General features: G+C 50.2%; 49 protein-coding genes and 1 tRNA gene (2 of these 50 only partly in view). 28 read left to right on the forward strand and 22 right to left on the reverse strand.

Annotated features, from left to right (window positions below; translation table 11 throughout):
- The 3 genes from HHL17_RS25320 to HHL17_RS25330 all read left to right on the forward strand — a co-directional run.
- Nucleotides 1–1,128: the end of a TonB-dependent receptor gene (locus HHL17_RS25320; RefSeq protein ID WP_169227636.1), read on the forward strand. Its footprint begins 1,734 nt before the window's first position; 1,128 of the gene's 2,862 nt are visible here — the last part of the coding sequence; its start codon lies off the left edge, out of view; the stop codon is at nt 1,126–1,128.
- A gap of 403 nt (nt 1,129–1,531) precedes the next feature.
- Nucleotides 1,532–2,380: an AraC family transcriptional regulator gene (locus HHL17_RS25325; protein ID WP_169227637.1), complete on the forward strand. Its 849-nt coding sequence runs from the start codon at nt 1,532–1,534 to the stop codon at nt 2,378–2,380.
- A gap of 78 nt (nt 2,381–2,458) precedes the next feature.
- A complete protein-coding gene (locus HHL17_RS25330) occupies nt 2,459–3,790 on the forward strand; it encodes an amidohydrolase (RefSeq protein WP_169227638.1) in 1,332 nt (443 codons plus the stop codon).
- A gap of 126 nt (nt 3,791–3,916) precedes the next feature.
- On the opposite strand, the gene HHL17_RS25335 is transcribed toward HHL17_RS25330, so the two are convergent.
- The 4 genes from HHL17_RS25335 to HHL17_RS33765 form a co-directional block, all read right to left on the reverse strand.
- On the reverse strand, nt 3,917–5,494 hold the full coding sequence (locus HHL17_RS25335) for a DHA2 family efflux MFS transporter permease subunit (RefSeq protein ID WP_169227639.1): 1,578 nt from the start codon (nt 5,492–5,494) through the stop codon (nt 3,917–3,919).
- 161 nt (nt 5,495–5,655) lie between these two features.
- Entirely contained in the window at nt 5,656–6,783 is a 1,128-nt protein-coding gene (locus HHL17_RS25340; RefSeq protein WP_317166606.1) for an HlyD family secretion protein, read from the reverse strand.
- A gap of 25 nt (nt 6,784–6,808) precedes the next feature.
- A complete protein-coding gene (locus HHL17_RS25345) occupies nt 6,809–8,170 on the reverse strand; it encodes a TolC family protein (RefSeq protein ID WP_169227640.1) in 1,362 nt (453 codons plus the stop codon).
- Nucleotides 8,160–8,792 (reverse strand): TetR/AcrR family transcriptional regulator, encoded by a 633-nt coding sequence (locus HHL17_RS33765; RefSeq protein ID WP_169227641.1) that lies wholly within the window; start codon nt 8,790–8,792, stop codon nt 8,160–8,162. The genes HHL17_RS25345 and HHL17_RS33765 overlap by 11 nt, the downstream gene beginning before the upstream one ends.
- A 185-nt stretch (nt 8,793–8,977) precedes the next feature.
- Here HHL17_RS33765 and HHL17_RS25355 point away from each other — a divergent pair, with 185 nt between their 5' ends.
- The 4 genes from HHL17_RS25355 (at nt 8,978) to HHL17_RS25370 (ending at nt 12,189) form a co-directional block, all read left to right on the forward strand.
- Nucleotides 8,978–9,238, forward strand: coding sequence for a hypothetical protein (locus HHL17_RS25355; RefSeq protein ID WP_169227642.1), 261 nt, complete (start codon nt 8,978–8,980; stop codon nt 9,236–9,238).
- A gap of 28 nt (nt 9,239–9,266) precedes the next feature.
- On the forward strand, nt 9,267–9,746 hold the full coding sequence (locus tag HHL17_RS25360; protein ID WP_169227643.1) for a hypothetical protein: 480 nt from the start codon (nt 9,267–9,269) through the stop codon (nt 9,744–9,746).
- Between the two features lie 314 nt (nt 9,747–10,060).
- Nucleotides 10,061–10,858 (forward strand): helix-turn-helix domain-containing protein, encoded by a 798-nt coding sequence (locus tag HHL17_RS25365; protein WP_169227644.1) that lies wholly within the window; start codon nt 10,061–10,063, stop codon nt 10,856–10,858.
- Nucleotides 10,859–10,932: 74 nt separating this feature from the next.
- A complete protein-coding gene (locus HHL17_RS25370; protein WP_169227645.1) occupies nt 10,933–12,189 on the forward strand; it encodes an aminopeptidase P family protein in 1,257 nt (418 codons plus the stop codon).
- A gap of 93 nt (nt 12,190–12,282) precedes the next feature.
- On the opposite strand, the gene HHL17_RS25375 is transcribed toward HHL17_RS25370, so the two are convergent.
- Nucleotides 12,283–14,217, reverse strand: coding sequence for a hypothetical protein (locus tag HHL17_RS25375; protein WP_206156170.1), 1,935 nt, complete (start codon nt 14,215–14,217; stop codon nt 12,283–12,285).
- Between the two features lie 22 nt (nt 14,218–14,239).
- Nucleotides 14,240–16,099 (reverse strand): family 16 glycoside hydrolase, encoded by a 1,860-nt coding sequence (locus HHL17_RS25380; protein WP_169227646.1) that lies wholly within the window; start codon nt 16,097–16,099, stop codon nt 14,240–14,242.
- A gap of 936 nt (nt 16,100–17,035) precedes the next feature.
- On the opposite strand from HHL17_RS25380, the gene HHL17_RS25385 reads away from it, so the two are divergent.
- Complete coding sequence (locus HHL17_RS25385; protein ID WP_169227647.1) at nt 17,036–17,368, forward strand: hypothetical protein; 333 nt, start codon at nt 17,036–17,038, stop codon at nt 17,366–17,368.
- An 86-nt stretch (nt 17,369–17,454) separates the two neighbouring features.
- Here HHL17_RS25385 and HHL17_RS25390 read toward each other — a convergent pair whose 3' ends face one another.
- On the reverse strand, nt 17,455–18,075 hold the full coding sequence (locus tag HHL17_RS25390; RefSeq protein WP_169227648.1) for an HAD family hydrolase: 621 nt from the start codon (nt 18,073–18,075) through the stop codon (nt 17,455–17,457).
- A 60-nt stretch (nt 18,076–18,135) separates the two neighbouring features.
- On the opposite strand from HHL17_RS25390, the gene HHL17_RS25395 reads away from it, so the two are divergent.
- Nucleotides 18,136–18,606 (forward strand): GNAT family N-acetyltransferase, encoded by a 471-nt coding sequence (locus tag HHL17_RS25395; RefSeq protein WP_169227649.1) that lies wholly within the window; start codon nt 18,136–18,138, stop codon nt 18,604–18,606.
- Between the two features lie 58 nt (nt 18,607–18,664).
- Here HHL17_RS25395 and HHL17_RS25400 read toward each other — a convergent pair whose 3' ends face one another.
- Nucleotides 18,665–19,183: a DUF4251 domain-containing protein gene (locus tag HHL17_RS25400; RefSeq protein ID WP_169227650.1), complete on the reverse strand. Its 519-nt coding sequence runs from the start codon at nt 19,181–19,183 to the stop codon at nt 18,665–18,667.
- 67 nt (nt 19,184–19,250) lie between these two features.
- Here HHL17_RS25400 and HHL17_RS25405 point away from each other — a divergent pair, with 67 nt between their 5' ends.
- The 3 genes from HHL17_RS25405 (at nt 19,251) to HHL17_RS25415 (ending at nt 22,313) form a co-directional block, all read left to right on the forward strand.
- On the forward strand, nt 19,251–21,011 hold the full coding sequence (locus HHL17_RS25405) for an ABC transporter ATP-binding protein (protein WP_169227651.1): 1,761 nt from the start codon (nt 19,251–19,253) through the stop codon (nt 21,009–21,011).
- An 89-nt stretch (nt 21,012–21,100) separates the two neighbouring features.
- Nucleotides 21,101–21,937, forward strand: a complete 837-nt coding sequence (locus HHL17_RS25410) for an ankyrin repeat domain-containing protein (protein WP_169227652.1) — start codon at nt 21,101–21,103, stop codon at nt 21,935–21,937.
- 73 nt (nt 21,938–22,010) lie between these two features.
- On the forward strand, nt 22,011–22,313 hold the full coding sequence (locus HHL17_RS25415; RefSeq protein WP_169227653.1) for a hypothetical protein: 303 nt from the start codon (nt 22,011–22,013) through the stop codon (nt 22,311–22,313).
- Nucleotides 22,314–22,499: 186 nt separating this feature from the next.
- Here the strand turns inward: HHL17_RS25415 and HHL17_RS25420 are convergent, their stop codons facing one another.
- Entirely contained in the window at nt 22,500–23,255 is a 756-nt protein-coding gene (locus HHL17_RS25420) for a DJ-1/PfpI family protein (RefSeq protein WP_317166607.1), read from the reverse strand.
- A 65-nt stretch (nt 23,256–23,320) separates the two neighbouring features.
- Nucleotides 23,321–24,250, reverse strand: a complete 930-nt coding sequence (locus HHL17_RS25425) for a GlxA family transcriptional regulator (protein ID WP_169227655.1) — start codon at nt 24,248–24,250, stop codon at nt 23,321–23,323.
- 45 nt (nt 24,251–24,295) lie between these two features.
- Here HHL17_RS25425 and HHL17_RS25430 point away from each other — a divergent pair, with 45 nt between their 5' ends.
- Complete coding sequence (locus HHL17_RS25430) at nt 24,296–24,688, forward strand: contact-dependent growth inhibition system immunity protein (RefSeq protein WP_169227656.1); 393 nt, start codon at nt 24,296–24,298, stop codon at nt 24,686–24,688.
- A gap of 22 nt (nt 24,689–24,710) precedes the next feature.
- Here HHL17_RS25430 and dinB read toward each other — a convergent pair whose 3' ends face one another.
- Both dinB and HHL17_RS25440 read right to left on the reverse strand, forming a co-directional pair.
- Nucleotides 24,711–25,823 carry a DNA polymerase IV gene (dinB, locus tag HHL17_RS25435; protein WP_169227657.1) on the reverse strand — a complete coding sequence of 371 codons (1,113 nt, stop codon included), beginning with the start codon at nt 25,821–25,823 and terminating at the stop codon, nt 24,711–24,713.
- An 87-nt stretch (nt 25,824–25,910) separates the two neighbouring features.
- Nucleotides 25,911–26,840, reverse strand: a complete 930-nt coding sequence (locus HHL17_RS25440) for an alpha/beta fold hydrolase (RefSeq protein WP_169227658.1) — start codon at nt 26,838–26,840, stop codon at nt 25,911–25,913.
- A 121-nt stretch (nt 26,841–26,961) separates the two neighbouring features.
- Between HHL17_RS25440 and HHL17_RS25445 the strand changes: the two genes are divergently transcribed.
- The 3 genes from HHL17_RS25445 to HHL17_RS25455 all read left to right on the forward strand — a co-directional run bounded on the left by HHL17_RS25445 (nt 26,962) and on the right by HHL17_RS25455 (nt 30,252).
- Nucleotides 26,962–27,864, forward strand: a complete 903-nt coding sequence (locus HHL17_RS25445) for a helix-turn-helix domain-containing protein (RefSeq protein ID WP_169227659.1) — start codon at nt 26,962–26,964, stop codon at nt 27,862–27,864.
- A 100-nt stretch (nt 27,865–27,964) separates the two neighbouring features.
- Nucleotides 27,965–28,954 (forward strand): aldo/keto reductase, encoded by a 990-nt coding sequence (locus HHL17_RS25450; RefSeq protein ID WP_169227660.1) that lies wholly within the window; start codon nt 27,965–27,967, stop codon nt 28,952–28,954.
- A 206-nt stretch (nt 28,955–29,160) separates the two neighbouring features.
- Entirely contained in the window at nt 29,161–30,252 is a 1,092-nt protein-coding gene (locus HHL17_RS25455) for a hypothetical protein (RefSeq protein ID WP_169227661.1), read from the forward strand.
- An 81-nt stretch (nt 30,253–30,333) separates the two neighbouring features.
- On the opposite strand, the gene HHL17_RS25460 is transcribed toward HHL17_RS25455, so the two are convergent.
- Nucleotides 30,334–33,489 carry a glycoside hydrolase family 2 TIM barrel-domain containing protein gene (locus HHL17_RS25460; RefSeq protein ID WP_169227662.1) on the reverse strand — a complete coding sequence of 1,052 codons (3,156 nt, stop codon included), beginning with the start codon at nt 33,487–33,489 and terminating at the stop codon, nt 30,334–30,336.
- 194 nt (nt 33,490–33,683) lie between these two features.
- On the opposite strand from HHL17_RS25460, the gene HHL17_RS25465 reads away from it, so the two are divergent.
- The 5 genes from HHL17_RS25465 (at nt 33,684) to HHL17_RS25485 (ending at nt 41,341) form a co-directional block, all read left to right on the forward strand.
- Nucleotides 33,684–34,571 carry an AraC family transcriptional regulator gene (locus HHL17_RS25465; protein ID WP_169227663.1) on the forward strand — a complete coding sequence of 296 codons (888 nt, stop codon included), beginning with the start codon at nt 33,684–33,686 and terminating at the stop codon, nt 34,569–34,571.
- Nucleotides 34,572–34,654: 83 nt separating this feature from the next.
- Entirely contained in the window at nt 34,655–37,375 is a 2,721-nt protein-coding gene (locus HHL17_RS25470) for a DUF1553 domain-containing protein (protein WP_169227664.1), read from the forward strand.
- 90 nt (nt 37,376–37,465) lie between these two features.
- Nucleotides 37,466–38,965 carry a DUF1501 domain-containing protein gene (locus HHL17_RS25475; protein WP_169227665.1) on the forward strand — a complete coding sequence of 500 codons (1,500 nt, stop codon included), beginning with the start codon at nt 37,466–37,468 and terminating at the stop codon, nt 38,963–38,965.
- Between the two features lie 16 nt (nt 38,966–38,981).
- Complete coding sequence (locus tag HHL17_RS25480; RefSeq protein WP_169227666.1) at nt 38,982–39,896, forward strand: twin-arginine translocation signal domain-containing protein; 915 nt, start codon at nt 38,982–38,984, stop codon at nt 39,894–39,896.
- Nucleotides 39,896–41,341, forward strand: a complete 1,446-nt coding sequence (locus HHL17_RS25485) for a c-type cytochrome domain-containing protein (protein WP_169227667.1) — start codon at nt 39,896–39,898, stop codon at nt 41,339–41,341. Before HHL17_RS25480 ends, HHL17_RS25485 begins: the two co-directional genes overlap by 1 nt.
- Here the strand turns inward: HHL17_RS25485 and HHL17_RS25490 are convergent.
- The gene (locus HHL17_RS25490; RefSeq protein ID WP_169227668.1) at nt 41,338–41,955 is read right to left on the reverse strand and encodes an HPP family protein; all 618 of its coding nucleotides are present in this window, start codon (nt 41,953–41,955) and stop codon (nt 41,338–41,340) included. The two genes, HHL17_RS25485 and HHL17_RS25490, sit on opposite strands and share 4 nt — an antisense overlap.
- Before the next feature lie 228 nt (nt 41,956–42,183).
- Between HHL17_RS25490 and HHL17_RS25495 the strand changes: the two genes are divergently transcribed.
- The 4 genes from HHL17_RS25495 to HHL17_RS25510 all read left to right on the forward strand — a co-directional run bounded on the left by HHL17_RS25495 (nt 42,184) and on the right by HHL17_RS25510 (nt 47,244).
- Nucleotides 42,184–42,302, forward strand: a tRNA-OTHER gene (locus HHL17_RS25495).
- Between the two features lie 80 nt (nt 42,303–42,382).
- Nucleotides 42,383–44,611 (forward strand): hypothetical protein, encoded by a 2,229-nt coding sequence (locus tag HHL17_RS25500; protein ID WP_169227669.1) that lies wholly within the window; start codon nt 42,383–42,385, stop codon nt 44,609–44,611.
- A gap of 462 nt (nt 44,612–45,073) precedes the next feature.
- Entirely contained in the window at nt 45,074–46,234 is a 1,161-nt protein-coding gene (locus HHL17_RS25505; RefSeq protein WP_169227670.1) for a BamA/TamA family outer membrane protein, read from the forward strand.
- Nucleotides 46,235–46,335: 101 nt separating this feature from the next.
- Nucleotides 46,336–47,244 carry a DNA/RNA non-specific endonuclease gene (locus HHL17_RS25510; protein ID WP_169227671.1) on the forward strand — a complete coding sequence of 303 codons (909 nt, stop codon included), beginning with the start codon at nt 46,336–46,338 and terminating at the stop codon, nt 47,242–47,244.
- Here HHL17_RS25510 and HHL17_RS25515 read toward each other — a convergent pair.
- The 7 genes from HHL17_RS25515 to lgt form a co-directional block, all read right to left on the reverse strand.
- Nucleotides 47,241–48,005 (reverse strand): LytR/AlgR family response regulator transcription factor, encoded by a 765-nt coding sequence (locus HHL17_RS25515; protein ID WP_169227672.1) that lies wholly within the window; start codon nt 48,003–48,005, stop codon nt 47,241–47,243. The genes HHL17_RS25510 and HHL17_RS25515 overlap by 4 nt on opposite strands.
- Nucleotides 48,002–49,045: a sensor histidine kinase gene (locus tag HHL17_RS25520; protein ID WP_169227673.1), complete on the reverse strand. Its 1,044-nt coding sequence runs from the start codon at nt 49,043–49,045 to the stop codon at nt 48,002–48,004. The genes HHL17_RS25515 and HHL17_RS25520 overlap by 4 nt, the downstream gene beginning before the upstream one ends.
- 31 nt (nt 49,046–49,076) lie before the next feature.
- Nucleotides 49,077–49,751 carry a hypothetical protein gene (locus tag HHL17_RS25525; protein ID WP_169227674.1) on the reverse strand — a complete coding sequence of 225 codons (675 nt, stop codon included), beginning with the start codon at nt 49,749–49,751 and terminating at the stop codon, nt 49,077–49,079.
- Between the two features lie 148 nt (nt 49,752–49,899).
- A complete protein-coding gene (gene xseB / locus HHL17_RS25530; protein ID WP_240975965.1) occupies nt 49,900–50,112 on the reverse strand; it encodes an exodeoxyribonuclease VII small subunit in 213 nt (70 codons plus the stop codon).
- A complete protein-coding gene (gene xseA / locus HHL17_RS25535; protein ID WP_169227675.1) occupies nt 50,087–51,526 on the reverse strand; it encodes an exodeoxyribonuclease VII large subunit in 1,440 nt (479 codons plus the stop codon). Before xseA ends, xseB begins: the two co-directional genes overlap by 26 nt.
- Before the next feature lie 47 nt (nt 51,527–51,573).
- Nucleotides 51,574–52,539, reverse strand: a complete 966-nt coding sequence (locus tag HHL17_RS25540; RefSeq protein WP_169227676.1) for a CobW family GTP-binding protein — start codon at nt 52,537–52,539, stop codon at nt 51,574–51,576.
- Nucleotides 52,526–53,347 carry a prolipoprotein diacylglyceryl transferase gene (gene lgt, locus HHL17_RS25545; RefSeq protein ID WP_169227677.1) on the reverse strand — a complete coding sequence of 274 codons (822 nt, stop codon included), beginning with the start codon at nt 53,345–53,347 and terminating at the stop codon, nt 52,526–52,528. The genes HHL17_RS25540 and lgt overlap by 14 nt, the downstream gene beginning before the upstream one ends.
- 222 nt (nt 53,348–53,569) lie before the next feature.
- Between lgt and HHL17_RS25550 the strand changes: the two genes are divergently transcribed.
- Nucleotides 53,570–54,367 (forward strand): MBL fold metallo-hydrolase, encoded by a 798-nt coding sequence (locus tag HHL17_RS25550; protein WP_169227678.1) that lies wholly within the window; start codon nt 53,570–53,572, stop codon nt 54,365–54,367.
- Here the strand turns inward: HHL17_RS25550 and HHL17_RS25555 are convergent.
- Nucleotides 54,327–54,899 (reverse strand): hypothetical protein, encoded by a 573-nt coding sequence (locus HHL17_RS25555; RefSeq protein ID WP_169227679.1) that lies wholly within the window; start codon nt 54,897–54,899, stop codon nt 54,327–54,329. The two genes, HHL17_RS25550 and HHL17_RS25555, sit on opposite strands and share 41 nt — an antisense overlap.
- 76 nt (nt 54,900–54,975) lie before the next feature.
- Here HHL17_RS25555 and HHL17_RS25560 point away from each other — a divergent pair, with 76 nt between their 5' ends.
- Nucleotides 54,976–55,431, forward strand: coding sequence for a PA2169 family four-helix-bundle protein (locus tag HHL17_RS25560; protein WP_169227680.1), 456 nt, complete (start codon nt 54,976–54,978; stop codon nt 55,429–55,431).
- A 92-nt stretch (nt 55,432–55,523) separates the two neighbouring features.
- Nucleotides 55,524–57,671, forward strand: the 5' portion of a protein-coding gene (locus tag HHL17_RS25565; RefSeq protein WP_169227681.1) for a patatin-like phospholipase family protein. 165 nt of this gene lie beyond the right edge of the window; the window shows 2,148 of its 2,313 coding nt (coding positions 1–2,148); its start codon is at nt 55,524–55,526; its stop codon lies off the right edge, out of view.

The following is a 57,671-nucleotide window of genomic DNA, read 5'->3' on the forward strand; positions in this document are numbered from 1 at the left end:
CGGAAATTCCTGCTGGGCGGCGCTGTAAGAGTAGAAAACTACAGTGACTTCGGTTTTACCAGCAACTACAAACTGGCCGCACGCTTCAAAGCAGCACCGGGATTTAATATCCGCGGTTCTGTCAGCACTGGTTACCGCGCCCCTTCCCTGCAGCAGATCAACTACAGCTCCCAATTCACCAATGTGCAGGGTGGCCGTATCACCGAAGTGAAAATAGCGCCCAACAATAATCCTATCACCAAAGCCGCCGGCATCCCGGACCTGAAACAGGAAAAATCAGTTAACGCCAGCCTGGGCTTCTCCCTGAAACCCATTTCAGACCTCACCATTACCCTCGATGGTTACCTCGTAAAAGTAAAAGACCGCATCGTACTTTCCGGACAGTTCAATGCCGGCGACGCCACACTCGACAAAGCATTCCAGGACGCGCTGAAAGCCCTCCATATCGATAATGCGCAGTTTTTTGCCAACGCCGTTAACACCACCAACTACGGCCTCGACATGGTGGTTGACTACAATAAAAAGTGGAACAACCAACATTTCCGGGTACTGTTTACCGGAAACATTCAACACATGAACATCGACAAAATCAATGTGCCTGATAAACTGAATGACAGCTACCTTCACCGGGGCGAATTTTTCAGTGAAAGAGAACAACATTTTGTGCTGGCATCTGCCCCTCCGGCCAAACTGGGCCTCAACGTGGAGTACGGTATCAAAAAAGTCAGTGTAGGCGCCCGCGTTACCTACTTCGGTAAAATTGTATTGCTGGGATACGGCTTCGCCGGCGATCCGGCCAAAGAAGGTACCGGCCTGCCCGGCGATCCCAACCTGGCAGGTACCGGTATCAGTCCTCTTGTAGCGCTGGACAAAGACGGCACCCTGGTGCCCGAACAATTCAACTATAAAGGCAAAGCCGTTACCGACCTATACGCCAGCTACCGTTTCTCTTCCCATATCAGCTGGTTCATCGGCGCAGATAATATCTTCAATGTGCATCCCGATCTGGGTTATGTACCCGGCGCAAAACTGTCTGCCTATGACGGCGAAACAGGCGGCCCCTGGGATGCCGTGCAGATGGGCTTTAATGGCATGCGTGTCTTTACGAAAATTGCATTGAATTTTTAAAATCCGATCCCCGGTGTCCCAGGGCTGAAGCCCTGGGCTACGTTGTTGTTCAGGCTGTTTTATGGTCGTATGCTAATGGAAATGATATATGTTGCTATTAAACATCATGTTCCCGAACAGTGTTGTTGAGACGCTGTTTTCTGGTAGGATGCCACCGGAGATGATTGATGCTGCTGTTAGACATCATCTTCCCTGGTGGTGTTTCTGAGATGCTGTTTTTCCGGTAAGATGCCACCGGAAATGATTGATACTACTATCGAAAATCTTCATTAAAGCCAGTACCCCTACTGGAAAACAGCCTGAACAACAACGTAGCCCAGGGCTTCAGCCCTGGGACATCCGCGATCCGAAACACCACGGACACGAGGCGCCCTGGGAATCGGAATTTTTGTATTTTTCGCCCATGAAGGCAAAGGAGCAGTTTCCCGTATTGGATATCAGGGCATTTCAGGGCGATCAACAAGATTCCTGTCATTTCCTGTACCACGAAATCCGCGGGGAAAGGCTGATCGAAAAACCTCATAAACATGACTTCTTTGTTTTCCTATTGATAGAAAAAGGAAACGGCACCCACTCCATTGACTTCATTGATTACAATGTGGCGCCTTATCAGATACACCTGTTGTTCCCCGATCAGGTCCACAGATGGGAGTTCAGCAAAAAGATGGTGGCCCACCAGCTGATGATCACCCGTCCTTTTTTTGAAACATTCTCCAATGCGCTGCAGTTTCCCTTTGCCCTGTACCAGCATCATCCGGTGATAGATCTGACGGAAGAGAGCTTTCACAAACTATTTTACGAATTCCGCTCCATTCAACAGGAACTGGGACAGTCGCCGGTGTCGTGGGAGATCATTCACCTTCGCAGCCGCCTGATTGCCCAGCTGGTCACCCGTGAGGCTGAAAACAAGTTTGACGATTTGCTGATATACCGGGCCAGGCCCGCCTTGCAAAAGTATCACGCACTGATTGACCAGCATTATAAAACACAAAAGTCCGTAGCCTTCTACGCCGGTCAACTCAACATCTCCCCCAATTATCTTAATATCCTCTGTAAAAGACATTTTCACATACCGGCCATGTTCCTCATACAACACCGGGTAATCCTGGAAGCCAAACGTCAGATACAGGCTTCAGGGAAATCAATCAAAGAGATCGCCTTTGACCTCGGATTTAACGACCTCTCCTATTTTTCCAATTTCTTCAAAAGCCAGACAGGCATTTCACCCCGCCAATTCAGAGATCAGTTATAAAACTTACAAGTTCTGGCATAATTCATCCATCATTGCATCCCTCCTGCGTTTTATTTTTGCATAAAACGATCATATTATATGGCTTCTTCTATTTCCCGCAAAGACTTTATCAAAAGCTCATCCATATTACTGGCCGCAGGCGGCAGCCTGTTGACCGGCAACACGGCCGGCGCCACTTCCAGCGAAACAAATACCGCCGCCAGCGCCGGTAAAAATTTCACCCTGAAAAATGTACGGCTGGAAACAGGCTTTCAGTATGAAGAAGGAGAAGTGACCGGCACCACCACCGACCTTTTTACGATTGAAGTCAGCAATGGCAAAATAAAATCCGTACTGTCCAACCAGCCCGGCGCCAAAGCCATTGATGCCAAAGGTTGGCTGCTGTTACCGGCATTCCGCGATATGCATATCCATCTCGACAAAACATTTTACGGTCTCCCCTGGAAAGCGCACCTGAAAAAGAACAAGTCCGTAAAAGACATGATCGCCTTTGAACAACAGGTGATACCTGAGCTGCTGAAAACGTCCACCGCCCGTACCGGACAACTGATTGAACTGTTGCAGTCCAAAGGCACCAGCTTCGCCAGAAGTCATGTCAACATAGAACCCACCTCCGGATTAAACTCGCTTAAAAACCTGGAGAAAGCGCTGGAAAATAAAAAAGACGGTTTCTCCGCGGAACTGGTAGCCTTTCCTCAGCACGGCATCTTTTATACACCCTCTGCAGAACTGATGAAAGAAGCCGCCAAAATGGATATAGACTACATCGGCGGCCTGGACCCTTACAGTATTGACGGCAGCATCGAAAAACACATGGACTTTGTGGTGCAACTAGCGCTGGACCATAACAAGGGCATCGACATCCACCTGCATGAAGCAGGCGAATCCGGTGTAAAAACCATCGAATACCTGATCAATAAAGTCAACGAAAATCCGGTACTAAAAGGCAAAACCTATATCAGTCACAGTTTTGCACTGGCAAAAATGGACAATAACAAACTGGAGGAAGTAGCCGAAAAACTGGGTAATGCGCGCATAGGTATTATGACCACCATTCCTTTCGGCAGCACCATTATGCCGATTCCCACGCTGTATAAACACGGTGTAGATGTACAGGCCGGCAACGACTGTATCATTGACCACTGGAGCACTTTCGGCTCCGGCAGCATCCTCCAGAAAGCTAACCTGATGGCTCAACTATATGGCTACCGCACCGAGTTTGATTTGTCCAGATGCCTGAGGATAGCCACCCACAATATTCTCCCGCTGGACGATAAAGGCATGCGTCAATGGCCCAAAGCAGATGATGCTGCGGATATGGTACTGGTAGACGCCAGCTGTTCAGCCGAAGCGGTATCCCGCATCTCTCCGGTGAAGTCGCTGATTCATGAGGGCAACATCGTGTTCTGATTTTCCTTCTCTCTGTAAATGTTGTAAAAAAAATAAAGCCCCGATGAATATCGGGGCTTATTTACCTAAACCTACAACTGTTACACTGTTATTGCAACAATAATTTTATGTCGAAAAACGAGACCGTTAGTGCATGGCTGACGGGTCCAGTTTTGCAGCTTTCTTAGCTCTTACCATCAGTACAAACGGGATACAGATGAGGAACATCAGTCCCAGGTACAGGAACACGTCCATGTAAGACATCACAGCCGCTTGTTTGGCGATGCTGTAGTCCAGTACCTTGTATCCGCTTCTGACAGCAGTACCGGCGTCCATACCTTTGGCGGCGAAGTTGTGTGCCAGGCCATTAACGCGGTTCATGACGTCCGGGTTGTTGGTGTCCAGTTTAGACACCAGGTCGCTTCTGTGCACCATGTTCTGACGGGCCATAAAAGTGGTGATCAATGCCACGCCGAAGGAACCGCCGAGCTGGCGCATCATACCGGTGAAGGCCGCCCCCTGGCCAATCTGTTGCCCTTTGAGGGAAGACAGCGCCAGTGTAGTGATCGGGATAAAGAGCAGCCCCATACCTACCCCACGCACGATCAGCATCCAGAAGAACGCATCAGCGCCGGTATCAGAAGGAGTAATAATCAGATATCCCCAGAAACTATAAGCAAAGAACAATAACATCCCTAGTGCCACCAGGTACTGTTGTGGTACCCCTTTCTCCAGCAGCTTACCGATGATTGGCATCATGAATGCGGTGGTAAGTGCCGCCGGTATCATCAGCATACCGGACTGGGTGGCGGTCCATCCCAATGTACTTTGTGTGTACAGCGGAATGATGAACGTAGAGCCATAAAGACCGAAGCCCAATATAAACGAGAGTATGGTACCGGCCCTCAGGTTCCCGTTCTTCAATACCCTTAGTTCCACGATCGGGTTCTTGTAGGTCAGCTCGCGCCAGATGAAGAAAAACAGGCCCAGGGCGCTCATCACGGATAACAGGGTGATAGTAGGATCACTGAACCAGTCATCTTCCTGACCACGTTCCAGTACAAACTGGAGACAACCTACCGTGACGGCGAGTAATATGATACCCAGAAAGTCGATTTCATTGATGGCTTTCTTCTCAGCGTATTTCGGGCTGCGTACGAACTGCAAAGTGAGCAGGGTAGCAATTACACCGATAGGGATGTTGATGTAGAAGATGTAAGGCCAGGAATAGTTATCGGTAATATAACCACCCAACGGAGGGCCCAGTGTAGGGCCGATGATCACTCCGAGGCCATAGATAGCCTGGGCAACACCGCGTTTTTCGGGAGGATAACTTTCTGTAATAATAGTTTGTGATGTTACCAGCAGTGCACCACCTCCAAGGCCTTGTATGAAACGGAAAAGTATCAGTTCCCACATGGCAGTTGCGTTACCGCAGAGGAAAGAGGAAATGGTGAATATAATGACAGAAGCAGCGAAGTAGTTACGGCGGCCGAACTGTTGGGACAACCAGCTGGTCATCGGTACAATGATTACGTTACCGATCGCATAAGCGGTGATCACCCAACTGATCTCACTGAGTGTGGCCCCCATGTTACCGCGCATGTCGTTCAATGCCACATTCACGATGGTGGTATCCACGATTTCCAGCAGCGCGCAGAAGATAGCGGTGATCGTGATGATCACCCTGCGTGAGCCGTATTCTACCAATGATTCTTGTTGCATGCAGCGATTTATTTTGAATGAATGCAGGTTGACCAGGAATTAATAATCAAGCCGGTGGGTTCCTGTCTTTGAGGTCTTTTGTTGAAGCTGATGGTTTCCGCCGAAAATAACTTGAACCGGTTCAACTATTAACCCCTGGTCATGATGCATTCATGTATGAATTAGTTGAGATGCACGTCTACCAGCACGTTCATACCCGGGCGTAACCGTTTGATCAGTTCGTTGGTCGGGTCATCGAATTCGATTTTCACCGGGAGGCGTTGTACTACTTTTACGAAGTTACCGGAAGCGTTGTCCGGAGGCAGCAGTGCAAACTTAGCGCCGGTGGCTGGTGAGAAGGAAGTCAGTTTGGCTTCCAGCGGTGTGCCGGGGAAAGCGTCGATATGTACGGTCACTTTCTGGCCGAGCTTCATTTTCTCCAGCTGTGTTTCTTTGAAGTTGGCTACTACCCACGGAGCAGTGTCCATTACCACGCTGAAGAGAGATTGACCGGCAGAAATATATTGACCGGGCTGTACAAATATTTTTGACACAACACCATCTTCCGGAGCGGTGATCACGGTGTAGGACTGAACCAGTTTAGCATCGTCCACATCGGTTTCACGTTGTTTGATAGCCGCGTTGGCGAGATTGATCTGTTTAGCAGTAGCGCTGCTCTGGGAAGTCACCACAGAAGTCTGACGGGCAGCTGCTGCTTTCTGTCTTACCAGTACATCGAGCTGGCGTTCGGCCGTTTGTTTGGCAGCCAGGGCCTGTTCGTATTGTTGCTGGGTGATAGAGTGGTCCTTGATCAGGTTAGCGTAACGTTCGTAGTCCTGATTGGCTCTCCAGATGTTCACCTTAGCGGCTTCGATCTGGGCGTCAATGGTGCTTACATTGGCCTGTGCGGTGCTGATACCTGTTTCCGCAGCGCTGGTGGTAGCTTCAGCAGCACCCAGATTCGCTTTTGCGGTACCCAGGGCATTTTCCGCCTGTTGTACCCTGATCGCCTGGTCACGGTCATCGAGGACCACGAGGGTATCCCCTTTTTTCACGTGCTGGTTATCTTTTACTCTTACTTCTTTCACAAAACCTGATACTCTTGGAATTACAGGGCTTACGTTCGCGTCGATCTGCGCGTTGTCTGTTTCTTCGTGGTGCAGACTATGGATGTATTTGGATATACCGAACGCGCCACCCCCCAGTACCAGAGCGGCCAGTACGATCACAAACCCTTTGCTGCGCTTTTTAGGCGCGGATGTTTCCTGCATGGTAGATATATTATTAGTAGCTTTTGTTTGCGTTTCCACAGCTTTGTAGTTTATTGGTTTGTTGTTATTTGTTGTTGTCGAGTATTCCCGATGACTGTAACAATTTGTTGTAGGCCACCAGTGCATCTGCTCTTGCGAAGGTGTAGTTCAGATGAGCCTGGAGGTTGGCCACGTCCGCATCCAGCAGGTCGGTGGTGGTAGCCAGATTGTTAGCGTGCTTGTTCTTCGTGATACGGTAGTTCTCTTCTGATTGTTCTATCGCCTTGATATAAGTGTCCATTTTTTTCCTGCTCAGGAGGTAGTTTTCGTAAGACCTCACCACGTCGAGGTGGATAGCGTCTGTCAGGTTGGCTTCATTGGCCTGCAGCTCTGCGAGCTGGGCTTTTGCGCTGGCCACCTTGCTACCTGTTTTCCAGATGGAGGAGAGATTGTATTTCACCCCTACACCGGCCATTACTGCGTTGGTGATGGTCACTACATTCGGAATGTAAGCGGCCACATAACCACCGGTCACGGCGAGGGAAGGATAATATTCACCTTTCACGCCTTTTACGTTAGCGAAAGCAGCTTTCTCTTTAGCACCGAGGGAAGCAGCGTCTTTACGGTTCTGGTAAGCCAGTTGTTCGAATTCCGCTACGCCTCTGCCGTCTGTTTTATCGTCCACTTTAAAAACGGTGGTGTCCAGTTGCAGCGCTGTGTTGTCCGGCAGGCCCAGCATGATGTTCATGTTGAGGTTGGCTACTTTCAGGCTGTTCTGAGCGTCCATGAGGGACAGTTCGTAGTTGGACTGTTGCAGTTCTGCCTTTAAGAGGTCGTTGCGTGCCAGCAGGCCGTTCTTTTCCAGGTTAGAGAAGTCTTTTACGCGTTGGGTGGACTGTTTCAGGTTTTCCTCCATCAGTTTCACCGCCTGGGTGGCTTTATAGAGGTTGCTGTAGGCGCCGATGGTATTTTCGATCACATCGTCGCGGTCTTTGTCAGCGTCCAGTTTAGCCGCCTGTGCGAGGTAGCGGGCCGCTTCTTTGCCACTTTGTATCATCATGCCGGCAAAAACGGGGATGGACACATTGGCCATGCCGTAAGCTGCCTGATCTACTTTCGGTGCTTCCATACCTGAGCCGCCGCCGGGGTTGCTGCCCCCTTTACCGAGTTTCAGGTCAAGGTTAGGCTGTGTCAGTCGCAAATAAGAGCCGGATATGCTTACGTCGGGCAACTGTCTTTCGTTGGCTGTTTTAACGTTAGCGTTGGCTGCTTCAATGCGGGCCTGGCTGGCCTTCAATTGTTTGCTGTTTTGGAGAGTTAGCGATATGGCTTCATTTAACGAAAGCGGTTTTACGCTTTGTTGTGCGGATGCTGCCTGAAAAACCAGCGTCAGCACGATTCCGGATGTAAGCGCATATAATCGGTTGTATATGCTTCTAGAATTCATGTGTAAGGATTGCTTTAAACAATTTTTTCAAATGGTTGCTCAGTCTGAGCCTTAAATATTCTTTGAATTCCTGGTCATTCATGTGTGTGTAGGCCGTGTTGGTCCGCAGCAGATGCTGAGCAGGGATGGTTTGATGAATGGTGCCGAACAGCGTTGTCATCAGCATTTCCACATCTACATCGGTGGCAAAGATGCCGGCGTCCTGGGCGTTGGTCACGATGGGGCGCATCAGTCCAAGCATTTCTCCTTTCAATTGCCAGATCAGGTCTCTCACCGGGCTTTGTTCTTTATTGAGCTGTTCCCGGCTCATAATGCATTGAAAATTCTGTTCATTCAGCATTTTATTGATAAACCTGTCGATCAGGGAGTATATTTTTTCCAGGGGGGCCATGGTATCGTTCTGTACCAGTTCATTGATGAACATGCGGGATGCATTCATACGAAGCCTGAAAACCGCCTCCAGCAACTTATCCTTAGACCCGAAGTAGTAGGATATCATGGCTATGTTCACGTCTGCTTCCTGTGCGATATCCCTTACAGAAGTGCCATGAAAACCTTTTTCTGCAAACAAACGTTCCGCCACCGTAATGATTGAAAGTTGCTTATCGTTATAGTCTTCCATGTTCCCTTTGTTGATTTTGACGAAGCAAAGTTAAACAAACGTTTAATTAAAACAATCGTTTACTTAAACGTTCATTTAAATTTTTATTTTTACAAATCTTAATTAACTGATAATTAAAATATTATAAAACTATTTTAAGGAGATTTTAAGGTTGATGGTCAACCAGGAGATAAATGGGGTGAATATTGTACAGGAGACACAAATTGGGAAGGATAGGTGGAGGAAAGGTGGAGGATAGGTGGAGGAAAGGTGGAGGAAAGGTGGAGGAAAGGTGGAGGAAAGGTGGAGGAAAGGTGGAGGAAAGGTGGAGGAAAGGTGGAGGAAAGGTGGAGGAAAGGCGGAGGAAAGGCGGAGGAAAGGCGGAGGAAAGGCGGAGGAAAGGCGGAGGAAAGGCGCCCAAGGGAACCCTAAAATTTCCCTTAGTTTTTTATAAAGAAATTTTTTAATTTAAGGGATACCATTTCTTTCACACTTATGGCTAACACTCGCGCTTTTCCTGTCGGCATTATCTTCCTTACCTGGCTAATAGCCGGTACGCTCGATTTATTCTCCGCCTGTTTACAGTTTGTTCTGGTAACAGGCAAAAGTTTTGTCAACGTATTATTGTTCGTGGCCAGCGGCGTTTTCGGCACAGCGGCATTCAGCGGCAACCCTGCCATGCCCTGGCTGGGAGTATTGTTTCATTACATTATTGCATTGGGATTTACGTTACTGTTCTTCTTCCTGTATCCCCGTATACCAGAGATGCGGAAAATACCGGCGGTATCCGGACTGATATACGGCATATTTGTCTGGCTGGTGATGAACCTGCTGATATTACCGTTGACCAATATTCCCAAAGGACCATTCCATCTGGTCAACGTACTGGTGGGCATGACTATCCTGATGGTAGCTATCGGGTTACCGATGGGATTGATGGCGGGGAGATTCTATCAATACAAGAGCGCCTCGTAAGAAATAAAAAAAGGGCGGGCGTTGTCAATATATAAGCCCGCCCCAGCACATCTCAACAAATTGCAAGATGTTGTACCTGTTTATCAACCGTTAACTTTAAATGATTTTACAGTACAGCATGTCCCGCCGGCATCCTCGATGTATGCCGGTAATAGTATAATCATGAAAGCCGGGGAAAGGCAGGGCACTACTGCGGTGATCATGTGCGCCCTGGTCCGGATTTTCACAGGTAACCTATTTAACAGAACATACGATTAAAATGTTCGGGAGTTGACTAAATCATGCCTTGGATATCCGTAAATTAGCACACTGTTATGCAGGCAATCGAATTCATTAACCAGGAATACTTCACCGGCCAGTACCGGTATATCAGTCCCTCGCCTGATCTGGAGCGGCATGTGGTCTACTACTGGCTGCTGGACCTTCGCAGGCCACTACCGGAAGATGAAGAGTTCCGTGAATTATTGCTGGCCAACATGAACGCTTCGCTGGTACTGAATATGGGCGCCCCTTTTGACATCTGCAATGCAAAAGGACAACTGCTGCATTCCTGCCACCACAGCGAGTTAATAGGCTATCAAACCACGCCTGTCACCTATCGTCATTATCCGAATAATTTCCTGGTAGGCATCAAGTTCAAGCCCGCCAGCCTGAACTACCTTTTCCATGTAAAAGGCGCAGACATGCAACGGCAAACACTTTCAGCCCACGATGTCATGACACACCTGCCGGAACTGGAATCTGCAGTGTATGATGCCCCCGACATGCAGGTCATCAAAACCTTACTGGAAAAGTTTCTACGCCGGCATACCAGCACCACCACAGACAACCATCGGTTTGATTATATACTGCAATCCCTTAACGGTCCTGCATTACAGCAGTCGGGCTTCCAGCTGAAAAAACTGGCCGGCCTGCTCTATGTATCACCCCGCACCCTCGAAAGATACTTTTCCGATTCGCTGAATATCAGCCCCAAAAAATGTCTGTCCATTCTGCGCTTCCGGCATGCAGCAGCACAATATGTGCTGCATGGCTACAAAGCCGACTGGGAAGAACTGGGCTATCATGACTTCTCCCATTTCCGAAAAGAATGGACCAAATGGTCGGCATAAAACTGTCGGCTTTTTACACCACTTATTCCCTGGCCTCCCGCTAAGTTTGTGACTTCACCAAACAAGTCACCTTTATGTTTTCAGATCACCGTCAACGTCTGATCCGCCAACTACCCGCCGGTGCTGCCGCTCTCCTTACCGCCAATGATGTTATGCCTACCAATGCCGACGGGACCATGCCCTACTATCCTAATGTGAACGTGTATTACCTGACGGGCCTCCCCGAGGAAGACGCCATGCTCGCCCTCTTTCCCGGACACCCCGACCCTGCTATGCGCGAAATACTGTTCATCAAACGGGTAGATCAACTGTTCGTCAAATGGCTGGGCAGAAGAGCGGACAAAACTACCGCTTCAGCAATTTCCGGTATCCGCACTGTTTTCTATACCGACGAATTCTGGGCTGTCATGAAAAAAGTACTGCCGCTATGCAGCAGTATCTATCTGCATACCAATGAACACGCCCGCTCAGAAAACGAAACACAGACAAGAGAAGACCGGTTGCGGTTCACCTGCAAACAACTCTATCCCCTGCATCGTTATGAACGCCTCTACCCTATCCTGGCAAGGCAACGCAACGCCAAAACACCGGATGAAATAGCGCTCATACGCAAAGCCAGCGAGATCACTGAAAAAGGCTTCCGCCGCGTGTTACAGACCATCCGCCCCGGACAGACCGGTATGCAGGTGGCAGCAGAAATGATCCACGAATACATGCAGCATGGCGCCACCTGGGCTTATGAGCCCATTGTGGCCTTCGGCGCAGACAGCACCATCCTGCACCTTCGTGCGAACGAAAGCATCGGTAAAGACGGAGACATCGTACTGATAGATGCCGCCGCCCAATACCGGTACTATAACACCGACCTTACCCGCACCTTTCCGGTGAACGGCCGTTTTACCCCTCGCCAGAAAGCGTACTACAATGCAGTATTACGGGTACATAAACAGGTGGCGCAAGCGGTAAAGGCGGGCATCCTCATAAAAGACCTCTGGAAAATCTCCAACAACCTCCTGCTCGAAGAACTGGTAGGACTGGGGCTCTGCACTACCGCAGATATTCAGACACATGGTGCGCAGTATTACCTGAACAAACACTGCTACCATAACGTGTCTCACTTCCTTGGACTGGACATACACGACACCGGTTATTATGATGAGCCCATGCCCGCAGGCGCTGTGATCACCAATGAACCAGGTATTTACAGTGAAGAAGAAGGTATCGGGGTGAGAATAGAAAACGACCTGCTGGTCACAGAAAATGGATTTGAAGACCTGATGAAGACGATACCAAAAGAAGCAGAAGAAATCGAGGAGCTAATGAACAATTAGTCATTTGTTTATTTTGATATTTAGTTATTTATGAGTTCCCGCTACATCAGCAGCCCATAAATAACTAAATATCAAAATGACTAAATATCAAAATTATTTCAGGGAGTTGATCCACAGCGCGATCTTAGTCGCATCCGCCTGTGGCACCTGCGGGAACGGAGGCATCGGTGTAGCATAGCCCGGCCAGTTTTCCGGCTTCGGATTTTTAATCAGCGCCAGAATTTTGGCAACAGAATAATTTCGTTTAGCTACTTCCTTAAAGCCTGGTCCTACCTGTTTCTTTTCTGCATTGTGGCAGGAAGAGCAGGTATATTTATTCAGCAGCGGCTGTATCTGTGCTAAAGTAGGCGCTTTAGCCGGTTCGGCTTTCGCGGCGGCAGCAGTTTTAGCTGGTACCTTTGGTTCAGCTACCGGTGCTTTTGCAGTGCTCTTTGTACTTACCTCAGACATCGTCAGAGAGGCGCCTTCAGGAATATTGTTCAACGTATAATAGGCATCCGGATGTACCAGCGAGTAGGAGCCTTCCTGAGAACGGATACCTGCCAGCGATACTTTATGGATGTAGTAACGGCGTAATCCGTTGACGATAATACGTGCGCTCATGCCGTCGGCAGCCACTTTCACACCTTTAACAGTCAGGTTCTCCGTGTTCACGGTTGGACTGCCATACACCGGATGATACTTGTAGATAAAGCTCTCCACGTGATAAGATGCCAAGTCTTCCGCATACTTTTTGTCTATCGGCTGTGTGAAAGTAATTTCAAAGCCATCCGGTCTTGCGCTCACGGTCCTCATTTCAAAAGGCACGCGGTTGTTCCATACCAGGCGTTGCAGGCCCTGATTGGCATCGCCGGCAGAGCCCCATCCACGGTTGGTTTCACCCACAAAGAGCGAACCGTCTTTCGCCCATGCCAGGCGCAGTACGCCTGACTGGAAACCACTTCTGAAATCCCAGGCAGCACCCTGATATTCACCGTTTACTTTTTCGAGATAAACACGCATGATTTTGCTCTGTCCCTGATCGCCTACCAGCACTTGTTTGGCAAAGGGACCAAACACGCCTTCAGGGATCGTTACCACCTGGGAGTTAGAAATACCCAGCACGCCATGTGGCAGCCATACTGCGGGCAGCTGTACTTCCGGGAAATATTGTTTCATATCGAAGAGCGTCACGAACTTTTCATTCTCCACGTTTTCCGGTTTGATCGCGCGGTTATTGGCATCTCTGCGGAAGCGGGGATCTACTTTGCCGTACAGCTGTTCGGTGGTCAGTTTTACCGGCGAGTTAGGCAGGTTGGTCCAGCGAAGGCCGGCAGGATGCCCCACGAAACTGCCTTTTTTTACGTGTACCAGTGCGCCGGAGCCCATCCAGTCACCCTGGTTTTCGGTATAGAACAGTTCCCCATCGATGATGCCGAGGCCGCAGGGAGAACGGAAGCCGGTTGCCCAGGGTTCCATTTTTCCGTCCGCGCTGATGTGCATCATCCAGCCACGCCAGGGAACGCGGCTTTCACCGCGCCACCATTCTTCGTTGCCGAAAGCTACGTTGCCGGATACGAAGAAAGAGCCGTCCGGCGCTATCACCGGGCCGAAGCTGTATTCATGATAGTGACCGGATAACGGCCAGGAATATACGGTTTCAAAGCGGTCGATTTTACCGTCCATATTGGTATCCGTCAGTTTGGTCAGTTCACCGCGTTGTGCGCAGTAAAGGGAGCCGTCTTTCCAGACGAGGCCCAGTACTTCATGAAGGCCCGAAGCCACTTTACGGAAATAAGGCTGGCGGCTGGTGGGGTTTTCCACGATGAAGATGTCACCGCGACGGGTAGCGATGCCCAGGTCACCGTTGGGCAGCGTACACAAACCACCTACTTCCAGCAGGGTACCTTCCGGTGAACTGATACGGGCAATGCGGAAGAAGTCCTCTTCTTTGGGCGACTCCTGTGCCAGTACCGGTTGAATAGCAGTCGTCATCATCAACATACCAGCTGCTATCCCGGTAGTTAATCTTTTATAATTCAGTTTCATAATTTCTTGTGCATGTTTCTGCTTAGAAGATAATGGCGTAACCGATGGCGGTTTTTACCGGTACGATCAGTTCCATTTTTCCCTGTTGACGGCGGATAACGGGTTTCACACTGTTGTTGTCCATTTTCACATACCAGGCTTTGTCCCCTATCATAAAAGTGCCATCTGCCAATTGGGAGATACTATCGGCTACGGCTATACGAGCATAGAGACCGTCCTGCGTGCCTGCTACCAGCAGGCTGCGGTGCAGCCCCGTATTGCCGGGTAATACGCGGAAGGTGTCGCTTACTGCGGCGCCATAGATATCGAACCGGAAGGAAGGCAATCCTTCAGGATCGAGGTCGTATCCTTTAGGGCGGTAGGCGGTGCCGGTAGTATCCTCAGGCCATTCCGCTTCTGCAGAAGTGAGGCGGGCCAGCGACATCGCCGGTTTGTTGTCCAGTATACGCACCATGCCCATAGGACGGGAGGAGCCGTCACCACGGTCGTGCCACATAGGGGTGGTGTTCAGGAATTCACCACGCCATGCCTGTACCAGTGCTGCATGGTCCATATCGTAGGTGTAGTGCACTTTCGCGGGGCTGCCTACAGAAACGGCATGTACCACACGGGGACCGCCTTTCAGGTCCATGAAGCTGCGCAGCACCGTGTTCTCCGTAGCCGTCACCAGGATGGGATCTGTAGGATCATCTGCCGGTACGTTGAGGTCACTAAGCACGAATTCACGGACAGCCGCAGAACGGATGCTGAGCGTCAGCGATGGTTTAGCCCAGTCCACGTTTTTGCCATATAGTATTTCTACCGGATAGCTGCCGGGTTGCAGGGTAATGCCACCTTTAGCGTCACGATTACGGGAGCCATTGAGCACCTGGTCATTGATTTTGAGCTGGCCACCCCCACCGGAGGTATGCAGATTAAGATCGTAGGTATCCGCAGCTTTTATGTCCAGCGTGCCGGTATAGCGTACCAGGAACCCGTTGTCTGGCAGACCAGAAAGATTGGAAGTCAGTTGCGCCGCTTCACCGGTTGCAATTGGCTTGATCGTTTTAAAATCCGGTGGCTGCTGGAAGGAGCCTTTATAGATGGCATAACGTACCGCTTTCAGTTCCGGTCTGGGCGCGTTATAGGATTGCATTTTAATATTGCGGAAAGCCACGGTGCCGTGGTCTCCCTGGATACGCAGCGGGCCTTCCGCCACTTCGTTGTTTTCCATGCTACCACGGGTGGGGCCGGAAAGGACTACGTTTTCCTGGATGGTAACACCGTTGAGCTCAATCTTAAGGATGACAGCATTGGCAATTTTATTGCCGGCAGCATCGAAGCGGGGAGCCTGAAAGGCGATTTTCATGTGCTGCCACAGGCCGGGTGCGAGGCTGGCGTTCTGGCGGGGTGCGTGGCCGTCGTAGCCCTGCTGCCCTTCCGGACGGCTGTTGTCCCAGCGTTCATAGATACCACCGTTGTCTGACGAGCGTGGCGCGAGGGCCCCCCAGCTGTCGAGCAGCTGAATTTCGTATCTGCCTTGCAGATAGATGCCCGAATTGGATTTGGCGGATACCAGGTAATCCAGTTCAAGGTCCAGGTCCCCATGTTGCCAGTTGGAGTACAGGTCCTGACCGTGTTTTCCTTTTTCTGGCAGGTTCACCAGGATACCGGTGCCGCTGGTGGTGGTCAGGGTGTTTTCCTTTTGCAGGTCGGCATTCACGTCGCCGGCTATACGCCAGTTAGCAGCCGGCTGCTTAAAGCCTGACAGGTCGGTCAGGGGAATAGTCTGCTGGGCCATCAACTGCTGACTGCAGCCAACGCCCATCATGAAGACCAAAGCCTTACCGGGACTGATGCCCAGTTGTTTCAACTTTGGACGGAACTCATACCATTTGAGCATAGATCTGTTTTGTTTTTTTGTTTTGCTAAACCCTTTTAGCAATATGCATCCAATGAAAATAATAGCCAGACGGTGATTTTAAAAAGATAGGAAGGGGCCTTATTACAGACTGACCAAAGTGTATATACCTAACGTGGAAAATATATACAACGCGCGCGCAAACCGGGTCCCTGCATAGCGCAGGAATGGCATTTAATAGCATCCTTCTTGTATCTGGTTTCCAAAATAGTAACAAAATGTAGATTTTTATTTGCAAAATCGATATAGCACATTAAAAATTACACCAACGGTAAATGTGGGGAGGTATGTGGTGGGAAAAAGCAACAACAGGAAGGAAGCAAGTAAGACACCAGGTCAGGCAGATGCCTGCAATGGAAAAGCACCTTCCCGCTATTGCCGGACAAGAACAGTAGGGTTTTCCGAAGATTTGCCTCGGCAACAGTCATTCCCCGCAGTGTAATCCTTGATGAGAACGGGAAAGTAATCTGGGCATCTGTCGGGTATAGCCGGGAGGAATTTGAAGAAATGGTTTTACTGCTATATAAGAAGCTGCCGCCAAGGAAAGTCCTGCATCCTGAACATCATGTAATAGCCCTGAAAAAATAATATATATCATGACTTAGACGACCCGGTTGAAAGCCAGCCCGTTCGAGCCTATGAACATTGTATCTCACTAATATAACTGTTACCCTTAGAATACGCAGAGATCCAATCCTTCTACGTTTATGCGGGTAAGTTAGGATGCTTACCTGGAAGTATGAACAAACAATAATTTATCCGGACAATCATAAAAAGATGCCTATCTTCGACAGGCAGTCATGGAATGCTTACTGTAGTACTGACCCTCCATCAGGATACAATTCTCTCCTACGACAATTTTGACCGGTACTTCATCTCTTTTTACATCATCATTTGTTCACCTAAAACCACTATTCTATGGGAATTATTGCTTTTTATGCTGGGCTCAACGGCACAGACAACATTGTTCAAACTGTGGAAGACATACCAGACCAGAATTTCGCACCTGCCAATAACGGTATCGTCAAATCGGTAAAATTGTGCGGGGTACGTGCCGGTTGCGTTATAAAGGCCCTCGATTCCCCTGGGGGTGATATGCATGACGGCTTCTGTATAATACAGGTAAAAAGAACGCATTCCGAATACACCGTGGATACTTTTGAAAGGTCGTATGAGGATGAGTATGTAGTAGTGACTTTTGTTCGCAGTACGCAACAGGGCAGTCAGATACACCGGATTAAAATTGATTGAGGATAAACCCGTGTGTAGATAAATGACCAAGGGGCTGACACAAAACTGATCAGCCTCTTGGTACCATAATTTCACATCCTAATGGCTTACAGCCGCAGCCCGAATTTCTCCAGCGCCGCCACGGTGGTATCGTATGCCTGGTGGCAGATACCATTGATACCCAGCCCATTGGCCACGTCCACAAACATGGAGCGGTCTTCGAGGTACACCACTTCTTCTGCCGCCACCTGCGCAATATCCAACGCAATACGGTAAATGTCCGCATCCGGCTTACGGAAATGCACAAAGCAGGAGGAAATATAAAAGTCCACAAATTTGGAGATGCCGAAATAATGAATACGATGCGCATTGAGCTCCCGTCCTTCGTTATTGACGATGGCTATCTTCAGCTTATATTTCTCTTTAAGCCGCGTTACCAGCTCAATCATCTCCGGATAAGGGGCTGATTGGGCAAACATAAAATCGCGGAATTCCTGCCGGGTGAAAGACCGGTCTTCATAAAACACCACCCTGTTGAGATATTCATCGAGGGTCAGTTTACCCACTTCGTAGGTGTCGAAAGTAAGGTGATGCCGCTCTTCTGTTTCCGCTGCATCCAGTTGAAAAGTTTCCACCGCCAGCTTGCGTGCTTTGCGGTCCCACCCGTTGGTCAGCAGTACGCCGCCAATATCGAGGAATAATGTAGTGATCGGTGATTGGTTCTCCATCGGAATCGAGTAAATTTGTAAGGCTAATATAAGCTATCCCGTTTAAACCCATTCCAGATAATGAATATAAGGAAAGCCGATGTCAGCGATATGTTAGCCCTGCGGGACCTCTACCAGGGCGCTATCCGTGCGGTCAACAGCAAAGATTACGACCCTGAACAAGTGGCAGCCTGGGCCGGCCGCGGCGATCGTCTTTCCTCCCTGGAGAAACGTATCAACACCCAATATTTTTATGTGGCAGAAACACCCGAAAAAATTATCACCGGTTTTGCTTCACTTGAAGATGACGGAGAATTTGACATGATGTTTGTGCACAAGGATTTTCAGCGGCAGGGAGTAGCGACCTTACTGGCAGAACAGATTATCCATAAAGCGCAGGAGTTGAAGCTGCCCTCACTGACGGCTTATGTGAGTATTACAGCAAAACCTTTTTTTGAAAGAATGGGGTTTAGCGTGGTGCAGGCGCAAACGGTAGATATCGACGGGGTAACCCTCAACAACTACGAAATGATAAAAAATTTGGTTATTTAAAATAGAGGGAAGATGATACTTCCTTCGTTTTTAAATAACCAAATCGTTTCCTGGCAAGTTATTTTTTGTCTTTCACTTCCTGTATATATCCGTTAAAAGTGATCGGCTGGCGGTTGTTGCTGGTCACCTGTACGGTAGCATAACCACTGCTGGTAATGGTAACGTTTATATTCTGTATATCCTTGTCACTTGGTTTGATGTTGACATCCCAACCATCCTTTTTGCGGGGATTGGAGGAATATTGGAAGTCTTTGGTCTTAAAATCCAGTGGTGACTTAGTGGAGCCATACGGTGCGGAATAAGCCCTGCCAAAATAAGGCAGATAACTGACGATCGAATCCGGGGTAACGACCAGGTTAAAATCCGGTGTGATCTGTCTTACGCGGCCACTCATGGGAGATACGCTTTGCGGGATGAACATGTAGGTTTTGCTGTCTACCATCGCCTTTACAGCGGCTTCTTTGGCAGCTTCTCTTGCGGCTTTTTTCTCGGCTTTTGTTTGGGCGTATCCACCGGTAAAGAGGAAGAAGGATAGAGAGAGGAAGAACAATGCTTTTGCTGCAAATGAACTTTTCATAATATAAAGATTTACATACTATAAGATACGAATATCGTACCAGATCATAAACTATAAACCCGGAACCATGCCCAACCCGTACATCTCGTTGTTAAAGACCGCCTGGAAATATGCGCGAAAAGAACGTAAAAAATACGTCCTGGTATACCTGCTGTTTATACTGGCCAATGTTTGTTTTTCCCTGAACCCGTTGTTATTCGGGTGGTTCATTGGCCGGGTACAACAGGATACTGCCAACCTGCCCCGATACACCCTGTTGTTTGCCGGTGGCTATCTGGGACTGAAGTTGCTGGAATGGGCTTTCCATGGGCCTGCCCGGGTGATGGAACAGGGCCTCTCCTTCCGCCTGAGCCGCAACTTCCTGCAGGAACGTTACCATCAGGCGCTGCACCTGCCCGTAAAATGGCACCAGGACAACCACAGCGGCAGCGTCATCAACCGTATCCGTAAAGGATATGAGGCGCTGAAAGAATTTTTCTCCCGTGGATTTATGTACTTCCATGCCCTGTCCAAACTGATTTTTTCGCTGGCGGCCATGTTGTACTTCTCCCCCCTGTACGGCGTCATTGGCGTGGTGATGGGCATTGGCTGCATCTATTTTCTCATCCTGTTCGATAAACCATATATCCGTACACTGGAAGAAATCAATGAAGGAGAACACGTAGTATCCGCCACGCTGTTCGACAGCCTCTCCAATATCATGACCGTAATCACGCTCCGGCTGGAGAAAAGCATGGAGAGCGGCCTGCTGGGAAAGATTGCCCGTATATGGCCCTCTTTCCGGAAAAACGTTATCATCAATGAATGGAAATGGTTTGTAGCGGAAATGATGATCACCCTGATATATTGTGTGATCACCATCGGCTATGTATTCCAGCATTGGGTACCGGGAGAGTTGTTTTATGTAGCCGGACTGGTAACCTTACTGGGATATGTAAACCAGTTCACCAGCGTGTTCCAGGATGTAGCGTGGCAGTACACCGATATCATACAGTACAATACCTCCGTGGAAACGGCCACCAATATCAGCGACGCCTACAAAGAACATCACCGGGCAGACGCCGCGCCCGAGCTGCCGGCCAACTGGCAAACCATCGATATCAGTCAACTTAATTTCTCTCACCTTCAGTCATATGATGAAGGGCATGCCCCGCAAAGCCTGCACCAGCTACAGGTACAAATAGGCAGAGGTAAAAAGATAGCGCTCATCGGAGAAAGCGGTAGCGGTAAGAGTACCCTGCTGGCCATACTGAGAGGGCTATACGAACCGGAAGATGGTACGCAAGTGACGGTCAACGGAGAGGCGTACCCGTTAGCCACCATCCACGAAAGCGTGACCCTGTTCCCGCAGGAGCCGGAAATCTTTGAAAACACGATCGCCTATAACGTCACCCTGGGACTTCCGTTTACCAACGAGGAAATCATGGACGTATGTGAAGCCGCCCATTTTTCCGAGGTGGTAGCGCTGCTGCCCGGCGGACTGGAGTCCGATATCCGGGAAAAAGGCGTGAACCTCTCCGGCGGACAGAAACAGCGGCTGGCACTGGCGCGCGGTATCCTCGCGGCACGCGACAGCGACGTCATCCTGCTCGATGAACCGACCAGCAGTGTGGACCCGAAGACAGAAGCGATGATTTACAACAAGATGTTCCAGACTTTCTCTGACAAAGCTATCGTGTCTGCCATGCACCGCCTGCATCTGCTGCCGCAGTTCGATTATATCTACGTACTGCAGCAGGGCCGTGTGGTGGCTGCCGGGAACTTCCGGGAACTGCGCGACCATAGCCCTGTTTTCCAGGAGTTATGGAAGCACCAGGAAAACAAATAATTTTTTTAACTAATATTTATTATCATTGCAGCCGTTTTTTCATCCTATGGAGGTTCTCTCCCAGCCTATCTATCACCCTATGAGAACATATGCAGGAAATTTCGCTGTACGATTTAAAGCGCAAACTGAGGACAAGCGAGAACCCGGACGAAGTGATCACCTTATTGAGACGGCATTTACAGTCCTTCAACCGGCGGGAGTTGTCAGAACTGTTATGTGAGCTGCTGGAGTACCAGGAAATTTTTTTTGAAGCTGCCGAACTATTGATAGAAGAAGGCGGCGCAGACATTCATTATAAAAAGGAAGGGATGATCCCGGTCATCTTCTGTGCCGTGGGGGCCAACAAACCCATGGCAGTGGAGTACGCCCTGAAAAAAGGCGCCACGCTGCACATCGACAGCCGGGATTACCTTTATGCCATCGCGTATATCTTTCAGCAGCACCGGTTGACTGCCATCACCGACATGCTGCTTATCCTGATCCGGCACAATATCGATTTCGATTTTGTGCTGGACAGTCTGGATACCCCGCTGTCACTCGCCACACGGCATAACAGCAACCGGGAAGTGATTGAATTTCTGTTGGCAGAAAATGTACGCAAATATGTATACGATGAAAACGGGCTGACAGCCATACACTATGTGCCATTCGCCAAGGCGCCCAACCTCTATAAAATCATGATCACCGGGATGGCGGATATACAGGTTAAAACAAAATTTGCCACCAGCCTGGAACCGGTGGCGGAAGTGGTGATCAAAGTCAGCGAGCACAGTACGTTTGAAGAGTATATTTATGAATCGCTCAATGCTTTTCTGGTGAACCGGCACCGGATGTATGATGATATTTTTGAGAAGTACTACTACCGGTTGCATATGATCGCCGAGCATATTTCACAGATACGGACAAAATACGGGGAGGCGGGGTGAACGTTTTGTATATTCAATTAATATTGTATATTGTCGATATACACCATTTCCCAAAAATCCTAAAAAGACCAAAATGCTTGCAACGCTGACTTTCCTTGCCGCCGCGTTTTTCGTGGCCCACGTTGGACTTCTCTTTACTTCCTTTGGCAAAAAAGGTTTCCAGAAAACAAAATACCTGTGGTCACATATCACCTTGTGGATTACCGGTGTGCTGGCTTGTATCATTACCCTGCTGTTTGCAGGCAAATCTGTTTCCGGCGTGATCGATGTATTTGATACACCGATGAAGTCATCTTTATTGATCGTGTTATCACTGGTATTGTCGCTGGTAGCGCATACTGTCGTGAAGACGATGGTATTGCCCAAATACCAATAATCAATTACGAATTACGAATTGAGGGCCTCTTTATCGGAAATTTACTTACTAACCTGTCCATAAAAAAGCTATAATTCGTAATTCGTAATTCGTAATTCGTAATTCGTAATTCGTAATTCGTAATTCGTAATTCGTAATTCGTAATTCGTAATTCGTAATTCGTAATTCGTAATTCGTAATTCGTAATTATTTATTGATTACCAATCCCTGATTGGGCACATACTTATCGTATTCCATCACACGGGCTACACGGAGCGCCTCTGCTTCCCCTTTCAGTTTGGCAACAATGTGCAGCGCACCATCTATCCCTGCGGAGATACCGGCAGTAGTGATGATCCGGCCATTGTCTACATAGCGGACATTGTCCAGTACTTTGGTGCGGGGCAATTTTTTACGCAGGTTGCCAATCTGTTCGTGATAGGTAGTGGCCGTCTGGTTGTCCAGCAGGCCGGCATTACCGAGGATGAAAGCGCCGGTGCATACAGAGAAATAGCGGGCGGTGTTTTTATCGCGGGATTTTATCCATGCCATCACTTCAGGGTCTTCCGCAGTGGGGCCGGCGTTGCCACCAAAAACAGCGAGCATATCAGCCGGTGGCGCGTCTGCCAGGCTGTAGTCCGGCAGTACTTTGAGTACTCCCTGAGAGATGATCGGTTTTTTCTCTTTAGCCACGGTAAAAACCTCAAAACCGGCGTCAGCGAATACTTCCAGCGGTCCGGCGAAGTCAAGGATTTCGATGCCGTCGTACAACAGGAAACAAACGCTCATGCGTTTTTCAATGGTATCTTTTTTTATCAGTTCCATACCACAATGCGGACATTTTCCGGGTTGATGAAAGATGATCGTATCACAAGGGCCGCAGGGTGGACAGACATATTTAGCCTGACCCTGCGCAAAAAGCAGGCATGGCGCCAGCAGAAGCATTAACAGCAGCTGTTTCATGAATAAAATTTATATCACAAAGCTAGGAAGCAGGTAGTATCAAATCGGGACAACGAGGCTACAGATCAGGCCACTTCCATGGATTTCGCAGGCTGGACCAGGCGGCGGAGCTGGTTGGGACTTTTAAAGCCACATTCTTTGGCCACCCAGGCTACTTTTTGGCCAGATTTTAACAATAGCAGGGCTTTTTCCTTCCGCAGTTTCTGGATATAATCACCGATAGTGGTGCCAGTGGCTGATTTAAACAGACGGGTGAGGTTACGGGGACTGATAAATACTTGTTCTGCGAGTTCCCCGATCGTCATTTTTTGGTGGAGATGGGAGATGATATAATCCTGTACAGCGTGCACCTGATGATTTATATGCTGTCTGTTTTGCAGAAAGATGCTATCTTGCGGGGAGGAACCATCACGACGCATGGGTACAACCAGTACTTTTGCCAACAAGCTGGCAAATGCTATACCATGACGTTCTTCAATGAGAGCCAGCGCCATATCAATACCGGTAGCGATACCGGCGCTCGTGTAGATACGGCCGCTTTTTACAAACAATCTGTTTTCCACCACCTTCAGGCGCGGAAATTGCTGTTGTAAGGATGTTGTTTGAGCCCAGTGGGTAGTGCATTGCTGCCCGTCGAGCAAACCGGCAGCGGCCAGCGCGAAGGCCGCGGTACAAACAGAGCAGATGGTAGCGCCGCTGGCAGCAGCAGCCTGTAACCAGGGAACCCATAGGGCGTCGTCCGCCCGGTCCCACCGCCTCAGGTCCATTCCGGCAATGATCAGGATATCTTCCTTTGTCACCGTTACGGAACCAGGCGGATCTACTGAAGCAAAACCTAAACCGGAAGAACTGCCGGGTTGTGGATAAGGTGAAACATACCGCAGATCATAGGATTGGCCGCAACAAATGGCCTCCACAAATACGGTCACTGCACCCGCAAGGTCCAGCAGGTGTACCCCGTCGAAAAGAAAAAATATGACACGATTGGGTATCATCTGACGAAATTAGTATATTATTGACAAAAAGTTACGAGAGGTAATATGAACAGGAAAGATGTCTGGAGATACAAATCTCTGGAACAATTAGAAAACAAACGTTGGGAACCCGCTACAGAAGATTCCATGGTCACTAAAAGGTGCATCGCCCTCAGCAAAGTACCCGTCATTAAGTTAACAGCCAGCGACCTAAGGGTATTGATAGGCCAAGCCTTTAATCCAAATTATCTGGTACCCCTGGCCATCGAAAAACTGAAGGACGATCTGTTCGTTGAAGCAGACCTGTATCCGGGCGATCTGTTAAAAAATGTGCTGGACGTACCCCCGCCATTCTGGGAAGAACATCAGGAACTGCATCATGACATGAAACAGATGATTCAGTCGCGTGCAGTGGAAGTAGCATCTGAGATTGATTTACCCGGTTATTGGCAATCGTAAGCCGGCAGTTCTACAGGAAAGATCATCCCTCAAAATCGAAAAGTGATAACTGTGGATTAACAGGCTTATCCGAAGCAGGACCCGCTTCACCGAAATTAGACAACGTTATACCCAACAAACGTATCTGCTTATCTTCTGGCCCGGTAGCTGCCAACAACTGTTTGGCCGTGTGTAGTATTGTGTCCAGGTCTCCTACCGGATAAGGGAAAGACTGATTACGGGTGATCTGCTTAAAATCGCTATACTTGATTTTCAGCGTAATGGTACGCCCTTTCAAACTGTAGCGCTCCAACCTGCCGTAAACAGTGCGGGCTATTTTATCCAGCTCCGCATGCATGTCTTCCAGGGCCGTCAGGTCCTCGGGAAAGGTATCTTCTGCGCCCAATGATTTGGTCTCGCGGTGCGGCTGCACCGCCCGGTTGTCTATTCCCCGCACTATCTGATAGTAAAAAATTCCTACCTTACCGAAATACTGTTTCAGCTCCTGCTCTGTCAACTTCTTCAGATCACCACCGGTGAAAAGCCCCATCCGCTTCATTTTGTCAGCGGTCACTTTGCCCACGCCATGAAACTTTTCCACCGGCAACTGCTCCATAAAAGCTTCAATAGCCGACGGACCAATAAACGTAAAGCCATCCGGTTTATTCAAATCAGAAGCAATCTTAGCCACAAACTTATTGACAGAAATACCGGCGGATGCCGTCAGCTGTAACTCTTCCCGGATAGCCATTTTGATCTGCCGTGCTATATCGATGGCTGAGCCTATGTTCAACTTGTCTTCCGTCACATCCAAATAAGCTTCATCCAGCGATAACGGTTCTATCAAATCTGTATACCGTGCAAAAATTTCCCGTATCCTGCGGGACACCTCCTTGTAAGCATCAAAACGCGGACGAACAAAAATAAGCTGAGGATACAACTGCAATGCCCTTCTGGACGACATGGCCGACCGGATGCCATATTTCCGCGCTTCATAACTGGCCGTGGCCACCACGCCCCTCCCCTCCGGAGACCCGCCCACCGCTATCGCTTTACCACGGTACTGCGGGTTGTCACGCTGCTCCACCGACGCATAAAATGCATCCATATCGATGTGAATAATCTTTCGTTGTATGTTGTTTTCGGTCTGTTCCATTTGTTCTTCTGCAGGCAACGTAAAGATACAACAAAACAGGCTGCTGAACCGTTTCAGCAGCCTGTTATTCAGTAGTGTTATCTATATTTAAAACATAGGTGGTGCCGGGTCCAGATTGCTGTCCAGGAAATCTTTTACCATCGGCATCCACCAGTCTGCATGTGTCATCATACCGATGTGTGTAGTGCCTGGTAAAATAGCCAACCGGGATTTAGGCAACCCATGTATGTCTCCCATTTTTCCGCCGCCTTTGGCGCGGATCAGATCCAGTGCATGCTCATACCGCACGCCGTCTGCATCACCGATGGCCATAAATATGGGCGCCTTGATGTTTTTCACTTCTTTGCTCCAGTCGTACGGCACCACATCTGCACTCAGCACCTTTTTGATGTACGCGGGAAACTGAGCTGAATCATTGCCATAGCTGAGGTATTGTTTTTCTATCGGAGAGCCTTTGAACATATCTGCATTCATGGTAGCAAAACTGGCCTCTACATCAGGCCACCAGCCATTATGGGCGTAGGTCCCTGACAGAATCACCAGTCTGCGCAACTGCTCCGGATGCCGCACGGCAAACTGAAAAGCAATGCCGCCACCCATACTGTATCCGAGCACGTCTGCACTGTCTACCTTCAAATGTTTCAGCAGACCGGACACATCGTCCGCCATAGCTTCATAACTAAATTTGCGCGGGATATCCTTTGTACGGCCATGTCCCTGCATTTCGGCAACAATTATTTTCCGGTCTTTCGCCAACACGGGAATGATATGCGCCCAGTTCATGGGAATGTTCATAAAAGAGCCATGCAGCAGCACCAGCGGTTTACCGCTGCCATACACTTCATAATACATCTTTAATCCGTTTACATCTGCATAGCCGCTCTCTGCCGGCTTCAGACTGTCTTTGGCAACGGTATCTTTCGGCGTGGCAGCAGTGGTTTGCTGATCTTTCGGTGGCTGTTGGCAGGCCACGAACAATATAGCTACAAGCGATAAAAAGGTTATCAGGTACTTCATACGATATCTTTTTTGTGATGATACAAATGTCCGCAACATTCGGTTGCTGTGTGCTGTATGTATGCGACTTTCTACCGGGGCAAATGCGACCTGTGTCATTGGAAATGTGTAATTTTAACTGATGGTCAAAGTAGAAACACTGGAAATTTTTTACAGGGATAAAATCGGACGGGCGCCTGAAAACCTCCGCCAGGGGGCAGGGCATTTTGATATATTCAAGACCGATTACACCCTTGACCAGCCCCTGCCCAACCCTGAAGCATACAGACGGAGGGATTTCTACAAGATCAGCCTCTCCCATGGTAAGAGTGAAGTACAATTTGCCGATAAAACTGTTCAGATAAAAAAACAGGCGCTCCTGTTCCTGAATCCGCAGATACCCTGCAGCGGCGATCTGTCACAGGTCAACAACAGCTTTTGTATCGTCTTCAACCAACATTTTTTTCACCGTTATGGTAACCTGCATGAATACCCGGTTTACCAGCCGGGAGGTACGCATATATTTGAACTGACAGACGAACAGGTACGTGACGTGGAAAATATTTTTCAGCGCATGCTGGAGGAGAAAGTGTCCGACTATGTTTACAAATATGATGTATTAAGAAACCTCACCCTTGAATTAATTCACTTTGCGCTGAAAACGCAGCTCCGTTCCGCCACCCAGGTCACGCCTCCACACAATGCAGCCGAACGGATTGCCACACTTTTCACCACGCTACTTGAACAACACTACGCCATTGATGATACCACGCAACAGGTATCGCTTCGTTCCGCGGCCGACTTTGCCCGGCATATGAATATTCATGTCAACCATCTCAACCGGGCGCTGAAAGCGGCCACCGGTAACACCACCTCCCACATCATTGCTGCCCGTTGCCTGAGCGAAGCCAAATCCTTGTTAAAACAAAGCAGCTGGAGCATTGCTGAAATCGCTTACTCACTGGGCTTTTTAGAGCCCACCCACTTTAACGCCTTCTTCAAAAAACAAACCGGCACCTCTCCCCGAAAATTCAGGAATGTTTGAATTTTGATATAGATGGTTTGTATTTCGCTTTTTCTCTGCCTGCCAGCAAATGACCTTTGCTTATCGATCCGCCATTGTGCAATTAAAAGATCGAAAAAGCATGAAAACAAGAAAATTAAGAGACCTCGAAGTATCGGCTATGGGTTATGGATGCATGGGATTAAGCATGGGATATGGCGCCGCGCCGGACAAAGCGGAATCCATGCGGCTACTGCAATATGCCTACGACCTCGGCTATACGTTTTTTGATACCGCCGAAAGATACGCCATGGGCGCCAACGAAGCACTGATAGGCGAAGCATTGCAGAACGTACGGCACAACGTGGTACTGGCCACAAAGTTCCTGATAGAAAAAAGCGACATCGGCGATTATTCAAGAGAAAACCTGTTCCGTCATATCAAAGGAAAACTGGAACAGTCGCTCACCAGGCTGCGCACCGATCATGTGGAACTATACTACCAGCATCGTGTCAACAAAGACATACCTGTGGAAGATATCGCCTGGGTAATGGGAGAACTGGTCAGGGAAGGTAAAATACGTGGCTGGGGCCAGTCACAGGCCACTGCGGACGAGATCAGGAAAGCGCATGCCGTCACGCCCCTCACCGCCGTACAAAGCGAATACTCTATCATGGAACGGCAATTTGAAGCGGGTGTCATCCCTGTCTGTGAAGAACTGAACATCGGCTTCGTTCCTTTCTCCCCGCTGGCCAATGGTTTCCTCTCCGGCAAAATCAATGCAGACACCACCTTCAAAGGCATCGATGCACGAAGAGTGATCACCCGTTTTGACAAAGACAATATCAAAGCCAATCAACCATTACTCGATCTCCTGCATCATTTTGCGCAGGAAAAAAATGCCACGCCGGCACAGATTTCACTGGCCTGGATGCTGCATAAAAAAGATTTCATCGTACCAATCCCTGGTTCACGCAACCGGGAAAGAATACACGAAAATTTCGGTGCAGCCAACGTAAACCTTTCCCGGGAGGAGTTTGCAGCGATTGAAACCGCACTGTCAAAAGTACAGATCCATGGTAACCGTACAGACGAAGACCTCGCCAAACTACGGACATTGACCGCCGATTGATCATAAAAAAAGAAGAGAGCGTCTCAAAAATAAATGAGACGCTCTCTTATATTTTAAGCAAACAGGAACTGATATGCCATTGCAGTTGCCTGCTTTATTTTTACCAGGACCGTATTCGACTGTGATGTTTTGACCCTCCTTCCCTTTATATAAACCCGGTAGAATGTTCCCGCCAATTTATTCTTAACCAATAAAACCATCAAAGCATGACCAAAATCAAATTTGTTTTCCCGCTGAAGCCTGGCGCCCTTTTGTGGCTGTTGAGCGCATTATTGATGCTCAATGCCTGTAGTAAAAAGCTGGATGTCGATCTGGACGAAGACCGCTTATCTGCATCCGGTAAAACAAAAGCTAATCTTCAACCATTGGTAGAGCCGGATGTATATGTAGTAGGTTTCCAGATAGGTACCAATGGTATTTCTGAGGCCAAATACTGGAAAAACGGCGTAGGTGTTACACTGGGCACAAACTATGGAGAAGCCCGCGCCATCGCCATATCAGGCAATGATGTATACATTGCCGGCATTGAAAGTGATGTAGCCAAATACTGGAAAAATGGCATTGCGGTTTCTTTAAGCAGCACCGGCACCTGGGGTGCTTCCGCCAGCGCCATTGCCCTATCCGGCGGAGATGTATATGTAGGCGGGGAAGACAGCGGCAACAATGGCGTACCCAGACCGGTATACTGGAAAAATGGTACACAGTACGCACTGTCTACCGGAAGCTATAACGGCAGTTGCAGGGTAAAGGCCATTGCCGTATCAGGCAGCGATGTATATGTTGCCGGCATAGTAAGTAATGCTCCTGCATATTGGAAGAACGGTGTGCTGTATTACCTGGACCAGGCCGGCTGGCAGGGTGCCGCCAACGCCATCCTGTTGTCCGGTACAGATGTTTACATAGCCGGACAAAGCAGCACCACCCAGGCCACCAGTGCCACCTACTGGAAAAATGGCGTACGTAATATACTGCCCACCGGCGTCATCAACTATCCTAATGCCATGTCAGAAGTTTTCGGGATCGCATTATCAGGCGGCAACGTTTTAACAGCAGGTTATGTAAATACTTTTGCACCCAAATATTGGGTCAACAGTACTCCTAATACACTGGGCAGCTTCTCCAAGGATGCGCAGGCACGGGGAATCGTGGTGTTCAACAATGATATCTATATTGCAGGATATGAATGGACCCCCAATGGCCTTATACTGGCGAAATACTGGAAGAATAATATACAAATGAATTTAACGGATGGCACCCGTGCAGCAGAAGCCTTTGCTATCGCAATAAAACCAAACTAAAATATTTTCAACGTAAAAGAAACACAAAGGGCGTCTCAAAAATTACTTTTGAGACGCCCTCTTCTTTTTATATGGTAATGATCAGATAATTGGTTTTATCCAGAAACTGTATTCCTGGTTACGGAAAGGTATCCGGTATTGTTCCAGTGGCCATGCGCCCCAGCTGTCGATGCCTTGTACACCGGACTGCTGCAGGTCGATGTGCATATAAATTTCCGGTCTTGTCACCAGTTCTCCGGAGTGGTACTGTTTTTTGTCTGCCTCCGGATCGAGGTCATTGAGGCTGTAAGGCAGCGCTGAGAAATTGAGCAGGCTGTCAGCGTATTCAAAGCGGAGGCCTTTGCCTTTTTTGTTGGTCATGGTCACCCAGCGTACATCTGATTTGTTGCCGCTTTCCTGTGGCCTTGCATACGGGAAATACTGCTGGTCTACCGACTGATGATAGATGCCTACGAAAGAAGCCGTTTTCCTGTCCCAGTAGTTTTCCCATGGACCGCGGCCATAGAAATCGATCTGGTTAAACTGCTGTTGCAATTGCAGATCGTTACCCAGGCGCATGAGCAGCTCGTGTTTGCCTTTTACGGCAGCGAAGCCGTTGGTCACTTTCAGGCTACCGTCGCCATGTACCGCGATGGTTTGTGTTACTACGGCATCTCCATCTACTATCTCTTTTTTCAGCACCACTTCGTAACCGTTGGCGGTTTTGTTGACCGTAGCTTCCAGCAATTTTCCGTCAGCGTAGGCATTGCGCCATTTGCGCAGGGAGTGGTTAAAGCCGGCTCCGATGTCGTTGTCGGTAGGAGCACGCCAGAAAGCAGGCTGCAGGCTGCCTTTCAGCAGTTCTTCCCCTTTCAGTTCATACTTTTCGAGGGAGCCTTGTTGCAGGTTGAAGCGAACGGAGAAGCCGTTGCCTTTGATCACCGCATGACCGGCATCCTGTTGCAGTGTCAGCTGTCCTGGTTTGATTGTGGCCGGTGCTACCGCTGCGCCTTTACCCCATGCAAATTGTTCGGAGGCAATTTCAAAACCGGCAGGCAGGAAAGGCTCCTGCTGCTTCAGGACATAACGTACATTGAGGAAATATTCTTTTCCTGCACGCACAGTACTTTTCACCGGTATATTGATGGAAGCCGTTTGTTGCGGAGCTACCGACAAATCCTTCACGGTTCCTTTTTCGGTGACCTTACCATCTTCCAGCAATTCCCAGTTGAGTTGGTAGTTGGCCAGATCGCGGAAGAAATAGCCGTTGCGGACAGTCACGGTGTTGTTGCCGTTGTAGCTGCTTCTGATATGCTGGTATACTTTCTTCACTTCAATTGCCATAGGAGTAAGACCGCGATGGGCAGTCACCACACCTTTCACACAGAAATTGTTATCGCTGAAAGTCTCATTCACCGGGCCGCTCAGGGGGAAGTCACCACCGTAGGCGAGTATACGTTTACCATTTTTCACAGTATCGATACCCTGATCAATCCATTCCCAGATAAAGCCACCTTGCAGAAAAGGATGGTTTTCGATGGCTGTCCAGTATTCCTGGAAGTTACCGAGGCTGTTGCCCATGATATGCGCGTATTCGCTCATGATCATCGGGCGGTCGGGATTGTGGTTGGAGTATTTCACGAGCCAGTCCGGATCGGGGTATTGCGGCACAATGATGTCTGTGTTATAATCCATTTCAGCGCGCTCATACTGTACGGGACGGGTATCGTGTGCTTTCAGCCAGTCGTAGGCTTCATAGAAGTTGGTACCGTTGCCCGCTTCATTACCCAGTGACCAGGTCACTACACTGGGGTGATTTTTATCGCGCTCGTACATACGCAATATTCTTTCGAGGTGCGGCATTCGCCACTGTTTATCGTTGGCCAGCGTATAGGCGAGATCGTAGTAACGGCCATGGGATTCGATATTGGCTTCATCGATCACATACAGCCCGTATTCATCACAAAGCTCCATCCAGTAAGGGTCCGGAGGATAATGCGAATGACGTACCGCATTCACATTGAGCTGTTTCATCATCTCCATGTCTTTGCGCATATCTTCGCGGGTAAGTGTATGCCCCTGTGTAGCATTGTGTTCGTGGCGGTTTACACCTTTCAGGAACACTCTTTTTCCGTTGACCAGGAAATTGCGGTCTTTCAGTTCGATGCTGCGGAAACCGATGCGTTGCGGCACCACTTCCAGCACTTCACCGGATTTGTTTTTCAGTGTCAGGTAAAGCGTGTAGAGATAAGGCTTTTCGGCCGACCAGCTTTGTACGTTCGCTACTTCCTGATGAAACTGCACATTAGTTTTATAGTTGCCTAGCACCGGCTTCAGTCCACTATTTTCTTCTTTGAGCACCGTTTTACCGGCGGCGTCCACCAGTTCCATGGCCACTGCGAAGGTGTCTGGTTTACTATGATTTGTTTTTTTATCTATCCTGTAGTTGCTGACTTCCAGGTTGATGTCCAGGACACCGTTGGTATAAGATTTATCCAGTGACGCGGTGATTTTGAAATCGCGCATGTCCAGTTTGGGTGTGGCATACAGGAACACCTCGCGCTCGATGCCGGAGATACGCCACATATCCTGGCATTCCAGGTAGGAACCATCGCTCCAGCGATACACCTGCAGGGCGACTACGTTCTGTCCGGGTTTCACAAAGCGGGTAATGTCGAATTCGGCGGCCAGTTTGCTGTCTTCGCTGTAGCCCACTTTCTCCCCATTGATCCAGATAAAAAAGGCTGATTTGACAGCCCCGAGATGAATAAATACCTGTTTCCCGTCCCAGTCTTTCGGCAGGTCAAATTTTTTCCGGTAAGATCCTACCGGGTTATTATCTTCCGGGATATCGTATGGTGGTTTTAAAGCTGCGCCCATTTTAGCTCGGCCGGTAAATTCATACGGATGGTTGACATAAATAGGCAGGCCATAACCGTTTACTTCCCAGTTGGCGGGCACTTTAAAGTTGTCCCATCCGCTGTCGTTGAAGTCCGGTTTGTAAAAATCGACCGGACGTTTACGCGGGTCCTGTACCCAGTTGAATTTCCAGGTACCGTTGAGCGACAGGAAATTGCCTGATTTGGCTTTGTCACGCTGGCCGGCCAACGTTTTGTTTTCGAAGGCAAAGGCGGAAGCCCGCATGGGCAGGCGGTTCACGGACACCACTTCCGGTGTCTGTAATTCCGATGGAAGCTGTTGCGCCCACCCTGCCGTGGCGGCAGCGGTAAGCGCCAGGGTAAGTAGTCTTTTTTTCATTGTTCTGTGCTACGATGATAATAAGCGTATAAAGTACGTGTAATTATATTTAAAAAACAACTATGATGGCCATGATTATTACTGATTCTCCTGATGGCGGAGAGGAGAACGGAGATTTTACAGTGGTTGATGCTGAATAACCTTTCTTTCACTGATGGATTTTCTTACTTTTATCGGAAAGAAATTCCGGTTCCATGATCAGAAAAGGAGAAGGCTTCAAAGGTCAGCGCGCTATCGTCATCCCACGCAATATCCTGCAGGAGAAATGTGTTGCCGATCCGGTAATGCAGACGATGTATATCACGGACATCGGCTATTATCCCAAAGCGAAGTTCCACTATCGGAAACGCCCGAACGGCGCGCCGGAACATATCCTGATCTACTGTATCGAAGGCCGCGGTACTATCCGGCTCAATAAAAAAGACCATCTCATCAAGGCGGGCGATTGTTTCATCATCCCACGGGACTGGCCCCATGCTTACCAGGCGCATGAGTCGGACCCATGGACCATCTACTGGGCACACTTTGCAGGCCATACCGCTGATGCCATTGTCAATACTGCGCTGCAACAACTCAGCAGTCACCAGACTTATCTGTCACATGCCCATGAGCGACTGGCGTTGTTTGACAATATTTACCAGCAGCTGGAAAGAGGCTATCGTACAGAAAACCTGGTGTACGCCAGCATGAGCTTCTGGGCTTTCCTCGCCTCCTGCATCTATCCCGGTGCCTATCTCCCAGGGAAAACAAAGGCCGGGCAGGACACCATCGATCACGCCATAGACTATATGAACCAGCACCTGGACCGCATGCTGACCCTCGGGCAGATGGCGCGGTCCATCAACCTGTCCACCTCCCATTTCTCCGCTTTGTTTAAAAGCAACACCGGGTATTCACCGATTGAATATTTTAACCACCTGAAAGTGCAGAAAGCCTGCCAATACCTGCATTTCACCCATCTACGGGTAAAAGAAATAGCGTCTTTGCTGGGCATGGAAGATCCCTATTATTTCTCCCGGCTGTTCACCAAAGTGATGGGCCTCTCCCCCGCTCAATACCGCGAGAAAAAGCAGGAACCATAAAATAATCCATCAAATTCCGCAGATCCTCTATCCGCTTAATAATGGCGGGCGATTACTTTTACAGTAGTTCAATGAAAAAAAACATGCGCTCTACATCCACGTTCCGGGCGGCCCTGTTGCTGTCCGTTGTTGCCGGTATGGTGGTGACCGCCTGCCATTCACGCAAGCGCACTGACTTCAGCGCGGAAGTCAAGCCTATACTCAATAAACACTGTATCAGTTGCCACGGCGGCGTCAAGCAAAGCGGTGGCTTCAGCGTTCTTTTCCGGGAAGAAGCCCTCGGTAATACCAAATCAGGGAAACCCGCCATCATCCCCGGTCATCCGGAGAAAAGCGAGTTTATCCGCCGCCTGACCTGTAAAGACCCTAAAGAACGGATGCCGCAGAAAGGCGAGCCGCTCACCGCTGCCGAGATAGATGTACTCACCCGCTGGGTAAAGGAAGGCGCCGAATGGGGCGAACACTGGGCTTATGTTCCGTTGAAACCTGTTCCTGTACCGGACATCGCCATCGACAACGGTAACGATATCGACCGGTTTATTCTCGAAAAACTTAAACACGAAGGACTGAAGCCCTCCAAACCGGCAGACCCGATGACACTGCTGCGCCGTGTTAGTCTTGACCTCACCGGGTTACCGCCTACACCGGCCATGGCAGCCGCCTTCAAGGCCGATCATAGTCCGGTAGCCTATCAACGCATAGTTGACTCCCTGCTGCAATCGCCGCACTACGGCGAACGCTGGGCCTCCATGTGGCTCGACCTCGCCCGTTATTCCGATACCAAAGGATATGAAAGAGATGCCAGCAGGAATATCTGGCGCTATCGCGATTGGGTCATCGATGCCTTCAACCAGGACATGCCGTACGACAGTTTCACCATTGCGCAACTGGCAGGCGACCTGCTGCCACATCCTACGAATAGCCAGCTGATCGCGACTGCCTTTAACCGCAATACCATGACCAACGACGAAGGCGGCACACAGGACGAAGAATTCCGTACCGCCGCCGTGATGGACCGCCTGAGCACTACCATGGACGTATGGCAGGGCGTTACCATCGGCTGCGTGCAATGCCACAGCCACCCCTACGATCCATTCCGGTTTGAAGATTATTACAAGTTGCTCGCCTTCATGAACAATACCCGTGATGAAGATACCCACATGGAACACCCTAAGCTGCGCCTGTACGACAGTATTGGCCTCGCAGAAGTGAACCGCATCAGTGAATGGGTACAGCAACATGGCAACACCGCACAGGTGGCCGATGTACAACAGTTCATGAAAGTGCTGGAGCCTAAAGTGCATGCACACGACTGCGATAATTACATCAACGGTGCTTTGTACGATACCAAATACCTTGGCGTACGCCATAATGGTAGCTGCCGCCTGCCCGCACAGGCTACCGGCGGCAAAACGCAGCTGCTGATGAACTACTGGACCGGCAACAAAGGCGGCACCCTTGAATGCCGGCTGGACAGCCTCAACGGTCCGGTATATTTCACGCAAACACTGGCGCCCACCAACGATCGCCGGGTGATTTCCATCCCGCTGAAACCTACTACCGGCAAACATGACCTGTACCTGAAGTTCCGTAACGCTTCCCTGAAGCCTAACGACCCCGTATGTATGGTAGAATGGTTCGCCTTCCGCGATGACCTGCCAGGCAAAGGCCAATCGGGCTACGACAGTGTCAACTCCCATCTGCTGGCATTGGTAAACACGCAACCACAGGACATTCCGGTGATGATAGAAAATACACCGGTGATGCAACGCACCACCCATGTTTTTGAACGTGGCAACTGGCTCGTATTGGGCAAGGCCGTCACCCCGGATGTGCCACACTCCCTGAACCCTTTCCCGGCAAAAGCTCCGCGCAACCGCCTCGGACTGGCCGAGTGGATCACTGATCCGGGCAATCCGCTGACGGCGAGGGTGATGGTCAACCGCCTCTGGGAACAGATATTCGGCACCGGTATCGTAGAAACCGTGGAAGACTTTGGCACACAGGGATTCCTGCCTTCCCATCCGGCGCTGCTGGACTGGCTCTCCTATCAGTATATCCATCAGTACCGGTGGAGCACTAAAAAACTGTTGCGCGAGATCGTATTATCATCCGCCTATCAGCAGGATGCCACCACGAATCCCACATTACAGGAGAAAGATCCTGCCAACCGCCTGCTGGCCAGAGGCCCGCATTTCAGGCTCACCGCCGAAGAAGTGAGGGACCAGGCGCTGGCCGTAAGCGGACTGCTGAACCGTAATATGCACGGTCCCGCTATCATGCCGTATCAGCCGGAAGGCATCTGGCAAACCGTGTGGAGTGGAGAATACTGGAAACAGGCACAGGATGGCAATCAGTACCGCCGCGCCATATACGTGTTCCAGAAACGTACCAGTCCATACCCATCCATGATCACGTTCGACGGTTCCAGCCGTGAAGTATGCCTGCAACGGCGTATCCGTACCAATACACCCTTACAGGCACTGGTTACGCTCAATGACCCGGTGTACGTAGAAACCGCCCGCGCACTCGCACAAAATATGCAACGCAACGGCAACAACGACGCTGCTGCGTGTATCCGTTGGGGTTACCAGACAGCAATATGCCGGCAATTGACCGATAATAAACTGGCGGTGTTGCAACGGTTGTACCATCAGGCATTGCAGCAGTATAAAAAATCACCTACTGACGCGAAAGCGTTGCTGCAATGTAAAGACGCACCGCCACAACTGGCAGAACTGGCGGCGCTGACCGTGGTCGCCAATGCCATTATGAACCTCGATGAATTTCTGATCAAATCGTAATATTTGGTTATTGGGAAATTTGATCATTTAGCTATTGCTGATAACTGAAGATAGAATAACAATGCTCATTCACTCATCTTAAATAATCAAATGTCAAAATATAAAAATATCGAAATGAGGTTGCTCCGGGAAGCCAATGAAGAAACATTGCGCTACATCACCCGCCGGCATTTCCTGCTGGACTGCGTGACCGGCCTCGGTGCCGCCGCGATGGGTTCTTTCCTGGCCAGCTGCGGCAGCAGCTCCGCCAAACAGCTCGATTTCAGTGCCGACCCGATGGCGCCCCGCGCACCGCATTTTCCCGGCAGGGCTAAAAGTGTGATATACCTGCATATGGCCGGCGCGCCTTCGCAGCTGGAACTGTTTGACTATAAACCGGACCTGCAAAAGCTGCATAACCAGCTCTGTCCGCAGTCCTTGCTGGAAGGCAAAAAATTCGCTTTCATCCGCGGCGTTCCCAAAATGCTGGGGCCCCAGGCAGTATTCGCACAACATGGCGAATCACGGGCATGGATATCCGATCATCTGCCACACTTCGCTACCATGGCTGATGATGTGAGTTTCCTCAAAGCCGTGCAGACAGACCAGTTCAACCATGGCCCGGCGCAGCTGCTCATGCAGACAGGCAGCGCAAGGCTCGGCAGACCCAGTATCGGCTCATGGGTCACCTATGGCCTTGGCACGGAAAACAGCAACCTCCCCGGCTTTGTAGTGCTTACCTCCGGCGGCAAAACACCCGATGCCGGTAAAAGCGTGTGGGGCAGCGGTTTCCTGCCATCCGTATACCAGGGTGTGCAATGCCGCACCAAAGGCGATCCGGTGCTGTTCCTGACAGACCCTGAGGGGATGGACCGTAATCTCCGTAAACAATCCATTGAAGCTATTAACGATATCAACCGGCAGGAATACGAAAGTTTCGGCGACCCCGAAACAGTAGCCCGCATCGCGCAGTACGAGCTGGCCTACAAAATGCAGATTTCCGTTCCCGACGTGATGGACATCAATAAAGAACCGGCATATATTCATGAGATGTACGGCACACAGCCCGGCAAGGAATCTTTCGCCAACAACTGCCTGTTGGCCCGTAAACTGGTGGAGAAAGGCGTGCGCTTCGTGCAGCTGTACGACTGGGGCTGGGACAGCCACGGCACAGACGAGAACCTGGCTATTGATTATGGTTTCCGTAATAAATGCCGGGAAATAGACCGTCCTATTACCGCGCTGTTGAAAGACCTCAAACAACGCGGCCTGCTCGACGAAACGCTGGTGGTATGGGGCGGTGAATTTGGCCGTACGCCCATGCAGGAAAACCGTGACGGCAAAGACACGCCTTACCTGGGCCGCGACCATCACGTAGAAGCCTTTACCATGTGGATGGCCGGCGCTGGTATCAAAAAAGGATTCACCTGGGGAGAAACAGATGAAATAGGTTACGCCGCCGTTAAAGGTAAAGTGGCCATCAACGATATACACGCTACCATCCTGCAACAGCTGGGATTTGACCATGAGAAGCTGACCTATCAGTTCCAGGGCCGTCCATTCCGGCTAACCGACGTAGGCGGACATGTGATCACACCAATTCTGGGTTAATATTTAAAATCAACCAATGTATACCAGCAGAAGAAATTTCCTCCGGCAGTCTGCCGTTATGAGCGGCGCACTGGCCCTCTCCTCCCTCCCCTCCTTTGCAGCCCGGCCGGCTAACGGCTACCGGTTGACCGTCATGGCCACCAACTGGGGTTATCCCGGCAGCATCGGCGATTTCTGCCGCGATGCCAAACAGGCCGGTTACGACGGTATCGAGCTCTGGTGGCCGCAGGACAAAGCAGCGCAACAGGCGCTGTTCGCCGCACTCGATCAATACAAGCTACAGGTAGGTTATCTCGCCGGTGGTCACGATAGCGACTATACGAAACATGCCACCCAGTTTGAAAACAACCTCTCCGCCGCTACCACCACAGGTCCACGGCCGTTATACATCAACACACAATCAGGCAAAGACTATTTTACCTTCGATCAGAATGCCGCGCTTATCGATATCAGCACCCGCATCACACAGCGCAACGGCGTTCCCATTTACCACGAAACCCATCGTTCCCGTATGTTGTTTGCCGCGCATGTGGCGCGCCAGTTTATCGAAAAGAAGCCCGACCTGCGCCTGACCCTCGATATCTCGCACTGGTGCAACGTACATGAGTCTTTGTTGGAAGACCAGGCCGAAACCGTGGGCAAAGCATTGGAACGCGTGGGCCATGTCCACGCACGTATCGGTCACCCGGAAGGGCCACAGGTCAATGATCCCCGGGCGCCCGAATGGGCCAACGCCGTGAAAGCGCATTTCAGCTGGTGGGACCAGGTGGTGCGCCGCCACCAGGAAGCGGGGAAACCGCTCACGATGCTGACCGAGTTCGGTCCGGCAGACTACATGCCCACCCTGCCTTACACGCGGCAGCCGCTCGGCAACCAGTGGGACATTAACGTATACATGATGCATCAACTCAAACAGCGCTACGGGAAGTAATGAAGATATTAGCCGCAACCGGAAACTGGAATCTTTTCATCGGCAGGATACATCCGCTGATCGTACACCTGCCGATAGGTATCCTGATCATCGCCTTTGTGCTGGCGCTGCTGTCGCGCAGCAGCAAACGGGCCGGCCTGCGGGCCGCGCTGCCACTGTTGTTGCTGGCAGCAGCCCTCTCTGCCGTCGCCAGCTGTGTGGCAGGTTACCTCCTATCACTCGACGGCGGTTATGACGAGCAACTGCTTAACACCCACCTGTGGCTGGGTATAGGCGTCGCCGTTAGCAGCAGCCTGTTATACCTGCTGAACGTCATCCCTGCCGGTAAACGGCTAACACGGTTACAGCTGCCACTGTTTGCCCTGCTGCTGGTACTGGTATCTGCCGCAGGCCACTATGGCGGGTCGCTCACCCATGGCGACGACTACCTCGTGCAAGCCATGCCGCCCGCCTTGCAGGCATTCAGCGGTCAACAAAAAACTGCTGATAACGCACCTGCCTATACGAATGTAGCTGACGCACGGATATACGAAGACCTGGTGGCACCGGTGCTTTCCACCCGCTGCTACGGCTGTCACAATGCGCAGAAACTAAAAGGAGGGCTTCGCCTGGAAACGCTGGCATTGATCCGTCAGGGAGGAGAACACGGCCCGGTATTAAAAGACAGTATGCCGGAAGAAAGTGAGTTGTTTAAAAGACTGGTGCTGTCTGATAACGATGAGCACCGGATGCCGCCTAAAGGCAAGCCGCAGCTGTCGCCCCGCGAGGTAGAGCTGCTTTACTGGTGGATAGCGCAGGGCGCGCCCACCGGCAAAACCGTCAAAGAGCTGAAACCCAATCCGCGTATACAGCTGGTGCTGGAAGCGATGACACCGGGCAAAACGCTGGACCATAATGAATTTGTACCGGACGGAACGCCGTCAGCGCCGGATAGAAAGAGTGTGGAGGCCCTGGAGGCCAAAGGAGTGAAAGTGATGCCAGTCGCGGCCAACAGTCCTTTTATTGCGGTTACTTGTATAAACGCGTCCGGCTTCAGCGATGCAGACATGACGCTGTTGCACCCGCTGCGGTCGCAGCTGGTATGGCTGGACCTGTCCGGCACCCGTATCACCGATGCAGCGTTGCCTGCTATCAGTCAGCTGACCGCCCTTACGCGGCTGGAGCTGAAACAGACGGCTGTCAAAGGTTCCGCGGCAGCATCGCTGGCAGGCTGCCAGGAGCTGCGGTACCTGAACCTGAGCGGCACCGGTTGTTCGCCCGCTTTCCTGCATGCCCTGGGGAAGAATAAAAAACTACAACAGCTGTACCTGTACCAGGCTAACCCTGACGCCAACACGCTGCGGCAGCTGCAGCAACAACTGCCCAAACTGCGTATCGATACCGGCGGTTACCAGCTGGAGCAACTGGCATCAGATACCATCATCTATAAAAAGAAAACTGTTTAAAACCACTTGCCCTTATCGGGGTATTGCCGGATGTCGGTCATATTGTTGACGATCACCGCTATCAGCAACAGTATGGCCACTCCGGAGGCTACCGGTGACAATACGTACCAGAAGCCCAGCTTCCGGATGGCCGGTGAACCGGCGATCGCCAGCAATGCGGTGGCCCCTCCCGGCGGATGTACTGTTTTTGTCACCTGCATCACCACCAGCGCTGCTGCCACCGCCAATGCGCAGGCCAGCCATTCCCATTCCGGCCATGGTACCAGGTAACGGACCGTTACGCCCACCACAGCACTCAGCAGATGTCCTCCTACCAGGTTACGCGGCTGTGCCAGCGGGCTCTGTGTATGACCATAAATCAATACCGCCGAGGCGCCGAAAGAACCTATCAGAAACAGGTTGTCCTTCACCGGGAGATAAAAATGACTTAATAAACCAACGCTGGCGATGCCTGCAAAAGCACCGATGAATGACCAGTAAATATTCTTTTTATCGATCAGCGTTTCCCGGTACATAACATACCGGGCTACCCGTATACCACGGCGGATCCTGATGAATTTTGCTTTTTGATGATGTTCGCGATGTGCGGCCTTCTTTTCTTGTATAGATAACATTTTTACTACCGTCAGCTTTCCATTGGGAGTGATTTCCACCGCAAAGATATATCATCCCCCGTCAAATCATCTATAGAAAGAAAAGCCCCTCTTTTTTCCCTTTTTTCAGAAAAATTTTATCTGCGCAAGAAGACTGCGCACATGGTCTTGCATCTTTGTATCATCGAAGCGGTCAAGTAAGAGTTACTTCATCATTTGGGATTTACTTTCACCATTATCGCTTCAGCTAAAGCAGTCGTCTAATTGGCAAGACACCGGTATAGAAGTTCCGAAATTACCAAAAGGGTCAACCGGGGCTTACTTCTCTCAGGGAACCGGGGTTGTTGGTTCGAATCCAGCCTGCTTTTCTATCAAGGTCAATTGTCGTTTACTACGTTTTTCTACAAAAAACCAGCGGCAAAATTATCTGATTATAAATTTAAAAACGATGAACAACATCTTAAAGGTAGCATTACGTCAACAGGCCATTTATATTCCGGCAACCGTCCTGAACGGCGCCACAGGAATGAATCCTGATACCGCCTTACTGGTAGCCAATATGGCCAAACTGGGATTTGGCGTGTCTGAGCCACTGTTGCGCGCACTGGAACAAACCGATGCTGCCTGGCAGACACAGATACTGGAGCAACTCCGGGACGTGATGGGTACAAAACTAAACTGGGCGCCGCTGGTAAAAAACTGGAGTGTGCCTACGGGAGAATCTCATGCTGATCATATCATCACCTATTTCACCAACTTACTGGGACTTACCGGTGGAACAAGGTTGGCCTGTGGTCACCTGATACCGCCTCATACCTTTCCGCTGGAACGTTATAATGGTTGCCCCTTCTGCGGTACACCGCTGGAAACCGCTGCCATAGAGCACTACGGACAAAATAAAAAACTGCGGGTACTTGAACTGTGGACACTGGCAGATGCGGAACAGTATCTGGAAAACCTGTTGGCATCCCGTACGGCGCTGGACGCCACGCAGCAGAGCAGTCTTCGCCGTTTGCTGGCGGAACTGCCTTTACCGGCAGGAAAGATCGCGATGCGTGAAACAGTGATCACCGTTATTGATATCCTGTTGAAACAGGGCCGTGCAGAAAAAGCACAGGCATTATTTAGCACGCCTACGGATATACTCCGTTACCTGTGGTTTAAACATACCGGTTTCCAGCAGCTGGTAGCGCCCAAAACTATTATAGCGCGAACAAAGCGTAACGGGGTTGAACGCCGTGCCACCAAAAAGAACGAAACCAGCAAAGCAGCTATCGCCGCCTCGCTGAAACTGAAATACCGCCGTGAAGATGCACAGATCGTCGCACGCTGGATCAACGGCCTGTCAATGGACGCCGCAAAAATTTGCGCCGATATGCATCCTAAAAGACAGATGTGGGTACGCTTCATCCGTGCCCTGCGCCTGCCGGAATATAGCAAGCGTGCCGGTTTTGAGCACCTGCATACCATCATGGACAAATTTTACCGTGGTGACTACGAAGTGTGGCAGGGACGGCTGGACCAGTTCCGGCTGCGTCACGATGCCTCCAGCACTTTTTACCTGTTGCAACAGCGCCCGGGATTATTTGCCCGTTCCCTGTTTGCCAATATGCTGTGGTTCGGACCGGAAGCTACCATTGATGCATTTTCAAAAGTAGCCGATAAAGTGCCTGCCCGGCTCCTGTTCACCCTTCAGATGTATGCTGGTTATTATTTCGATCACTATGCTACCCGTGTGGTGAAACCGTTGGGAGGTACTGCCAAACAGCTGCCGGCCAACAAAATGCTGAACATCTACACCGTAGAAGAGCTGGAACAGATGCAGCAGGCCGTGGCTAATCTGTGCCTGGAAGCCACCCGTAAACGTTTTGCCGCCATTGCAGCTGCCGGCCGTACTATGTTTATCGATCCGGCGCTGTATAAAATACCGCTGGCCATCGGTGACCGTAGCGAGCAAATACAGGACCTGCCCGCCGCCCTGATGGGAACACGTTTCCCGCTGCAGGGGAACAACATCCGCCTGTTCATGCAGTGGGGTAAAGGATTACCTGCCCAGCACCTGGATATGGACCTGAGCTGTCAGATCAGCTATGACGGCGTATCCGATTTCTGTTCCTATAGCCGGCTGCAAACCACCGGATGTAAGCATAGCGGTGATATCCGTTCTATCCCTAACCAAATAGGGACCGCGGAATATATAGAGCTGGACGTAGAACAACTGGCTGCCGCAGGCGCCCGTTATGTAACATTCACCTGTAACGCCTACTCCGTCGGAGGCCTGGTACCTGAAATGGTGGTTGGTTGGATGGATAGCCGTCATAAGATGAAAATATCTGAAAAAACAGGCGTAGCCTATGATCCGTCCTGTGTACAACACCAGGTACGTATCACCCGTGGCCTGGCCAAAGGACTGGTTTTCGGTGTGCTCGACGTGGCCGCCCGTAACATCATCTGGCTGGAAATGCCTTATGAAGGACAGGTAGTGCAGCAACTGAACGGTAACAACGTTACCGGCCTGCTGAAAAAGCTGGACCAGAAAATGACCATAGGGCAACTGCTGGAGATAAAAGCCACTGCACAACAACTGCAACTGGCCGATACCACCGATGCCGATGAGGTATACACCGCCCAATGGGCCATGGATACCGCCGCCGTGACACAATTGTTTGTTGATTAACCTTCGGGGCGCGATCCGCGCCCCGATTCACGTTTAAACCCCATCATGTACCCAGGGCTGAAGCCCTGGGCTACGTTGTGTTCAGGTTCTTTTACAGTTAAGGGCCGTTAGGTAGGTGAAGTTTTATGCTGTGCCAGGTTTTCATAGGACTAAAACCTCCGGATAACGTTGTTAGGCCATGTTACCTCGTTAACGATTGTGGTGTCATAGATATTCCGGATATTCCAACTATTGTCACCATTGCTTCCTATTATTTCTATTGCCTTTTGTATTCATCGTATCCATTTCTTCCATTGTAAACCCTTTAATCCTTGCAAACCTGAACAACAACGTAGCCCAGGGCTTCAGCCCTGGGACGTGATGAGGATGGAACGTGCGGGACGAAACGTCGATTGGAATACGATCGGGACGCAATTGGAACACGGCTCCTATTTCCGGAATTATCGTTATTTTCGGGCGGTCATGCATTTGATTAAAAACCTACTACTCCCCATATTGCTCTGTTGTAGTGTAACGGTTACTGCCCGACAGGCCCCATCTTCCGGCAACAGCACAGACACTACGGCCCCCAGGGGGCTGTATCAGCGCGTTCTCCATTATCTGGCACATACCAACGACGAGCGTAAACACAAAAATCTGGATCTCAGTTTCATCGGTGGCCCGGTTTACACACCAGAGACCAGCGCAGGCATCGCGGTGATGCTGGCCGCACAGTACCGGACAGACCCGGCTGACAGCCTGCTGCCCGTTTCCAATGTGGCCGTATACGGTTCTGTAGCGCTCACCGGTTTTTATGGTATTGGCATTAACAGCACTACCATCTTTCCGAAAGACCGCTTCCGTCTCATGTTGAAAGCCTCTTTCAGCTCACGCCCGGATAAATACTGGGGAATTGGCTACGATGCCGGTTCCGCCAAAAATGACTATACCGACTATCTGTTGCTGACAGAAAAGTTACAGGCCGACCTCGCGGTTAACATCAGCAACCGCTTTTATGCCGGCATCAGCACCCATGTGCAGAATTCACGGGCTAAAGATATAGATACCATCAGCGGCAAACCACTGATGCAGCCTAAGCAGGTTTTCGGTATGGGCGCCGGCCCTTTCGTGGTATATGATACCCGCGACTTTATTCCCAATCCCGCCCGCGGCATATATGCGCGGATAGGCTACCGCTTCTACCCTACCTTCCTCGGTAATAACACCAATTTCTCCAAACTGGAATTGCAATTTGATTGGTACAAACGCCTCTGGAAAGGCAGTATCCTCGCCATGGACTTTTATGCAGAAGAACACAGCGGCGACGTGCCCTGGAACCTGCTGGCACAGGCCGGCGGCTCCAACAGGTTACGCGGCTACTATGAAGGCCGGTACCGTGACCGTAACTATGTCTCCGGACAGGTGGAACTACGGCAACGCATATACCGCCGCAGCGGCGCCGTGGTATGGGTTGGCGGCGGCAACGTATTCCCCCGCTTCGATGCCCTCTCCTTCCGGCAAACACTCCTCAGCTATGGCATCGGCTATCGCTGGGAATTCAAAAACCGTGTGAACATCCGGCTGGACTACGGCCGCGGACAAGACCAGTCGGGCTTCTACTTCGGCATCAACGAAGTTTTCTGACCCTACCTGCCACGTCTATACGTTTTTTATTCCGTCAATTTTGTCCGCGTGTAACATTAAAACCTTTCCTTTGCGTTTTTAATATTCACAACGAGGGATAGATGAGAATTAATTTTAGGCTGCTGATCACCTATGCAGCCCTCCTGCTGATTGTTGCCTGTACCAAAGACGATATCCGGGAAACCGCTCCCGTTCAGCCTCCTGCACCGGCCGCCGACAACGACCACCTCCTGCTTGGCAACCCCACAGATGCTAAATCCAACCTGATTTTCCTGGAGAATTTCCTGATGAATCAAACCTACTTTGTGGAAGCATACAGCAAAAATGCCGGTATACCGGTGTGGGTAAGCTGGCACCTGCAATCAGAAGATTGTCCGGGTACCATTGACCGCGCTAATGACTTCAGGCCAGACCCCAGTCTGCCACAAGGCTGGTACCAGGTAAACGCCGGCAGCTATAACGGCAGCACTACGGGCTTCGACAGAGGCCATAACTGCCCTTCCGGCGACCGCAGCGCCGCTAAGGAAGCCAACAGCGCCACCTTTCTCATGACCAACATGATCCCGCAGGCCGCAGCCCTCAACCAGGTACCGTGGGCTAATATGGAAGATTTTATCCGTCAACAGGTAAAAGATGATAAGGAAGCTTTCATCGTCATGGGCACCTACGGCAAAGGTGGACGCGGTAAAGGCCAGACCGCCTTTGTGGAATCACTCGACAATGGCAACATCACCGTACCCGGACAAGTATGGAAAGTAGCAGTGATCATACCTAAAGGCGCCAACGACCTCGCGCGTATCAATGCCAATGCCACCGTTATCGCCGTGGACATGCCGAATGATAATGACCTGTACACCGGTACCGGTAAAGCCACTGCCTGGAAAAATTATCTCTGCACGGTAGAAACCCTGGAAGCCAAAGCCAAAGCGGCCGGCATACCGTTGAACCTCTTCCGGAACGTACCGGAAGGCATACGCGCACAACTCAAGAAAAAACAGTACAGCCTCTAACTGTCCAGCCAGCGGCGGAAGTCCGCACTACGCGAGTGGCTCACAAAAACGGCATCGTCTTTACAATGCTCCAGCAGGATGTGCGTGCGCCCGTTGGAATGCAGTCGTATCTGTTGGAGCGCTTTGATATGACAAAGATATTTCCGGTTGATCCGGAAGAAAGTCCGGGCAGACAATGTATCCGCCAGTTCATCAAGCGATTGGTCTGTCACGTTCATCTCCCCGTCAAACGTATATACGTAAACGTGTTTGTCCTGTGCTTTAATATAGGCGATATCGTTACAGTCAATACTTTTGATGCCGTTATGCGTACGGAACATCATCCGTTCCCGCGCACCGGCAGCAGGCGTTAAGGAGGCGATCAGTTTTTTCAGCTGGTCACCGGCTGTGTCCGGGGCCTGATGAAGCCGCAGCGATTCGTATTTGTCCAGCGCCGCAGCGAGTTCCGCTTCTTCAATAGGCTTCAGCAGGTAGTCGATACTATTCACTTTAAAAGCCCTGATCGCGTATTCATCATAAGCCGTTGTAAAAATCACGGGCACTTTCACTTCCGTCTGCTTAAAAATGGTGAAACAATCACCATCTGAGAGTTGGATATCCATCAGGATAATGTCCGGATGCGGATGATGAGTGAGCCATTGCACCGTTTCCTCAATACTTTCAGCCACAGGGCAGATGTGCCAGTCCGGGCGCAGTTTGCGGAGCATATTTACCAGCTGCCTTGCTGCAGCCGTCTCGTCTTCAACAATTAAAGCTATCATTTTTCGATGTTTAAATCCTCCATGCCGGGGAGCAGTGGAATGCCCACCCGCCAGGAGGTTTCATCAGATGTAATGTTTACGGTTTTACCGGTCAGCGGCTGATAACGGCCTACAATATTAGCCAGTCCAATACCCATGGAAGTGGCCCCTGACTGCCGGAGCTGAAGATTGTTCTCTACAAAAAGGTAATCGTCCGTAGAGTATATGCTGATATGCAACGGCCGCTGACGGGATATTTCATTGTGCTTGAGCGCATTTTCCAGCAGCATCAGCAGGCTGTGTGAAACAATTTGTTGGGACAGCACACTCCCCTTCACTGCCTTGTTGTAAATAAGCTTATCGCCGAACCGCTGCCCGCTGATGCCAAGGAAAGCATCTGCGATAGCCAGTTCTGTGGCCACCGTCACCGTACCATTGGTCTCCTGTGCCAGGGAATATCTCAGTATGCGGGAGAGATGTTTCACAAAGTCCACCGCCTGTCCTTCGTCTTCCCGGATCAGGGATGTAAGGGTATTTAATGCATTAAACAGAAAGTGGGGGTTGACCTGGTTCCTCAACAGGTCCAGCTGACTTTGCGCTAACCGCTGTTCCATTCTGGCGGTGGCTTCTATTCCCTGTTTCCAGTGGGCGATAAATTTACCCAATGTGGCAGCCAGCGTGATCGAGAGGAACAACATGGCTGAATACAGCATGTTCCGCACATAGCCTTGCCAGGCAGGATCGGGCGTATGAAAAATAAAGACCTCCAGTTTCATAAAACAGGCTATCAGTGCCGCCCCGAAACATGCCGACACCAGTATGAACACCATGAAACTCCTTTCGGTACGGGTATTCCAGTTCAGCACCTTCCGGAGAAAAATATCATTGAGTGCATTAAAGCCAATAAACCCAAAGGTGGTCATCAACAGCGTGGTCACAATTTCCGCTGTCAGATCGAATTTCTCCGGACTATACCCGGATAAATTATTGATGATATTGATGACCACCACGATGGTCAGTATAATACCGTATGATTTCAGTGCGGCTGCTATTTTTCCCATAAACGCCAACCCGTATTTTCAGGGGATGAAATTACTGTTTATTACCGATGTAGTCGTTATACTCCCGTATCACCGACTCAATGTTGTTGAAGCTATAGTCACCACCCGCCTGTATTTTCCGGACCAGCAGCGTATCTGCTTTGAGCCAGGGCGTCAATGAGGTGACAAACTCTTTGCGTTTTTTACCGATAAAACAATAACCGGTGGTATCCCCGCTCTTTCTCAGGAAATAGTTCACATATTTGCTGTTCATGAATACGCCGGCCCCCAGCGATGCCGGTCCGGGCGCAAACCTGCTGGCCATCGAAACATACCGCATGTATCCCACTTTCCCGGGTTTGAAGTACAGCCGGTACAACTGTAGCGGGCCATCTGTCACCTGCTCGGCAAACACTTTATCAAAATGGTAATGCCAGATGTGTGTTTTGATAGTCACATTATGAAGCGTAGAAAACGCGTGGTTCTCAAACGAAAAAGCCTGGCAGCTGGAAGCTTTTATTTTCCGGCTTTTATCTCCCAGCTGTTTTTTAAATTCGAAGGATTCCAATCCCATTTCTTTCATGGAGATGTACCCTTCCATTTTTTGCCCTGTACTATCAACGTAAAACCCTTTCAGGTATTTGCCGTTTCTCTGGGCGGCAGCGGTAAAAACAGTGAGCAGGCATAGCCCTGTCAGCCATAGGTTTCTATAGCAATAATTTTTCATACAGCATATTTTATGATATACTGCAAAGCACCTGAAAATAAAGGCAATTGGCTGGTGAAAGGCGATGAGTTTCCACACCCCGGTGATAAGTGACAGCGTTCTGCCGATGACTGCCGCTAAAAAGGGAGGATGTAAAAGGAAGGCAGGATCAGGCCCCTGGTTTGTTTTCCATCTGTTTGATGATATTATTGACTTCCACTTCCGTGGCCCGCAGTTTCTGTTGACAGAATTCTATCAATACGGAGGCGCGTTTTACTTTCTCCGCCAATACATCCACCGAAACGGTTTCGTTTTCTATTTCTTCCGCTATCTGTTGTAATTCGGTGTAGGCGGCTTCATATGTCAGTTCCTGGTTCATCATGTGGTGTTTTAGCGGTAACGGTGGCCTCCAGGGAAGCGTCGTGCAGCCTGATGGTGATGGGGCTGCCGGTTTCCACGGGGAGTGCGCTGTTAATAATTTTATCGCCTGCATATACGATAGCAAAACCACGCTTCAGTATATTGACAGGGCTCATCAGCTTGAATAAAGTATCGTAGTGGGCCAGCTGTCCGCGTCTGTTTTGCATATACAGGCGGTTGAACGAACGGATATTGGCCGTCATGTTCAGCAGGTCATTTTGTTTGCCGGCAATCACCGCCCGCGGCCTTGCCAGGATGGCGCCTGACAGCGTGAGCAGCTCCCGCTGGTGATGTTGCAATACAGACCGGGAACCATGCGATACCACATTGTGATAGTCGTGCAGCATTTCCCGCTGTCGGTGCAGGATAGTACGCGTTTGGTTGATCACAGCCGCATTCAGCTGGGACAGCGCCTGGTAGTGACTGGAAAAAAGTTGTTGCGCCCTGATCAGGATGGTATGTTGCAAGGCAGACACCCCATCTTCAAATGCCTTGTTATGGGCAATGATCAGTTCCGCCGCTTTGGTAGGCGTTTTCACAGGGCTATGTGCCATCATATCGGTGATAGTTTCATTTTTCTGGTGACCGATACCGGTGATGATGGGAATAGGGAATTTGGCGACGGCTCTTCCCAACAGGAAGGTGTCAAACAACAGGAAGTCTGTTTGCGCGCCGCCGCCGCGGATGATCACTACGGCATCGTAGGCCACGCCGCTGTTGTATACATCGATTAACCGTTGCTGTACCAGTTCGGCTTTCGACTCCCCCTGTACCACGGTGAAATAGGTATCTACCTGGAAAGCATACGCAAAACGGTTGTGTTCCAGCGTATGCCGAAAGTCCTGGAAGCCGGCGGAATTACCGGAGGTGATCACCGCCAGTTTCTGTATCACAGCAGGGAGGGACAATTGATTGTTGCGTGTGATGTAACGGTCGCCTACTTTGCGGATATAATCGGAACATTCTGCCAGCAGGCGCAGCAGGGTTTGTTGTTTCTGCTGTTCCAGCATACCGATAGTGAAGCTGGTGTCGATATCGAGCAGGGTGATTTGCAGGCCATGCACCTGGTGATAGTTGACCGACACTTTCACCAATACGTGTATGTCGTTTTTAAACTGCTGACCGGTCACATATTCAAACTCACGGATACGGATGGCCCCATTGCCCCAGGCCACCGCAGCCACTTTAGCCACGATGGCACTGGAGTTCGTGTCTTTCTCCACGAGGTCGAAATAATGATATCCTTTCTGTGCGTAAAAGGCATGATTGGTCACATCGGCCACTACCCAAAAGGTCTCTTCTCCAAATACGTTGGAGAGCGCCTGCTGGATTTTGCCGGTCAGCGCAGAAAGTTTGATGGTCTCAAATGCAGTCATGGTGGACTGTAAAGATAGGGAAAAGCGCTGGCATACAACGTGTCACATCACCTCAGTGCCGGTCTCAGTATACGCTCTATGGTAGCAGTTTTCAAGCCTTTGCCGATAAACACCAGCGTAGAGGAAGGCGGCGTATCGCCCCAGGGGCCGGCCGGAACAATCGTGAGATAGTTGCCGGTAGACTGCACCAGGTATTTCTCCGGGCTATCCTTTACCGCCACATAACCTTTGATGCGGTATAACTGGTCGGTATACACGTTAAAATTCAGTTCCAGTACAAATGCCAGCATCTGCAAATCAAACGGCTGCGGGGATTCAAACAGCACGTTATTGATTTTGTGCGGTGTTTTTTCGGCGGGCACTTCACAGGAGGCATCGCCGGCCGAAGGGGTTGCCACCGGCGCCGGCACCCGGCGTTCCTGTGGCAGCATGTTGGCCAGTGCCACCTGCCCATCGGCGGTAGTGGTGATATACGCCAGCGGGTTGACATTTTCCAGCAACGCCTGTAACCGTACCTGCTCGGGCACCGGCAGGTCTTTGGTTTTATTCAGCACGATCACATCCGCGCAGGACAGCTGTTTGCCTACTTCTGTGACCTCCCCGAGGCGGTCCTCCACGTTCTCCGCGTCGGCCACACAGATGGTGGACACCAGCTGAAAACGGGCTTTCACGTCCGGAAGACTGAACATGCCAATAATATTACCTGCATCCGCAATGCCGGTCGTTTCGATGAAAATCTGATCCGGCCGCTCTTCCAACCGCAATATGCCGCCCAGAACTTCCAGCAGTTCATTGTCGAGCGAGCAACAGATACAGCCTGCCGTCAGCTCATATATATTTTCAATCTGTGCCGCCACCAATGATGCGTCGATATTCACTTTGCCGAATTCGTTTTCGATGACGATGTTGCGGTAGTCCTGGCTCTGCTGCAACAGACTGTTGAGCAGGGTGGTTTTACCCGCACCGAGAAAACCGGTCAACAGGTATACTTTAATGGGTTTATCTTTTTGCATGTTTATCATGATAATATCTCAGAAAATAAATGCCGGCCGCTATCAGCGGTAAGCTCAGCAGCTGTCCCATATTGAGCAGGTATCCGTTTTCAAATGACTCCTGGTTTTCTTTCAGGAATTCTATGATAAAACGCGCACCAAATACCAGTATCAGGAAGAGACCGAAGAGGAAGCCCGGTTTTTGCACCAATTTACTTTTTTTATATAGGAAGATGAGCAGGCCGAAGATCACCATATAACAGAGCGCTTCATACAGCTGCGCCGGGTGCCGGGGCTGACCGTCTTCCCGCGCAAACACCACCGCCCACGGCAGGCTGGATGGTTTACCGATAATTTCGGCATTAAAGAAATTACCTATCCGCACAAAGGCACCTGCCAGTGGCACCACGATGGACAGCCTATCCAGCAGCCATAACAGCGATACCCCATAGCGGCGGGCAAACAACGCTACCGCCGCCAGTATGCCCACAGCTCCGCCGTGACTGGCCAGTCCCTGATAGCCTGTCCACAAAAAACGGCCGTTCTCCCACCGGAACGGCAATACGATTTCCGTCAGATGATAACGGAAATAATCCCATTCATAAAACAGGCAATGCCCCAGCCGGGCGCCTATGATAGTGCCCACTACCACGTACACCAGCAGACGGTCCAACAGCGCCCTGTCTTTTCCCTCCCGGTCGAAGACGTAGCGCATCACCACGTAGCTGAGCAGAAAGGCTATCATAAAGGCCACACTGTAGTAGCGAAGCGCAAAACCACCGATGCGGAATATCTCCGGTGAAGGATTCCAGATTAAATTATGCAACATTGTTGCAAACATAAACTAAATTCACGGATTTCGGGATTTTTTGATTTTGGAATTTCGGGGCTTAACAACCCGAAGAATGATATCTTGCTATAATAATTTAAAAACATAAAACCGCTAAGATCTACTCCCACAAATTCCAAAATCAAAAAATCACAAAATCCGTAAATCCAATATCCAAATATCCCAATACCCAAATAGCCAAATAATTCTATCTTTGGCGGCATGTCACTTTTTATCACGTCATTGAATTCGGGGAGCAACGGAAACTGTTACTACATCGGTAACGGACAGGAAGCAGTGTTGATTGACGCAGGTATTTCCTGCCGGGAAACAGAGAAGCGGATGGCCCGCCTCGGGTTATCGATGACGAAAGTGAAAGCCATTTTTATCTCCCACGAACATACGGACCATATCAAAGGGGTAACGGTGCTGGCGAAAAAGCACCAGTTGCCGGTATATATCACCCAAAGCACACTGGCTGGCGGCAATCTTGCGCTGCAAAGGGTCGTGTCTTTCGCGGCGTATCAACCGGTGCAGATCGGCGGTCTTACCGTCACTGCTTTCCCTAAATACCACGATGCCGTGGAACCACACAGCTTCATGGTGTCCGGCAACCAGGTCAATATCGGCGTATTTACAGATATCGGCGCTCCCTGCGAGCATGTGCTGAACCACTTCCGGCAATGCCATGCCGCTTTCCTGGAAGCAAATTACGACGAACAGATGCTGGAACAGGGCAGATATCCCTACTATCTTAAAAACCGTATCCGTGGCGGACATGGGCACCTGTCCAACCGGCAGGCACTGGAAATATTCACCCAGCACCGCCCATCGTTTATGACACACCTGCTGCTCTCCCACTTATCGCAGGATAATAACAATCCTCACCTGGTACAGGAAATGTTTGATCAGCATGCCAACGGCACGCAGATCATTGTCGCTTCCCGCCATGTGGAAACAGCCGTATTCCAGGTACACGCTACCAACTTTGTGGAAACTGTTGCAGCAACGCCGCAATAACATACACCAGCGGAATCGCTGCCAGGAAAGCGTATTTCCAGTATGCCTGTTTTTTACCGCGCAACAATCCCACCAAAATCACCACATCAGCAATCAGCAACAGCAGTAGCACCGGACTGAAGAAAAATGACATGAACACCAGTTCATCAAAGTAGTCCCATATATTCAGGGGATGGTAGGTGCGCTTCCAGATCCAGGGCTGGAGAAGATGTTCCGAAAGGTAGGCTTTAAAAGCAGCTTCGTTGGTGAACCGTTGCACCTTACAACCTTGTTCATGGATCACATAATACCTGCTGCCGTCTTCTCCGATAACATGGTTTTTGTAGAAATACCAGTTTTTCAGGGTGATGGGAGAATTTGTCGAATCACAATTCTCCCCGTAGAAAAAAGCCATCGCGGGAGCAGTCCCGTCATATTCCATTTTATTTCCTCCGGGAGTGGCTTCATTCCAGGCAGACAATCCTCCGGCATAGGTGGGGCAACTCAGCAGCAAACAGCCGCATAATAACAACAGATGTAAACAGTACTTCATTTTTTACAGAATAGCGTTAAAGATACAAATCCGCTGGCATACTTATGGTGGATGTTTTCCATAAAACCTGTCAGCTATGAACACAAACACAGCCACTGTAGAGACACTCAACGATCTCATCGGCATCAATAACGACCGTATTTCCGGTTATGAAAAGGCGCTAAAGGACAATAAAGGCAAAGATGCCGACCTGCGGGCGCTTTTCACGCATATGATCGACGAAAGCCGTACCATGCGTAACACACTGGGCAAAGAAGTACAGGGCCTCGGCGGAGAAATGGAAACAGGCACCACTACCGGCGGAAAGTTATACCGGGCCTGGATGGAGCTGAAAAGCGTATTTGGCGGTCATGACCGTCGTGCCATCCTTTCTGATTGTGAAACAGAAGAAGATGCAGCCATGCGCGCCTATTCGCAGGCCTTACAGGAAGAACACCTGCCGGCCTACCTGCGTGAGCTGCTGACACTGCAGCAGTCGACCCTGAAAACGGAGCACGACAAAATAAAAAGGATGCGTGACGCACAGGCATAGGTACCATCTGCGATATTAAGCCTTTTGACGCCAATACTTTAGCAGCGGGATTTTTTATCTTAGCAGTAGCATATCCCAAATTTGAAGCCGTTATGTTACTACTACTGAAAAACCTGCTCCGGCTGGCTGCGCATCTGCTCAAAGCCATCTGGCTGTTCTTTCCCGGGATTATCTTCCTCCTGCTGATCATCTTCATCTGCTGGTCGCTGGACCAGGGCAAAGACGTGATTGTTGCCTATACTGAAAACCACTACCGTGAACGCATCCTGTTTTTCCTTGCCATCGGGTTCTGGGTATACGTGAGCTGGTATTCCTCCCGGATCATCGCTTACATCAAACGTACCCGCCTGATTGCCGATGTGAAGGACGAAGCCATGATCACCGATGCGGCAGCCGCCAAGGCCTACAGCGATCACAATGAACGTTTTCCCATCAGCCAGTTTTTCCTGGATGAATTTCCGAGGGTATTGGGCCACTGCTGTTTCCTGCTGCTGGAACTGGCCATGCTGCAATCACCGGTGTTATACCACCCGTTCAACAGCACCGTTTGCTGGATTATTTTCGCTACGGTACTTACACTGCTGTATTTTCTCAACCGGCCCCTTAGCCGGCTGTCGATGCAGCCAGCCTTCCGGAAAGTGTTTATGGTGCTGCTGCTATCGTGGCTGGCCGCCACCATCGCCACCAGCTTCATACCACGTATCAGCATCCTGCTGCTGTTGGCGCTGCTGGTCCTGTTGCACGCCCTGTTCCTGCTGTATACCCATCTGCGGCGCGTGGAATTGGATATTTCTGCCAGGAAAAGCATGTTGCTCACCCATACTCCGCTGGACACTGTTATGCGCTACTTTTTTATTCCGCGTACAGAAAAAAGTTTCTTCCGCGGGTTTATTTTGATTGGATGCGCAGCGCTGGTCACCTATGTGGCCGCTATTTACAGCCTGGGTTTTGCGCGGCGACTGGGGCCATTCCCCTTTCTGTTGCTCGCATTCGGCATGTTGTTGTTATTTGGCAACATTGTCACCGCCTTGTCTGTCCGCTACCGTATCAGCTTCCATTTTATTTTTGTGGTCACCGCCCTGATTTTCGGGTTGAAGGAAACACATTACGTGAAACTGACCACCGCCAAAAACGGTAATCACTATGAATCCAGGCCGTCGCTGAACACCTATCTGCGGGCATGGCTGCGTACCCGTCCGATTATGGCCGACAGCAGCTACGATGTATACTTTGTGATGGCCAACGGCGGCGCTTCCCGCTCTGCCTACTGGACCGCGGCCGTACTCGGCGAAATTGAAGACGCCAGTATCCGCGAACATCCGCAGGACCGCTTCTCCCGGCACGTGTTCTGCCTCTCCGGCACCTCCGGCGGCGGCGTGGGCGTGGCGACCTTCTTTTCCATGCTGAGAGACAGATCGCACCAGCAGCCACTGTATGCCAAATCAGCCATGACCTACCTGAAACAGGACTACTTCAGTTATACTTTCACCCGGATGCTGGGACCTGATTTCTTCCGGTATATCATCCGTACGTCACGGGCGGGCGACAGGGCGGCCGCACTGGAAGAATCTTTCGAACGCAGTGCCGATGTGGCCGGCGATTCGTTATACCGCGTACCTTTCGATGCCGCACTGTCCACCTTCCCCGCCATGCGGGAAGACACCGTGTTCCTGCCGGTATTATGCATCAACACCACCCGTATGCAGGACGGTAATCCCGGGGTAGTCACCAACCTGCAAATGGATGCAGGCATCTTCAACAACCGGGTAGACGTGCTGGGTTTATTACGGAACGACTCCGATATCACCATCACCTCCGGCGCCATACTGGGCGCACGGTTCCCTTACCTGAGCCCCGCCGGCAGGATTCAGAACCAGTACTTTGTGGATGGTGGTTACTTTGACAATTCCGGCGCCGGGGTTATCCAGGAGATCATCCGCGGCATCATCAATATCGGGGAAGATGACAGACATCTGCATGGAGACAGCAGCCAGCTATATCAGCAGATCAGCCGCCTTCATTTCAAAGTGGTGCACATCACCAACAGTCCCGTTATACCCGGCGAAGAACACTTTCGCTCCGTGGCGCCGGTCAAAAACGATCTCTTCGCACCGGTGCTCACGATCGCCGGCGCCTATGGCATGCAGACTACGGTCAACGATAAACGGCTTTCCCACTATGTCAGCGATATCAACGATTACTATTACAAGAAAGCATCCTACATACAAATACCTTTGTAT

The organism is Chitinophaga fulva, assembly GCF_012927205.1.
Taxonomy (GTDB): domain Bacteria; phylum Bacteroidota; class Bacteroidia; order Chitinophagales; family Chitinophagaceae; genus Chitinophaga; species Chitinophaga fulva.

What these genes read in the sequence shown, in the direction of transcription:
- HHL17_RS25390 (WP_169227648.1), bottom strand. Translation starts at nt 18,075, where the DNA reads ATGGAGAACCAATCACCGATCACTACATTATTCCTCGATATTGGCGGC.
- HHL17_RS25560 (WP_169227680.1), top strand. Translation starts at nt 54,976, where the DNA reads ATGAACACAAACACAGCCACTGTAGAGACACTCAACGATCTCATCGGC.
- HHL17_RS25510 (WP_169227671.1), top strand. Translation starts at nt 46,336, where the DNA reads ATGAGAATTAATTTTAGGCTGCTGATCACCTATGCAGCCCTCCTGCTG.
- xseA (WP_169227675.1), bottom strand. Translation starts at nt 51,526, where the DNA reads ATGACTGCATTTGAGACCATCAAACTTTCTGCGCTGACCGGCAAAATC.
- xseB (WP_240975965.1), bottom strand. Translation starts at nt 50,112, where the DNA reads ATGATGAACCAGGAACTGACATATGAAGCCGCCTACACCGAATTACAA.
- HHL17_RS25395 (WP_169227649.1), top strand. Translation starts at nt 18,136, where the DNA reads ATGAATATAAGGAAAGCCGATGTCAGCGATATGTTAGCCCTGCGGGAC.
- HHL17_RS25415 (WP_169227653.1), top strand. Translation starts at nt 22,011, where the DNA reads ATGCTTGCAACGCTGACTTTCCTTGCCGCCGCGTTTTTCGTGGCCCAC.
- dinB (WP_169227657.1), bottom strand. Translation starts at nt 25,823, where the DNA reads ATGGAACAGACCGAAAACAACATACAACGAAAGATTATTCACATCGAT.
- HHL17_RS25425 (WP_169227655.1), bottom strand. Translation starts at nt 24,250, where the DNA reads ATGATACCCAATCGTGTCATATTTTTTCTTTTCGACGGGGTACACCTG.
- HHL17_RS25345 (WP_169227640.1), bottom strand. Translation starts at nt 8,170, where the DNA reads ATGAATTCTAGAAGCATATACAACCGATTATATGCGCTTACATCCGGA.
- HHL17_RS25400 (WP_169227650.1), bottom strand. Translation starts at nt 19,183, where the DNA reads ATGAAAAGTTCATTTGCAGCAAAAGCATTGTTCTTCCTCTCTCTATCC.
- HHL17_RS25500 (WP_169227669.1), top strand. Translation starts at nt 42,383, where the DNA reads ATGAACAACATCTTAAAGGTAGCATTACGTCAACAGGCCATTTATATT.
- HHL17_RS25515 (WP_169227672.1), bottom strand. Translation starts at nt 48,005, where the DNA reads ATGATAGCTTTAATTGTTGAAGACGAGACGGCTGCAGCAAGGCAGCTG.
- HHL17_RS25520 (WP_169227673.1), bottom strand. Translation starts at nt 49,045, where the DNA reads ATGGGAAAAATAGCAGCCGCACTGAAATCATACGGTATTATACTGACC.
- HHL17_RS25485 (WP_169227667.1), top strand. Translation starts at nt 39,896, where the DNA reads ATGAAGATATTAGCCGCAACCGGAAACTGGAATCTTTTCATCGGCAGG.
- HHL17_RS25360 (WP_169227643.1), top strand. Translation starts at nt 9,267, where the DNA reads ATGGCTAACACTCGCGCTTTTCCTGTCGGCATTATCTTCCTTACCTGG.
- HHL17_RS25475 (WP_169227665.1), top strand. Translation starts at nt 37,466, where the DNA reads ATGTCAAAATATAAAAATATCGAAATGAGGTTGCTCCGGGAAGCCAAT.
- HHL17_RS25330 (WP_169227638.1), top strand. Translation starts at nt 2,459, where the DNA reads ATGGCTTCTTCTATTTCCCGCAAAGACTTTATCAAAAGCTCATCCATA.
- HHL17_RS25445 (WP_169227659.1), top strand. Translation starts at nt 26,962, where the DNA reads ATGGTCAAAGTAGAAACACTGGAAATTTTTTACAGGGATAAAATCGGA.
- HHL17_RS25525 (WP_169227674.1), bottom strand. Translation starts at nt 49,751, where the DNA reads ATGAAAAATTATTGCTATAGAAACCTATGGCTGACAGGGCTATGCCTG.
- HHL17_RS25540 (WP_169227676.1), bottom strand. Translation starts at nt 52,539, where the DNA reads ATGCAAAAAGATAAACCCATTAAAGTATACCTGTTGACCGGTTTTCTC.
- HHL17_RS25490 (WP_169227668.1), bottom strand. Translation starts at nt 41,955, where the DNA reads ATGTTATCTATACAAGAAAAGAAGGCCGCACATCGCGAACATCATCAA.
- HHL17_RS25410 (WP_169227652.1), top strand. Translation starts at nt 21,101, where the DNA reads ATGCAGGAAATTTCGCTGTACGATTTAAAGCGCAAACTGAGGACAAGC.
- HHL17_RS25555 (WP_169227679.1), bottom strand. Translation starts at nt 54,899, where the DNA reads ATGAAGTACTGTTTACATCTGTTGTTATTATGCGGCTGTTTGCTGCTG.
- HHL17_RS25370 (WP_169227645.1), top strand. Translation starts at nt 10,933, where the DNA reads ATGTTTTCAGATCACCGTCAACGTCTGATCCGCCAACTACCCGCCGGT.
- HHL17_RS25405 (WP_169227651.1), top strand. Translation starts at nt 19,251, where the DNA reads ATGCCCAACCCGTACATCTCGTTGTTAAAGACCGCCTGGAAATATGCG.
- HHL17_RS25325 (WP_169227637.1), top strand. Translation starts at nt 1,532, where the DNA reads ATGAAGGCAAAGGAGCAGTTTCCCGTATTGGATATCAGGGCATTTCAG.
- HHL17_RS25385 (WP_169227647.1), top strand. Translation starts at nt 17,036, where the DNA reads ATGGGAATTATTGCTTTTTATGCTGGGCTCAACGGCACAGACAACATT.
- HHL17_RS25375 (WP_206156170.1), bottom strand. Translation starts at nt 14,217, where the DNA reads ATGAAACTGAATTATAAAAGATTAACTACCGGGATAGCAGCTGGTATG.
- HHL17_RS25505 (WP_169227670.1), top strand. Translation starts at nt 45,074, where the DNA reads ATGCATTTGATTAAAAACCTACTACTCCCCATATTGCTCTGTTGTAGT.
- HHL17_RS25470 (WP_169227664.1), top strand. Translation starts at nt 34,655, where the DNA reads ATGCGCTCTACATCCACGTTCCGGGCGGCCCTGTTGCTGTCCGTTGTT.
- HHL17_RS33765 (WP_169227641.1), bottom strand. Translation starts at nt 8,792, where the DNA reads ATGGAAGACTATAACGATAAGCAACTTTCAATCATTACGGTGGCGGAA.
- HHL17_RS25430 (WP_169227656.1), top strand. Translation starts at nt 24,296, where the DNA reads ATGAACAGGAAAGATGTCTGGAGATACAAATCTCTGGAACAATTAGAA.
- HHL17_RS25440 (WP_169227658.1), bottom strand. Translation starts at nt 26,840, where the DNA reads ATGAAGTACCTGATAACCTTTTTATCGCTTGTAGCTATATTGTTCGTG.
- HHL17_RS25455 (WP_169227661.1), top strand. Translation starts at nt 29,161, where the DNA reads ATGACCAAAATCAAATTTGTTTTCCCGCTGAAGCCTGGCGCCCTTTTG.
- HHL17_RS25460 (WP_169227662.1), bottom strand. Translation starts at nt 33,489, where the DNA reads ATGAAAAAAAGACTACTTACCCTGGCGCTTACCGCTGCCGCCACGGCA.
- lgt (WP_169227677.1), bottom strand. Translation starts at nt 53,347, where the DNA reads ATGTTGCATAATTTAATCTGGAATCCTTCACCGGAGATATTCCGCATC.
- HHL17_RS25420 (WP_317166607.1), bottom strand. Translation starts at nt 23,255, where the DNA reads ATGAAACAGCTGCTGTTAATGCTTCTGCTGGCGCCATGCCTGCTTTTT.
- HHL17_RS25550 (WP_169227678.1), top strand. Translation starts at nt 53,570, where the DNA reads ATGTCACTTTTTATCACGTCATTGAATTCGGGGAGCAACGGAAACTGT.
- HHL17_RS25365 (WP_169227644.1), top strand. Translation starts at nt 10,061, where the DNA reads ATGCAGGCAATCGAATTCATTAACCAGGAATACTTCACCGGCCAGTAC.
- HHL17_RS25450 (WP_169227660.1), top strand. Translation starts at nt 27,965, where the DNA reads ATGAAAACAAGAAAATTAAGAGACCTCGAAGTATCGGCTATGGGTTAT.
- HHL17_RS25335 (WP_169227639.1), bottom strand. Translation starts at nt 5,494, where the DNA reads ATGCAACAAGAATCATTGGTAGAATACGGCTCACGCAGGGTGATCATC.
- HHL17_RS25465 (WP_169227663.1), top strand. Translation starts at nt 33,684, where the DNA reads ATGATCAGAAAAGGAGAAGGCTTCAAAGGTCAGCGCGCTATCGTCATC.
- HHL17_RS25380 (WP_169227646.1), bottom strand. Translation starts at nt 16,099, where the DNA reads ATGCTCAAATGGTATGAGTTCCGTCCAAAGTTGAAACAACTGGGCATC.
- HHL17_RS25480 (WP_169227666.1), top strand. Translation starts at nt 38,982, where the DNA reads ATGTATACCAGCAGAAGAAATTTCCTCCGGCAGTCTGCCGTTATGAGC.